This window comes from Kitasatospora sp. NPDC029312, assembly GCF_055569215.1.
In genome coordinates this window covers 55,459-98,433 of the sequence record NZ_JBVHXY010000018.1, presented here as the reverse complement: position 1 = coordinate 98,433, position 42,975 = coordinate 55,459, and the positions used below count along the sequence as shown (strand labels likewise).

General features: G+C 73.7%; 39 protein-coding genes (1 of these 39 only partly in view). 20 read left to right on the top strand and 19 right to left on the bottom strand.

Going from position 1 to position 42,975, the window contains the following annotated elements; all coding sequences use genetic code 11:
• Positions 1–136 precede the first annotated feature (136 nt).
• From ACZ4WV_RS17190 to ACZ4WV_RS17175, 4 genes are all read right to left on the bottom strand, one after another.
• The gene (locus ACZ4WV_RS17190) at positions 137–934 is read right to left on the bottom strand and encodes an SGNH/GDSL hydrolase family protein (RefSeq protein WP_465747402.1); all 798 of its coding nucleotides are present in this window, start codon (positions 932–934) and stop codon (positions 137–139) included.
• Between the two features lie 122 nt (positions 935–1,056).
• The gene (locus ACZ4WV_RS17185; RefSeq protein ID WP_465747400.1) at positions 1,057–1,854 is read right to left on the bottom strand and encodes an SGNH/GDSL hydrolase family protein; all 798 of its coding nucleotides are present in this window, start codon (positions 1,852–1,854) and stop codon (positions 1,057–1,059) included.
• Positions 1,855–2,283: 429 nt separating this feature from the next.
• The gene (locus ACZ4WV_RS17180; RefSeq protein WP_465747398.1) at positions 2,284–2,922 is read right to left on the bottom strand and encodes a hypothetical protein; all 639 of its coding nucleotides are present in this window, start codon (positions 2,920–2,922) and stop codon (positions 2,284–2,286) included.
• Between the two features lie 190 nt (positions 2,923–3,112).
• Positions 3,113–4,051, bottom strand: coding sequence for a hypothetical protein (locus tag ACZ4WV_RS17175; protein WP_465747396.1), 939 nt, complete (start codon positions 4,049–4,051; stop codon positions 3,113–3,115).
• Positions 4,052–4,719: 668 nt separating this feature from the next.
• On the opposite strand from ACZ4WV_RS17175, the gene ACZ4WV_RS17170 reads away from it, so the two are divergent.
• From ACZ4WV_RS17170 to ACZ4WV_RS17155, 4 genes are read left to right on the top strand one after another with little or no spacing between them, the layout of a single operon-like run.
• On the top strand, positions 4,720–5,889 hold the full coding sequence (locus ACZ4WV_RS17170) for an exonuclease SbcCD subunit D (RefSeq protein ID WP_465747394.1): 1,170 nt from the start codon (positions 4,720–4,722) through the stop codon (positions 5,887–5,889).
• Complete coding sequence (locus tag ACZ4WV_RS17165; protein ID WP_465747392.1) at positions 5,886–8,981, top strand: AAA family ATPase; 3,096 nt, start codon at positions 5,886–5,888, stop codon at positions 8,979–8,981. Before ACZ4WV_RS17170 ends, ACZ4WV_RS17165 begins: the two co-directional genes overlap by 4 nt.
• Positions 8,982–9,027: 46 nt before the next feature.
• On the top strand, positions 9,028–9,312 hold the full coding sequence (locus ACZ4WV_RS17160) for a hypothetical protein (protein ID WP_465747390.1): 285 nt from the start codon (positions 9,028–9,030) through the stop codon (positions 9,310–9,312).
• A gap of 46 nt (positions 9,313–9,358) precedes the next feature.
• A complete protein-coding gene (locus ACZ4WV_RS17155; protein WP_465747389.1) occupies positions 9,359–10,879 on the top strand; it encodes a glycoside hydrolase family 1 protein in 1,521 nt (506 codons plus the stop codon).
• Between the two features lie 184 nt (positions 10,880–11,063).
• Here ACZ4WV_RS17155 and ACZ4WV_RS17150 read toward each other — a convergent pair whose 3' ends face one another.
• Positions 11,064–11,633, bottom strand: coding sequence for a cupin domain-containing protein (locus ACZ4WV_RS17150; RefSeq protein WP_465747387.1), 570 nt, complete (start codon positions 11,631–11,633; stop codon positions 11,064–11,066).
• 92 nt (positions 11,634–11,725) lie between these two features.
• A complete protein-coding gene (locus ACZ4WV_RS17145) occupies positions 11,726–12,511 on the bottom strand; it encodes an alpha/beta fold hydrolase (protein WP_465747385.1) in 786 nt (261 codons plus the stop codon).
• A gap of 128 nt (positions 12,512–12,639) precedes the next feature.
• Here ACZ4WV_RS17145 and ACZ4WV_RS17140 point away from each other — a divergent pair, with 128 nt between their 5' ends.
• Positions 12,640–13,155, top strand: coding sequence for a MarR family winged helix-turn-helix transcriptional regulator (locus tag ACZ4WV_RS17140; protein WP_465747383.1), 516 nt, complete (start codon positions 12,640–12,642; stop codon positions 13,153–13,155).
• Between the two features lie 107 nt (positions 13,156–13,262).
• On the opposite strand, the gene ACZ4WV_RS17135 is transcribed toward ACZ4WV_RS17140, so the two are convergent.
• Positions 13,263–13,496, bottom strand: coding sequence for a hypothetical protein (locus ACZ4WV_RS17135; RefSeq protein ID WP_465747381.1), 234 nt, complete (start codon positions 13,494–13,496; stop codon positions 13,263–13,265).
• An 85-nt stretch (positions 13,497–13,581) separates the two neighbouring features.
• On the opposite strand from ACZ4WV_RS17135, the gene ACZ4WV_RS17130 reads away from it, so the two are divergent.
• Entirely contained in the window at positions 13,582–14,142 is a 561-nt protein-coding gene (locus ACZ4WV_RS17130) for a DUF1990 family protein (RefSeq protein ID WP_465747379.1), read from the top strand.
• Between the two features lie 2 nt (positions 14,143–14,144).
• On the opposite strand, the gene ACZ4WV_RS17125 is transcribed toward ACZ4WV_RS17130, so the two are convergent.
• Positions 14,145–14,600 carry a YjbQ family protein gene (locus ACZ4WV_RS17125; protein WP_465747377.1) on the bottom strand — a complete coding sequence of 152 codons (456 nt, stop codon included), beginning with the start codon at positions 14,598–14,600 and terminating at the stop codon, positions 14,145–14,147.
• Positions 14,601–14,806: 206 nt separating this feature from the next.
• Positions 14,807–15,076, bottom strand: a complete 270-nt coding sequence (locus tag ACZ4WV_RS17120; protein ID WP_465747375.1) for a hypothetical protein — start codon at positions 15,074–15,076, stop codon at positions 14,807–14,809.
• An 812-nt stretch (positions 15,077–15,888) separates the two neighbouring features.
• Between ACZ4WV_RS17120 and ACZ4WV_RS17115 the strand changes: the two genes are divergently transcribed.
• A complete protein-coding gene (locus ACZ4WV_RS17115; protein ID WP_465747373.1) occupies positions 15,889–18,129 on the top strand; it encodes a bifunctional glycosyltransferase/CDP-glycerol:glycerophosphate glycerophosphotransferase in 2,241 nt (746 codons plus the stop codon).
• Between the two features lie 200 nt (positions 18,130–18,329).
• On the opposite strand, the gene ACZ4WV_RS17110 is transcribed toward ACZ4WV_RS17115, so the two are convergent.
• Positions 18,330–18,542 (bottom strand): EF-hand domain-containing protein, encoded by a 213-nt coding sequence (locus ACZ4WV_RS17110; protein WP_465747371.1) that lies wholly within the window; start codon positions 18,540–18,542, stop codon positions 18,330–18,332.
• Positions 18,543–18,716: 174 nt separating this feature from the next.
• On the opposite strand from ACZ4WV_RS17110, the gene ACZ4WV_RS17105 reads away from it, so the two are divergent.
• On the top strand, positions 18,717–19,385 hold the full coding sequence (locus ACZ4WV_RS17105) for a lysophospholipid acyltransferase family protein (protein ID WP_465747369.1): 669 nt from the start codon (positions 18,717–18,719) through the stop codon (positions 19,383–19,385).
• 12 nt (positions 19,386–19,397) lie between these two features.
• Here the strand turns inward: ACZ4WV_RS17105 and ACZ4WV_RS17100 are convergent, their stop codons facing one another.
• Positions 19,398–21,233, bottom strand: a complete 1,836-nt coding sequence (locus ACZ4WV_RS17100) for an ABC transporter ATP-binding protein (RefSeq protein ID WP_465747367.1) — start codon at positions 21,231–21,233, stop codon at positions 19,398–19,400.
• A 227-nt stretch (positions 21,234–21,460) separates the two neighbouring features.
• A complete protein-coding gene (locus ACZ4WV_RS17095; protein ID WP_465747366.1) occupies positions 21,461–22,234 on the bottom strand; it encodes an SDR family NAD(P)-dependent oxidoreductase in 774 nt (257 codons plus the stop codon).
• 151 nt (positions 22,235–22,385) lie between these two features.
• On the opposite strand from ACZ4WV_RS17095, the gene ACZ4WV_RS17090 reads away from it, so the two are divergent.
• From ACZ4WV_RS17090 to ACZ4WV_RS17075, 4 genes are all read left to right on the top strand, one after another.
• A complete protein-coding gene (locus ACZ4WV_RS17090) occupies positions 22,386–22,592 on the top strand; it encodes a hypothetical protein (RefSeq protein WP_465747364.1) in 207 nt (68 codons plus the stop codon).
• 79 nt (positions 22,593–22,671) lie between these two features.
• Entirely contained in the window at positions 22,672–23,406 is a 735-nt protein-coding gene (locus tag ACZ4WV_RS17085; protein WP_465747362.1) for a hypothetical protein, read from the top strand.
• Positions 23,403–24,338: a DUF6895 family protein gene (locus ACZ4WV_RS17080; RefSeq protein ID WP_465747361.1), complete on the top strand. Its 936-nt coding sequence runs from the start codon at positions 23,403–23,405 to the stop codon at positions 24,336–24,338. The genes ACZ4WV_RS17085 and ACZ4WV_RS17080 overlap by 4 nt, the downstream gene beginning before the upstream one ends.
• Positions 24,335–25,411 (top strand): serine hydrolase domain-containing protein, encoded by a 1,077-nt coding sequence (locus ACZ4WV_RS17075; protein WP_465747359.1) that lies wholly within the window; start codon positions 24,335–24,337, stop codon positions 25,409–25,411. The genes ACZ4WV_RS17080 and ACZ4WV_RS17075 overlap by 4 nt, the downstream gene beginning before the upstream one ends.
• Positions 25,412–25,513: 102 nt before the next feature.
• On the opposite strand, the gene ACZ4WV_RS17070 is transcribed toward ACZ4WV_RS17075, so the two are convergent.
• Positions 25,514–26,194, bottom strand: a complete 681-nt coding sequence (locus ACZ4WV_RS17070; protein ID WP_465747358.1) for a LysE family translocator — start codon at positions 26,192–26,194, stop codon at positions 25,514–25,516.
• A gap of 95 nt (positions 26,195–26,289) precedes the next feature.
• On the opposite strand from ACZ4WV_RS17070, the gene ACZ4WV_RS17065 reads away from it, so the two are divergent.
• Complete coding sequence (locus tag ACZ4WV_RS17065) at positions 26,290–27,618, top strand: aminotransferase-like domain-containing protein (RefSeq protein WP_465747490.1); 1,329 nt, start codon at positions 26,290–26,292, stop codon at positions 27,616–27,618.
• A 119-nt stretch (positions 27,619–27,737) separates the two neighbouring features.
• On the opposite strand, the gene ACZ4WV_RS17060 is transcribed toward ACZ4WV_RS17065, so the two are convergent.
• From ACZ4WV_RS17060 to ACZ4WV_RS17050, 3 genes are read right to left on the bottom strand one after another with little or no spacing between them, the layout of a single operon-like run.
• Positions 27,738–28,643, bottom strand: coding sequence for an SDR family oxidoreductase (locus ACZ4WV_RS17060; protein ID WP_465747356.1), 906 nt, complete (start codon positions 28,641–28,643; stop codon positions 27,738–27,740).
• A complete protein-coding gene (locus ACZ4WV_RS17055) occupies positions 28,640–29,602 on the bottom strand; it encodes an alpha/beta fold hydrolase (RefSeq protein WP_465747354.1) in 963 nt (320 codons plus the stop codon). Before ACZ4WV_RS17055 ends, ACZ4WV_RS17060 begins: the two co-directional genes overlap by 4 nt.
• The gene (locus ACZ4WV_RS17050; RefSeq protein ID WP_465747352.1) at positions 29,599–31,170 is read right to left on the bottom strand and encodes a flavin-containing monooxygenase; all 1,572 of its coding nucleotides are present in this window, start codon (positions 31,168–31,170) and stop codon (positions 29,599–29,601) included. The genes ACZ4WV_RS17055 and ACZ4WV_RS17050 overlap by 4 nt, the downstream gene beginning before the upstream one ends.
• A 229-nt stretch (positions 31,171–31,399) precedes the next feature.
• On the opposite strand from ACZ4WV_RS17050, the gene ACZ4WV_RS17045 reads away from it, so the two are divergent.
• Positions 31,400–32,176, top strand: coding sequence for a MerR family transcriptional regulator (locus ACZ4WV_RS17045; RefSeq protein WP_465747350.1), 777 nt, complete (start codon positions 31,400–31,402; stop codon positions 32,174–32,176).
• A gap of 58 nt (positions 32,177–32,234) precedes the next feature.
• Here the strand turns inward: ACZ4WV_RS17045 and ACZ4WV_RS17040 are convergent, their stop codons facing one another.
• From ACZ4WV_RS17040 to ACZ4WV_RS17030, 3 genes are all read right to left on the bottom strand, one after another.
• Positions 32,235–34,169 carry a protein kinase domain-containing protein gene (locus ACZ4WV_RS17040; protein WP_465747348.1) on the bottom strand — a complete coding sequence of 645 codons (1,935 nt, stop codon included), beginning with the start codon at positions 34,167–34,169 and terminating at the stop codon, positions 32,235–32,237.
• 115 nt (positions 34,170–34,284) lie between these two features.
• Entirely contained in the window at positions 34,285–35,283 is a 999-nt protein-coding gene (locus ACZ4WV_RS17035; protein ID WP_465747346.1) for an alpha/beta fold hydrolase, read from the bottom strand.
• A gap of 234 nt (positions 35,284–35,517) precedes the next feature.
• Positions 35,518–36,438 (bottom strand): (2Fe-2S)-binding protein, encoded by a 921-nt coding sequence (locus ACZ4WV_RS17030; protein ID WP_465747344.1) that lies wholly within the window; start codon positions 36,436–36,438, stop codon positions 35,518–35,520.
• A 228-nt stretch (positions 36,439–36,666) separates the two neighbouring features.
• Between ACZ4WV_RS17030 and ACZ4WV_RS17025 the strand changes: the two genes are divergently transcribed.
• From ACZ4WV_RS17025 to ACZ4WV_RS17000, 6 genes are all read left to right on the top strand, one after another.
• On the top strand, positions 36,667–37,644 hold the full coding sequence (locus ACZ4WV_RS17025; protein ID WP_465747488.1) for a FecCD family ABC transporter permease: 978 nt from the start codon (positions 36,667–36,669) through the stop codon (positions 37,642–37,644).
• On the top strand, positions 37,641–38,675 hold the full coding sequence (locus ACZ4WV_RS17020) for a FecCD family ABC transporter permease (protein ID WP_465747343.1): 1,035 nt from the start codon (positions 37,641–37,643) through the stop codon (positions 38,673–38,675). The genes ACZ4WV_RS17025 and ACZ4WV_RS17020 overlap by 4 nt, the downstream gene beginning before the upstream one ends.
• Positions 38,675–39,676, top strand: coding sequence for an ABC transporter ATP-binding protein (locus ACZ4WV_RS17015; protein ID WP_465747341.1), 1,002 nt, complete (start codon positions 38,675–38,677; stop codon positions 39,674–39,676). Before ACZ4WV_RS17020 ends, ACZ4WV_RS17015 begins: the two co-directional genes overlap by 1 nt.
• Before the next feature lie 45 nt (positions 39,677–39,721).
• Complete coding sequence (locus ACZ4WV_RS17010) at positions 39,722–40,717, top strand: ABC transporter substrate-binding protein (RefSeq protein WP_465747339.1); 996 nt, start codon at positions 39,722–39,724, stop codon at positions 40,715–40,717.
• A 211-nt stretch (positions 40,718–40,928) separates the two neighbouring features.
• Positions 40,929–42,128, top strand: a complete 1,200-nt coding sequence (locus tag ACZ4WV_RS17005) for an ATP-grasp domain-containing protein (protein ID WP_465747337.1) — start codon at positions 40,929–40,931, stop codon at positions 42,126–42,128.
• Positions 42,125–42,975 carry the 5' portion of an IucA/IucC family protein gene (locus ACZ4WV_RS17000; RefSeq protein ID WP_465747335.1) on the top strand. Its footprint extends 889 nt past the window's final position, so only the first 851 of its 1,740 coding nucleotides appear in the window; the start codon lies at positions 42,125–42,127; its stop codon lies off the right edge, out of view. The genes ACZ4WV_RS17005 and ACZ4WV_RS17000 overlap by 4 nt, the downstream gene beginning before the upstream one ends.

Here is a 42,975-nt window from a genome sequence, read left to right as displayed (position 1 = left end):
ACACCGACCACACCCCCCCCCCCCCCCCCCCCCCCCCCCCCCCCCCCCCCCCTCCCCCCCCCCCCCCCCCCCCCGCCCCCCCCCCCGGCACCGGTGTCACGGACGCTCACCTGGCTGAGCGCCGGAGCCGAGGCTCTCAGGAGCCGCTGAAGACCGGCAGGTAGCCGCCGGCCTGGCCGCTCGCGGTCGGGTGGTAGCTCTCGTCGATCGGCAGGGTGGTGCTGTGCAGCCAGGTGTCCAGCGAGCCGCAGATCTCGTGCCCGGAGAAGCTGTCGCGCACGTCGCCGAAGGTGAAGCCGGCATCGGCGACTCGCTTGGCGATGACGCCGTCCAGCGTGTCCGCGGCCTCGTTGATGGCGGCGCGCTTGGTGTCACCGATGCCGAAGATGCAGGAGCCGCCCACCTTGTACAGGTGGGGGTAGCCCAGCACCACGACGTGGGCGTTGGGTGCCTTGGAGTGGATCGCGGAGTACACCTGGTCCAACTGGCCGGGCAGGGTGTTGCGGGCGTAGGCCTCGGCCGTGCTGACGGCGTTGAGGCAGTCGCTGTCGGAGCCCAGCACGCAGGTCTCCATGGTGCTGGAGAACCCGGCGTCGTTGCCGCCGATGGTGAGGCTGACCAGCGTGGTGCCGGAGTTCAGGGCGGAGACCTGGCTGTTGAGGACGTCACCGGTTCTGGCGCCCGAGCAGGCCACGAAGGAGAAGGAGGACGGGGCGTTCGCGTTCTTCCACAGGTACGCGTAGGCGTTGGTGCTGCGCTTGCAGCTACCGCTGTCGCTCAGGTAGCTGCCGGCACCGACGCCGGCCGAGTAGGAGTCGCCGAGTGCTACGTAGTTGGCCCCGGCCGCGTGGGCGGATGATGCCGTGACGAGCGTCGTCAGTGCGAGGAGAGCGGCTGTCGTTGCGACGGACAGAGCACGAGCAGGGCGGAGCATTGCGCCTCCTGGTGATGTGGGGTCACGAAGTGGAGCTTCCAAGCGGCGGTCGGACACCGTGTGGACGGGCCCGGTGTCGGGCCGGAGCGCTTGGCGGAACGGCACCGCGGTACGGGCTCGGCTCAGGAGCGGCTGAACACCGGGAGGTAGCCGCTGGCCTGACCGGCCGAGGTCGGGTGGTAGCTCTCGTCGACCGGCAGCGTGGTGCTGTGCAGCCAGGTGCTCGAGGAGCCGCAGATCTCGTGGTCGGTGAAGGCGCTCCGCACGTCGCCGAAGGTGAAGCCCGCGTTGGCGACGCGCTTGGCGATGACGCCGTCCAAGGTGTCGGCGGCAGCGTTGATGGCGGCGCGTTTGGTGTCACCGATGCCGAAGATGCAGGAGCCGCCCACCTTGTACAGGTGGGGGTAGCCCAGCACCACGACGTGGGCGTGAGGTGCCTTGGAGTGGATCGCGGAGTACACCCGGTCCAGTTGCGCGGGAAGGGTGTTGAGGGCGTAGTTCTTGCCCGCGTTGACAACGCTCAGACAGTCGCTGTCCGAGCCGAGCACACAGGTCTTCATGGTGTCGGCGAAGCCCGCGTCATTGCCGCCGATCGAGAGGCTGACCAGTGTGGTGCCGGAGTTCAGGGCGGAGATCTGACTGTTGAGGACGTCACCGGTTCTCGCGCCCGAACAGGCCATGAAGGAGAAGGAGGACGGCTTGTGGGCGTTCTTCCAGAGGTAGGCGTAGGCGTTGGTGCTGCGTTTGCAGTTACCGCTGTCGCTCAGGTAGCTGCCGGCACCGACGCCGGCCGAGTAGGAGTCCCCCAGAGCGACGTACTTCACGCCGGCGGCGTGGGCGGATGACGCCGTGATGAGCGTCGTCACGGAGAGGAGAGCCGCGGTGGCGGCGACGGACAGGGCGCGGGCAGGGCGGAGCATTACACCTCCTGGTATGACGTGGGTCACAGAAGGGATACCAGGCAGTAGCCTGGGGCGGAAGCGCTCATGCCAAAGACATTGACGGGCCGTCTGATAGCGCAAAAGTGAACCGCCCCCGACACAGCGTGAGTTCACCCTGGTGGGCGCCGGTGTATGTCGACGCCCGTCGATCATCGCGTGTAGATGAGAAAATCCGATGAAGTCAGCGCAGCGTCAGCCGCCGGTCAGCGCAGGGCCGTCGTCACGCCTGTCCGGCATCGGGAAGGCGACCTCGCCCTGCCGAGGACTGACCGGCCGTCACGGCGGTAAGCGAGGGCCAAGGAGACGGGCAGATAGGGGAACGGCTCAGCGCACGGGCGGCCAGAGCGCCGTCCGCCGTCCGTTCGAAGGCGCGGCTCAGCGGGCTGCCGTCCCGCCCGTCGGCGGCGGTCAGCTCTCCGCCGGCCGACCGCCCCCGCTGTACACCGCCCCCGGGAAGACCGCGCAGCCCTCGACCGGCAGCTCCTCGATCGTCTCGTTCGCCGCGGCGGGCACACCGAGCCAGCAGACGGCCGTGGCGACCGCCGTCCGGGCCTGACGCAGTCCGGGCGCGCCCCAGCCCAGCAGCTCCACCGCCAGCCCCGGCGCGACCAGCAGTCGCCGGTAGTGCCGGCCCGAGGCCGGGTCGGCCGTGCTCGGACCGACCGAGCGCAGCGCCGCCGCCATCCGGACCCGCGCGCACTCGTGGCCGCCGTTGGCCGACCCGACCCGGTCGTAGAGGTAGCCGAGGTAGTACGGGCGGCCGATCGCGGCCTGGGCCTCCTCGGCCGCCTCCCGCGCCAGGGCCGCGGCAGGGTCCCCGTCGTCCTCCGGCTCCAGCGAGCCGCCGGGCAGAGAGCAGATCCCGTCCCGCGGGTTCACCAAGGTCAGCACCCGCCCGTCCGGGGCGAACAGCCAGCCCCAGGACTGCTTCACCGGCAAGCCCTCCGGCACCTGCTCCCCCGGCCGCCACGGCCAGCCCGCCGTGGGACGCCGCCGCACCTTCCCGAGCAGCTCGGCGACCTCCGCCGTGAACTCGATCCGGCCCATGCCGTGCGTCCCCCCTCTCGGTGTCGGGCTCGCCGGACCTGCGGAGCACGGTTCGGAGCGGAGCGGCCGGAGCGGCGGCGTGGGGTACCGCACGCTCCTGCTGTTGATCTTCTCCGATCTTCCCCGAACAGGCGGTCGATGAACAGTCCCCAGCGCCGCATGGTGGACGCGGAGGCCGCGAACACCCTGATCAACCCAGCGGCCCGCCCCCTTCGCCGCCCTCCGGGAAGCCCGGCAGCGGGAACCCCGGCCGCGGCACCACCCCGGGCGGGAACGGCAGTCCGCGCGCCGCGTCGTCGGCCAGCTCGTCGAACACCTCATGGGCGGTCATCGGCCGCAGCCGCCCATCGGCGAGGGCCCATCCGCGCACCAACGGTCCGGGCGGCCGGTCGGCCGCCGGCCCGGGCGGTGCCCCGTCGGCAGGCCCCGCCGCAGGCCGGTCCGGGTGCGCGCTCGACTGCGCCCTCGACTGCGCGCTCGACGGGTCGCCGTGCAGCAGCAGCGCCCCCTCGCCACCGGAGGCGACACCGGCCGCGAGGGTGACGCAGAAGGCCTCGGTGTCCCGCCCGGCCGGGTGCAGGCGACCCCCTTCCACGCAGACGTCCACCGCCGAGGTGAGCTCCTCGCCGTCCTCCGGGCCGTGGCACCGCAGCGTCAGCAGGTGACAGCCCTCCCCCGCCCCCTCGGCGAGCGCCAGGTACACCGAGGTCACGTACCGCATCACCGCCGCCATCCGCGCCTGGCCGGCCGGGTCGTCGCCGAGCGCGTCCAGCAGCGCCGCACAGGCGACGGACATCCGCATCCGCGCGCGGTGGTCGTCCAGCAGCACCGGGAGCAGCTCGGCCAACCGCTCCCCGGCGTAGACGAACGGCTCCCCGGCCAGCTCCGGATCGCCCGCGTACGCGACCCGCGCGGCGGACGTCCGGGGATCGAGCCCGACCGCCGCGCAGTAGTCCTCGAAGTCGCCCGCTTCCAGCACCCTCAGGTGCACCTCCAGACCGTGCTCCTGGAGGCCCCTCAGCTGCTGCTCCGCCCGCCGCAGGTACTCCTGGTGCCCGAGCGCGCCGAACAGCCCGTACTTCGCGAGCCCTGCGAAGTCGGCCGCTTCCGCGGCGAGGGCGACCGCCACCGGCTGCGGCGGCGCACCCCTGGCCCGGCCACCACGCCGCCTGCGCGCCCCGGCACCGCCCGCCCCACCGGCCCTGCCAGCCCCTCCGGCCCGACCGGACCGTCCACCCGGCGGCCGCCCGCCCGGCGGCGCCCCAGCCGGACCACCGGCACCAGCACCGGCACCACCGGCCGGCACTCCCCCGACCGCCGCCCCGGGCCTGCGCCCGCCGAGCAGCAGCACCCGCCGCCGCCTCGACGGGCCGCCGCGCACCCCTGCCGCGGCCAGCACCTCGTACACCGACTCCCGCACGGTCATAAATTCCCTCCCACTCGCTCACTCGGCGCCGGACGGCACCGGAGGACACCACCGACTCCGACTCCCGGAGTCGCCGACGCCACGGAACATACACAGAGCCACTGACAATCCACCCCAGGTAATCGAGCAAGGTCAGCCTCCCCGCCCGGTCCGCCGCCCAGTGATCGATCCTGACGCTTCACGCTCGCCATCCGTCCGTTGTTGCTCGGGTGGCATCCGTCCTCGACCGGCCCGGCCCCACACCGGGTCCCCCCAGCCGACCCACCCCCGGCTCGGACGATCGGAGAGCCCCCGGGCCCCGCCACCCGAGTGACCCTCGCGACACCCGGTCCCGGCGGGATTGTCGGTGCCGGGCGCTAGGGTCGAGGACCATGCGACTCCTGCATACCTCCGACTGGCATCTCGGGCGCTCGTTCCACCGGGAGAGCCTGCACGACGCCCAGCGCGCCTTCCTGGACCATCTGGTGGCGGTGGTCCGGTCCGAGGGCGTGGACGCCGTGCTGGTCGCCGGGGACGTGTACGACCGGGCGCTGCCGGGCCTGGAGGCGGTCGCGCTGTTCGACGACGTGCTGCACCGGCTCGCGGACCTCGGGGTGCCGACGGTGTTCATCAGCGGGAACCACGACTCGGCCCGCCGCCTCGGGGTCGGCGCCGGGCTGATCGGCCGGGCCGGGATCCACCTGCGCACCGATCCCGGCGAGTGCGCCGAGCCGGTGCTGCTGGCGGACGAGCACGGGCCGGTGGCCGTGTACGGCCTGCCGTACCTGGAGCCCACGCTGGTGCGCGAGCGGTTCGGGCTCGCGAAGGGCGGCCACGCGGCGGTGCTCGGCGCGGCGATGGACCAGGTCCGGGCCGACCTGGCGACGCGTCCGGAGGGCACCAGGGCCGTGGTGCTGGCGCACGCCTTCGTCACCGGCGGCACGGCGAGCGACAGCGAACGGGACATCGCGGTCGGCGGCGTCGCCTCCGTCCCCGCCTCGGTGTTCGACGGCGTGCACTACGCCGCGCTCGGCCACCTGCACGGCTGCCAGACGCTCGCGCCCCACCTGCGCTACAGCGGCTCCCCGCTCGCCTACTCCTTCTCCGAGGTCCGCCAGCGCAAGACCATGTGGCTGGTCGACCTCGCGGCCGACGGATCGGTGACCGCCGAGCGGGTCGACTGCCCCCAGCCGCGCCCGCTCGCCACCCTGCGCGACACGCTGGACGCGCTGCTCACCGACGACAGGTACGCCGAGCACGAGCAGTCCTGGGTGCAGGCGACGCTCACCGACGCGGCCCGCCCGAGCGAGCCGATGGAGAAGCTGCGCCGCCGCTTCCCCCACACCCTCCAGTTGCTCTTCGACCCCGAGGAGAGCGAGGCCGCGCCGTCCGAGTCCTACGCGGCCCGGGTCAGCGGCCGCGACGACCTCGAGATCGCCGAGGGCTTCCTGCGGCACGTCCGCCCCGGGGCCGAGCCGGCGCCCGACGAACTCGGCTGGCTGCGCCAGGGCTTCGAGCGCGTCCGGGAGAGCACCGACCGGAAGGCGGACCTGCCGCGATGAGGCTGCACCGGCTCACCGTCACCGCCTTCGGCCCGTTCGCGGGCAGCGAGACGGTGGACTTCGACGCGCTCGCAGCCGGCGGTCTGTTCCTGCTGCGCGGCGCGACGGGCGCGGGCAAGAGCAGCGTGCTGGACGCGGTCTGCTTCGCCCTCTACGGCGAGACGCCGAATGCCCGCCGGGCCAACCGGCTGCGCAGCGACCACGCCGACCCGAAGCAGCTGACCCAGGTGCAGCTGGAGCTGACGCTCGGCGGCCGACGGCTGCAGATCACCCGCCTGCCCGAGCAGCGACGGCCGAAGAAGGTCGGCACCGGCACCACCGTCGAGCGGCCGCAGACCCTGCTGCGCGAGTGGACGGCCGACGCGGGCGACGGCACGCCCGGCTGGCGGCCGCTCAGCACGTCCCACCAGGAGGCCGGGGAGGAGATCCACCGGCTGATCGGCATGAGCCGGGAGCAGTTCTGCCAGGTGGTGCTGCTGCCGCAGGGCGACTTCGCCCGCTTCCTCAAGGCCGACTCGGAGGAGCGCGGCAAGCTGCTGCGGCGGCTGTTCGACACCGATCGGTACGGGCAGGTGGAGGCCTGGCTCGGCGAGCAGCGGCGTTCCCAGGAGGCCGCCGTCCAAGCCGGTCGGCGCCGGCTGCGCGACCTGGCCAGCAAGGCCGAGCAGGCGGCCGGGCCCGATGCCGAGCCCGCCGAGGGCTGGGTGCCGGCCGAGGACGACCACGCCGATCTGACCGCCGCGGTGCTCGGCTGGGCGGCGGTGCTGCGCAGCGACGCGGCCGAACGGCTCGCCGTCGCGGAGGCCGCGCTCGCGGGTGCGGAGGCCGCCCAGCGGCAGGCCCAGCAACGCCGGGAGGCCGCCGAGGAGTTGGCCGGGCGGCAGCGCCGGCACCGGGAGGCGCTGGCCGAGGCCGAGCGGCTGGCCGAGTTCGAGCCCGCCGCGGCCCGGGACCGGCAGCGGCTGGCGGCCGCGCAGGAGGCCGTCGGGGTGGAGTCCGCGCTGCGGCTGCGGGAGAGCGCGGCCGAGGCCCTCGGACGGGCACGCGAGGCGGAGCAGCGGCGCCGGGAGGCGCTGGCCCGCTGCGGTCCCGAGGGCCGCGGGCTCGCCGAAGTCGCCACCGGTGCGGGGACGGAGGCCGGGACCGGCGCCGCGTCCGCCGCCGCCGCGTCCGCCGCCACCACGCTCGCCGAAGCCGAACTGCGGCTGCGGGCCGAGGTGGTCCGGCTGGAGGCGGCCCGGTCCGAGGAGCGGCGCTGCGCGGAACTCGCCCGGGAGCAGCGGTCGCTGACGCGGGAGCGGCGCGCCGCGGAGGAGCTGGTCGAGGAGGCGGAGGACTGGCTGGCCGAATTCGACGACGAGCTGAGCCGGCTCGAGGAGCAGCAGTCCCGAGCCCTGACGGCGAGCGCCCTGGTCGAGCAACTGGACAGCCGACGCAGCGAGTTGGCGGCCCGGCTGGTCGCGGCTCGAGAGCGCGACGCCCTGCGCGCCGAGATCGCGGACACCGAGCCGCGGGTCGCCGGGCTGCGCACCGCCGCGCTGGACGCCCGTGAGCACAGCCTGGACCTGCGGGACCGCCGCCTGACCGGGATGGCCGCCGAGCTGGCCGAGCAGCTGCGGGCGGGCGAGGCCTGCCGGGTCTGCGGCTCGCCCGAGCACCCGGCGCCCGCCGAGGCCGGCGCGGGCGGCCGGGTGAGCGCGGAGGACGAGGAACGGGCCCGGCGCGCCCAGGCCGCCGCCGAGCAGGCCTGGACCTCCGCCGACCAGGCCCTGACCGCGCTGCGGGTCCGCGAGGCGACCGCCGCCGGGGCGGCCGGGCCGGACGGGGCGGACACCCTCGCGCAGTCCCTGGCCGAGCTGGAGCGCGAGCACCGCGAGGCGCTGCGCGCGGCGGAGGCGCTCGGTCGGGTCGAGCAGGAGATCGGCCGGCTGGCACAGGACCGCGCCCGCCGCCTGGACGAACTGCGCGAGGCCAAGGAGCGCGCCGCCGTCCTCACCGACCGGCTGCAGTCGCTGGACGCCGAACAGCGGGAGCTGACCGCCAGGGTGGCGGCCGCCCGGGGCGAAGCGGCCTCGGTCGCCGACCGGGCCGACGAGCTGACCCGGCTCACCGACGAAGTGGCCGCCACCGCCACCGCCGCCCGGGCCTGTGCCGAGGCGCGGGCCCGGCTGGACGAGGCCGAGGCGGAGCTCGGCAAGGCCGCCGCCGCGGCGGGCTTCCCTGATGCCGAGGCGGCGCTCGCGGTGCTGCTGCCGCGCGAGGAGCGCGAGCGGCTGGAGGCCCGGCTGGAGCGGCACCGCGCCGAGTCGGCCGCTGTGCGGCACGAGCTGGCGCTGCCCGAACTCGCCGAGGCCGCGGCCCGTCCGCCGGTCGACCTGTCCGCTGCCGCTGTCGCGCTCAGCGCCGCCACGGACCGGCTCGGCCAGGCGCACGCCGCCCGGTCGGCGGCCCGGGAGTGCTGCGCGGCGCTGGCCGGGATCGGGCGGCAACTGGCCGAGCTGGCCCGGGATCTCGCCCCGGCACTGGAACGGTACGGGCGGATCAACCGGCTCGCCGCGCTGGCCGCGGGCACCTCGACCGAGAACCGGCTGCGGATGCGCCTGGAGTCGTACGTCCTGGCGGCCCGGCTGGAGCAGGTGGCGGCGGCGGCCAGCGACCGGCTGGTCCGGATGTCCGGCGGCCGCTACACCCTGGTGCACAGCGACGACCGGGGAGCCGGCAACAAGCGTTCCGGTCTGGCCCTGCGGGTGGTCGACGCCTGGACGGGCACCGAGCGCGACACCGCGACCCTCTCCGGCGGCGAGAGCTTCTTCGCCTCGCTCTCCCTCGCCCTCGGCCTGGCCGACGTGGTCACCGACGAGGCGGGCGGCATGCCGCTGGACACCCTGTTCATCGACGAGGGTTTCGGCACCCTGGACGAGCAGTCCCTGGAGGAGGTGATGGACGTCCTCGACGGCCTGCGCGAACGGGACCGCGCGGTCGGCATCGTCAGCCACGTCGCCGACCTGCGCAGCCGTATCCCGGCCCAACTCATGGTCCGCAAGGGCCGCCACGGCTCCACCCTCGCCCTGGCCACCCGGGAGGACACCTAGCGGAAGTTGACGCCGTCGGGTTCATCCTCGGCTGTGTACCGGCTCCTTGACGCCGTCCAGCCCCTGCGCGATGGTGACCTGGCGCGGCGAACCGGGCGGCGCGCCTCGCCGGGCGCTGCCCACCGAGGTGCTGGAGGCCGCCCCGGACGGACGGTGCGAACTCGCTGCTGCGCGTGGTCCGGCACGGAGTGGTGCCGATCGCCCGGCCGGCCATGGCGGTGCTCGGCGTGCCGCCTTCGTGCGGTCCGGGACCGACGGAACCCTGCCGCTGCTGCTGGTGACCGCCCTGTTCGGCCGCCAGATCGTCAGCGGCGTCAACCAGGCGCCGTGAAGGGCTGGGCCGGCCCCCTCCGACGACGAATCGGGAGCGATCCACCATGACCAGGGCACTCCGCACCACCACTCCGGCCGCCTCCCCGCGGCGGGAGCCGGAGCGACTGACCTTCCCGCCCGGCTTCCTGTGGGGGGCGGCCACCGCGGCCTACCAGGTGGAGGGCGCGGTTCGGGCGGACGGCCGGACACCGTCCATCTGGGACACCTTCAGCCACACGCCCGGCCGCGTCGCCAACGGCGACACCGGCGACCTGGCCACCGACCACTACCACCGGTTCCGCGAGGACATCGCGCTGATGGCCGAACTCGGCCTGAAGGCCTACCGGTTCTCCGTCTCCTGGCCGCGGGTCCAGCCGACCGGGCGCGGTCCGGCCCGGCAGGCCGGCCTGGACTTCTACCGGCGGCTGACCGACGAGCTGCTGGCGCACGGCATCCAGCCGGTGGCCACGCTCTACCACTGGGACCTCCCCCAGGAGTTGGAGACCCCGTCGGCGAACGGCCCGGCCACGGGCGGCGGCTGGCCGGTGCGGGACACCGCCGAGCGGTTCGGCGAGTACGCCCGGCTCGCGGCCGAGGCGCTGGGCGACCGGGTGGCGCTCTGGATCACGCTCAACGAGCCGTGGTGCTCGGCCTTCCTCGGCTACGGCTCCGGCGTGCACGCCCCGGGCCGCACCGACCCGGCCGAGGCGCTGCGCGCCGCGCATCACCTCAACCTGGGCCACGGCCGGGCGGTGGCCGCGCTGCGCGCCGTGCTGCCGAGCTCGGCGCCGGTGGGCATCAGCCTGAACCTGCACCAGGTGCGCGCCCTGACGGAGCGCCCGGCGGACCAGGAGGCCGCCCGCCGGATCGACGCGGTCGGCAACCGGATCTTCACCGGACCGCTGCTGCACGGCGGCTACCCGGCGGACCTCAGGGCGGACACCGGGCACCTGGTCGACTGGGACCTCCTGGTGCGCCCGGGCGACGAGGAGGCGATCGGTGCGCCGATCGACGTGCTGGGCCTGAACTACTACACGCCGACGCTGGTCTCGGCGGCGGAGGCCGGCACCGGCACCGGCATCGGCATCGGCACCGGCACCGGCAGCAGCGAGCACGACGCACACGGCGGCAGTGAGCACTCACCGTGGCCGGGCGCGGAGCGGGTGCTGTTCCACCGGCCACCGGGCGAGACGACGACGATGGGCTGGTCCATCGACCCCTCCGGCCTGTACGACCTGATCACCGACACCGCCCGATCCAAGCCCGGCCTCGCGCTGCTGGTGACCGAGAACGGCGCCGCCTTCGACGACACCCTCGGCGCCGACGGCACCGTGCACGACCCGCAACGGATCGCCTACCTGCGCGGCCACCTCACGGCATTGCACCGGGCGATCGCGGACGGCGCGGACGTGCGCGGCTACTTCCTCTGGTCGCTGATGGACAACTTCGAGTGGTCGTACGGCTACGGCAAGCGGTTCGGCGCGGTCTACGTGAACTACCCGACCCAACGCCGGATCCCGAAGTCCAGTGCCGCCTGGTACGCGCGCACCATACGGGCCAACGCGGTGGAGGCGCCCCCGGAGTAGCGCGACGGCCGGGCGTACGGCCGGTGGCGAGATGGGCGCCCTGGCCGCCCCCGCAGCGTTCGGGCCGCCCCGCAGCGCCCAGCAGCCGTCGGCCGCCGGCGCGCGGATCGTCACCCGCGCGCCGGAAACCGGCCGGGCCAGGCCAAGTCCGGCCGGGCCCAGGCCCGGCCGGTCCGAAGCGAGGTCAGCGGGTCTTGAAGGACTTGCGCAGGGCCGCGCGGTCCTCCCAGGAGTCCGCCGCCGGGCCCTTGGTCATGTCGGCGAAGAAGCTGTCGTGGCGGACGAAGAAGGCCGCGCGCTCCTCCTCGGTCATGGTCGCGACGTCGGCCAGTCCCTCGAAGTAGCCCTCCCGGGCGGCGCCGGGGGCGAACAGCATCAGGAACTCGGCCGGCTCGCCGGAGATGTTGCCGAAGGAGTGCACCCCGCCGGGCGGGATGTAGAGGTAGTCGCCCTGGGAGGCGTCGAACCAGCGTTCGCCGTCGAAGATGTGGATCTCTCCGGAGAGGACGTAGAACGACTCGGACATCGTCTTGTGGAAGTGCGGGCTGGTGCCGCCGACCTGACCGGTGAGCCGGTTCTGGTACAGGCCGTACAGGCCGTTGGTGCTGAGCCGGGTCGACAGGTAGTGGAACGTCGAGCCGTTGGGTGCGACGTAGTCGGGGGATGTGCCGGCCGGGCGGAACGAGGCGACGTTGGTCTGGCCCTCGTCCCGGTCGTAGAGGATTTCGGGGTAGTCGGGCGACAGGAACGACATGGGGACTCCTCGGATCGGTCGGGTGATCGGTCGGGTGATCGCTCGGATGATCGGGCGTGCGGCGGCTTCCCCGCCACAGCGGGCTGGGGACGTCAGTCGGCGTCGAGGAATTCGCGGGTGAGATTGACCAGGCCGGTCGGGTCGGCGAACCAGTCCATGTGTCCCTGGCCCTCGACCTCGACGAGCCGGCTGCCGGCGATGGCGGCGTGGAGCTGGCGCGATCCTTCGACCGGGATCATCGCGTCATCGGCGAATCCGATCACCAGGGTCGGTGCGCTGACGGCCGGGAGGAGGGGCCGCAGGTCCACTCGGCCGCCCAGCTCGATCTGCCGGCCCATGCCGGGCGGCGGCCAGCTGTCCGCCAGGGAGTCCGCGAGCCCCTGGTGGCCGAAGCGGTCCAGGGCTGCCGCGCTGAAGCCGGTCAGGGCCGAGAAGCGCTTGAACAGTTCCCGGTCGGTGTCCAGGAGGCGCCGCCAGGTGCGGAAGTAGTACTGGTCGCGCGGGCCGGTGGAGTGGGCCCAGCCGGCCACCAGGACGAGACGGCGCACCAGTTCGGGCCGGGTGGCCGCGACGGCGGCGGCCGCGACCGCGCCGAGCGAGAAGCCGAGCAGGTCCACGGGCCCGCTCACGGCCGCCCGGGTGGCCGCGGCGACCTGATCGGCGATCAGGTCGAGGGTCAGCTCCGAGCCGTCGTCCGTGGTCTGCCCGCTGCCGCTGAAGTTGGGCCGGACCACCGTGCGGGTTCCGCTGAAGTGGTCCACCACGTTGCCGAAGACCTTCTCGGCGTCGCCGCCCGTGCCGTGCACTAGGACCAGCCCGGGCCCCTGGCCGTCGACTTCGTAGTGGACTTCGGTACCGCGGATCGGGGTCAAGGGCATGGGAATCACCGCTCATCAGGTCAGCACTGATTAGATGAGGACTAAGATAACGAGCAGTCAGGCGAGCGTCAACTAAATGAGTGCTAAGGTAAATCTCCGAACGTGACCGGAAGTGAGGTGGTGGTCCCATGACCGACGCGGTCGGAGCCCTGCTGGACCAGTGGCGCCGGGAACGCCCCGACGTCGACTTCTCGCCCATCGGCGTCGTCGGGCGCATCCTGCGGATCTCCCGCATGTGGGACAAGGAGATCAAGGACTTCCTCGCCGAACACGGCCTGGAGCCCGGCGAGTTCGACGTGCTCTCCACGCTCCGGCGCTCCGGCGCCCCCTACGAGCTGACCGCGGGCGCCTTCCTCAGGACGTCGCTGGTCACCACCGGTGCCATCACGCTGCGGGTGGACCGGATGCAGGACAAGGGCCTGGTCACCCGGGTGCGCGACGAGGGCGACCGCCGCTCCGTGAAGATCCGCCTGACCGACCACGGCCTGGAGACCGTCGACCGGATCCTGCCCCTCCACTTGGCCAACGAGGACCGCCTGCTGCAAGCCCTCGGCGGCGACGACCGCGAGCAGCTCGCCACCCTGCTGCGCGGCCTGCTGGAGTCCTACGGCGACATCCCGGCACCGCCGCGGGCCGGCGCCTGACCGGTGCCTGACCTGCGCCCGCCACCCCGGCCAGCGCCCAGCCGCGTTTGGCTAGCGCCCAGCCCGCGTCCGGCCAGCGCGCAGCCCGCGCCGAGCCAGCGTCGGCTTCAGCCCGAACAGGCCACCCGCTGGGCCTGCTGCCAGGCGCACACCGGGCACAGGGTGCTGCCCGGCCGGTCGGCCGGAATCTCCGTCGGCTCCCCGCACAGCACACAGTCCGCGCGCGGCCCGGTCGCCCCCGGGTCGGGTCGCAGCGCCGCCTCCGCCGAGCCGTCCGGCGTCGGCGCGCACGCCGCCGCGTCCTCGGTCACCCGCGCACCGCCCGTCGCGCTGTCATTCATACCGCCTTCTTACGCCCGGCCTCCCGCGTGCGGCAAGACGCCCCCGCGCCCGCCACTGTCACACGCCAGGGCTACCGTGTCCGGTATGGTCACCGATCTCCACCAGCGCCTGCGCGCCGCCGAGGCCACCGACCCCACCTACCCCGAGGTGGGCGCCACCCGGGGCGGCCGGCTGCCCGACGGGTACGCGCACCTGCGGCGGAGGGTGCATCTGGGGCGCGGGCCGGAGGTGCTGGAGCGGGCCGGGCGGTACGTGCTCGGGTGGGGCACCCAGCTGGGGACGGGGTTCGCGGTGTGGCCCGGCGGCCCGGCCCGGGCGGGGGCCACCGTGCTGCTGCGGCTGGCCCTGCCGGGCACCCGGTGGCCGCGGCTGGTGATCCCCTGCCGGGTGGTGTGGACGGTCGACGAACCGCACCGGATCGGGTTCGCGTACGGGACGCTGCCCGGGCATCCGGAGTGCGGCGAGGAGTCGTTCGTGGTGTCGATGGACGCCGACGGCGAGGTGTGGTTCGAGGTCACCGCGTTCTCCCGGCTGTCCGCCTGGTACGCCCGGCTGGGCCGTCCGGTCGCCCTGCTCTGCCAGCACCTGGCGATCGAGCGCTACCTGGCCGTCGTGGCCGGGCACGTCGCCCGGGACGGTTCGTAGCGCTACCCGAGGAAGGACAGCCGCACGGTGCGGCGCGGGTTGTCCCCGTTGGTGTCGATCAGCACCACGGACTGCCAGACGCCGAGCGCCAGTTGCCCGCCGATCACCGGCAGGGTGGCGTGCGGGGCGACCAGGCCGGGCACCACGTGGTCCCGTCCGTGGCCGGGGCTGCCGTGACGGTGGCGCCAGCGGTCGTCCGCCGGGAGCAGGTCGCGCAACACGGCGAGGAAGTCGTCGTCGCTGCCGGAGCCGGTCTCCAGCACGGCGATCCCGGCCGTGGCGTGCGGGACGAAGACGTTGAGCAGGCCGTCGCGGCCGGCGGCCCGCTCGTTGAGGAACGCGGCGCAGCGGTCCGTGATGTCGAGCGCGACCTCGCGGTTGCCGGTGGTGATCTCCAGGGTGGTGGTCTGGAAGGATCCGGTCGACCCGGTTGCCGGGGAGTGGTTGTTGTCCGCCATGGCGCCATCCTGGCCCAGGTCAGCGGGCCGGGCGTACCGCCCCGCCGTACGCTCGGTCGCGGGGCGGGCCGTCCTCGCGGAGGGTGGGAGATTCAGACCACAGAGCGACGTCCACGGCCGCCGACCCCCGGGTGCGACGAGGACCCGACGTACCGGGTGGTCCGTCGGGTCGAGTCGGGGCCGGGACGGCCGCGACCGGGAGGCCGCTAGCCGCGTCCGCCGAAGAGGCTCCGCCGCAGCCGGCGCAGCGGCGCCAGCAGCGAGACCCGGGAGTGGCGACGGCGGGCCGCCGCCGGAGCGTCGGCGCCGCGCGGCGTCAACTCCCTTATCAGCCCGAGCGCCTCGGCGGTGTCCACCGCCGGGAGTGCGGGCGCGCCGAGCACGGCCAGGTGTCGATCGATCCGGCGGCCGGTCGCACCGACACCGCACTGGACCGCCGGCACCCGGGGCCGAGTCCGCACTTGCATGTGTTCCATCAGTTTTCCCACCCCTACGAGGCGCCAGGGCCGTGAGGCGAAGACTATCCGTGACAGCGGGCCTTCGCGCAACCGTCCTTGGTGTGGTGCCACCGTATCGTGCGGCGTCAACTGACGATGCACCAGGGGCCACCCGTGCGGTCACGACTACGCATCAATGATGGTGCACGACCCGCCGTCCGTCAGCAGGGCCAGGAGGCACGGGCCCGGCGCCCGTCCGCCGCCGTGTGCGCCGGGCGCGCGGGGCGCCCGGACGGGGCGAGGGCGGTTCCCGGTGGTCCGGGAGTTCCGGGGTTTCCGGGGTTTCCGGGGTTTCCGGGGTTTCCGGGTCCGGCTGGACGAGCCGCCCGGGCGGTCGGTGCGTCGCATCCGGACGCCGAGCACCCTCGCCCGGATATAGGGGACAGCTGCCAGGTCGACAAAACGATCATTCGCGGCGCGACTGGCGTCACCGAGACGCTTCATGAAGTGAACACATACGAGGGATTGACTCGCGTCGATCCTCCAAGCAATATCTTTGGCAACGCGCTGGTGCCCGCACCGCATCGCGCGCGCGTTCGAGTGGTGAATGCACTCGATCGAACTCCGGCTCCCGCGAGCCACTGCCCGGTCACCTCGACGCTGCGGTGGCCAGGCTCGTAGGGTGCCCGGACCGGCGGCCGGCCGTAGAGGGTCGGTCGGGCCGCCGACCAGGCTGCCGGTGCCGCCCCGCACGGGGCCCGGCACCGGCGGTTCCGGGCCGTATCTCCGCCTCCGCCGTCGAGCGGACGTCCGCGCAGGTCGCGCGCGGTGGATCGGTAGACTCGGCCAGCGTGTCCCTCCTCCTCAGCATCGTGCTCCCGGTCCACGGCGTGGAGCGGTACCTGCCGCGCTGCCTCGACTCGATCCTCGGCGAGACCAACGCCGCCGAGACCCGCTTCGAGGTGATCGCGGTCGACGATCTCTCCCCCGACGGCTCCGGCGCGATCCTGGACGCCTACGCGGCCCGCGACCCCCGGCTCAGGGTCCTGCACCTCACCGAGAACCAGGGCCTCGGCGGCGCCCGGGCCGCCGCCCTGCCGCAGGTGCGCGGCGAGTACGTCTGGTTCGTGGACAGCGACGACTGGGTGCCCGAGCGGACCGTCGGCGTGATCCTGGACGAACTGGAGGAGGAGCGCCGCCGGGAGACCCCGGCCGACGTGCTGCTCACCGACTTCGTCCACGTCTACCCGGACGGCGAGACCGAGCCCAACCCCTGGCGGCACGTGCTGGTCGGCTCCCCGCTGGTCGAGGGCTGCACCGTGGCCGAGCACCCGGCACTGTTCCAGACCGTGATGTCAGTGTGGAACAAGGTCTTCCGCCGCGCCTTCCTGGAGGGCCTCGGCGTCGCCTTCGGCCGCGGCTACTACGAGGACATCTCCGTCACGTACCCCGCGCTGCTGGCCGCCGAACGGCTGCGCTACCTCGACCGCCCCTGCTACTTCTACCGGCGCGGCCGGGAGGGCGCGATCACCGCCACCGCCTCCCCCAAGCACGCCGACGTGTTCGCCCAGTACGACGCGATCTTCGCCTTCATCGACCGCTGGGGCCGCTCGGACCGCCCCGGCTCGGACACCTCGGACACCTCGGGCCTCACCGCCCGGGCCGTCCCGGAGTCGCTGCGCACCCTGGTCTTCGACCGGACCCTGCGCCAGGCGCTGAACGTCTACGACACCCCCGGGCTCGTTCCCACCGACCTGCGCAAAGACTTCTTCCGCCGGATCTCCGAGCACTTCGAGCGCCACCGGCCGGCCGGCTACCGCTTCCCCGGCGGGGTGCGCGGCGTGCAGTACCGGCTGGCCGCCCGCGGCGCCCGGATCGCGTACGCGGAGCTCCGCCGCACCGGCCGGCTGCCGCGCGACCTCAAGCGCGGGGCACGGGCGGTGGCACCCGCGGTGAAGAAGGGGGTGCGCAGCGGCGCCCGGTTCACCGCGTACAACGCCTTCCGCCGCCTCCCGTTGGACGAGCACCTGGCGGTCTACGCCGCGTACTGGCACCGGGGTTACGCCTGCAGCCCGGCGGCGATCTACGAGAAGGCGAAGGAACTCGCCCCGCAGATCCGCGGCGTGTGGGTGGTGGAGAACCGCACCCAGGCCGCCACCATGCCGCCCGGCGTGCCGTACGTGATCGTCAACACCCCCGCCTACCTGAAGGCGATGGCGACCGCCAAGTACTTCGTCAACAACGTCAACTTCCCGCGCACCATGGTGAAGCGGCCGGGCACGGTGCACGTCCAGACCCAGCACGGCACGCCGCTCAAGACGATGGGCATGGACCTGCGCGGGCGCCCGGAGGCGGCCGAGGGGATGGACTTCGACCGGCTCCAGGAGGCCATAGACCGCTGGGACTTCCTGGTCTCCTCCAATCCGCACACCAGCGAGCACTTCGCCAGGGCCTTCCCCGGCCGGTACGAGATGCTGGACACCGGCTACCCGCGCAACGACCGGCTGGCCAACACCACGCCCGAGGAAGTCCGGGCGATGCGAGAGCGGTTGGGGCTGCGGCCGGGCACCACGACCGTGCTGTACGCACCGACCCACCGCGGCGGCAAGGGCGGCTACGTGCCGCTGCTGGACGTGACCGACCTGGCCCGGCGGCTGGGTCCGAGGTTCACGCTGCTGGTGCGCACCCACTACTTCCACACCGGCGGTCCGGGCGACCTGGTGGCCGGCGAGGACGCGGCGGAGATCGTGGACGTGTCGGCGCACCCGACGGTTGAGGACCTCTACCTGGCGGCGGACGCGCTGGTGACGGACTACTCGTCGATGATGTTCGACTACGCGGTGCTGGACCGGCCGGTGGTGATATTCGCACCGGACTGGGAGGAGTACCGGCGCGAGCGCGGCGTGTACTTCGACCTGTTCGAGGAGCCGCCGGGCGCGGTCACGGTGGACGTGGACGGGCTGGCGCGGGCGCTGCGGGCGGGCGATCCGGAGCCGGCGGCGCGGGCGCGGTTCCGGGCCAGGTTCTGCGTCTGGGACGACGGCGGGGCGGCGGAGCGGGTGGTGCGCCGGGTGTTCCCGGTGACGGGCTGACGCCGCCGAGCGGGCGGGTCTGCGGGCCCGCGGCCTCCGGTGGGCGGCGGACGGCGGACAGGCGACGGCTGACAGATAACAGATAACAGATAACAGATTTCATCATCTGTCAGCTGTCATCCGCCGTCCGTGACCTTAGCCTCCAAACGCCCGGATGGGCCGGTCGCCGCCGCAGCGGCGACCGGCCCACCGGTGCGAGGTCACCGCTGACGCGCGGCCAAGAACTCCTCGAAGTCCAGGTAACCCTGGTGACGCGTGTCCATCGAGTGGACCAGCGCCTCGGCCATCGCCAGCGTGACGCCGTGGTCGCCCATCTCGTTGGCGGCCAGCGCGTACTCGGCCGGGGTGATCTTGCCGTCACCGTTCTTGTCGATGCGGTCGAACATCGCCTTGATGTCCTCGATGGTCTCCATCAGGGTCCTCCTGGTACTGCGGGGTCGTGCACGTTTCGGACGGCCGTACCCTACCCGCCGTGGTGTGCGCCACGGTGGCCGGGAGTGGACGGGCGCAGGGGTCGGTGTCGTAGTCTGCGGATCTGATTGCGGGCCCGGGCACCTCCCGGGCGGTCGTTCGTCCAGGGAGGGAACATGCTCGATCTCGCCACCAGGCTGGTGCTGAAACCCGTTTCGCGCGGGATCTGGCGCCCGGTCATCGAGGGTGTCGAGAACGTGCCGCGCAAGGGCGGGGTGATCCTGGCCAGCAACCACCTGTCCTTCATCGACAGCGTGGTGATCCCGCTCACCGCTCCGCGCCGTGTCCACTTCCTCGCCAAGGCCGAGTACTTCACCGGCACCGGCCTCAAGGGCCGCCTGTCCAAGGGCTTCTTCGAGTCGATCGGCGCGGTGCCGGTCGAGCGCGGCACCTACCGCTCCGCCCAGGCCTCGTTGGAGTCGGCGCTGGAGATCCTGGAGGCGGGCAAGGCCTTCGGCATCTACCCCGAGGGCACCCGATCGCTGGACGGCCGGCTCTACCGAGGCAAGACGGGCGTCGCGTGGCTCGCCCTGACGGCGGGCGTGCCGGTGGTTCCGGTGGCCCTGGAGGGCCCGGAGCAGATCCTGCCGGTGGGCAAGCGCGTCCCGCGGATCAAGAAGGTGACGGTCCGTTTCGGCGAGCCGCTGCACTTCGACGAGTTGCACGGGCAGGCCCGTTCGCTGAAGGCCCGTCGGCAGGTGACCGACGAGGTGATGGCGGCGATCCAGCGGCTCTCCGGCCAGGAGGTCGTGGAGAGCTACAACGAGGTGCCGAAGGCGGCCTGACCGCCCCTCCTCTCACGCGTGCCCGAGGGCGGCGTCCGACAGGACGGCCGTCGTCGGGGCCTCCCGGCGCAGCAGCGCCGCGTACCGGCCGTCGAGCTCCACCAGTTCCTCGTGGGTGCCCAGTTCGACCACCTCGCCGTGGTCGAGCACCGCGATCTGGTCGGCGGAGCGCACGGTGGAGAGCCGGTGCGCGATGGTGATGGTGGTGCGTCCGGCGGCCAGGGTGTCGACGGCCTGCTGGACGGCGCGCTCGGTGCGGTTGTCGAGGGCGCTGGTGGCCTCGTCGAGGATCAGCACCGGCGGGTTGCGCAGGATGGTGCGGGCGAGCGCGAGGCGCTGCTTCTCGCCGCCGGAGAAGCGGTAGCCGCGTTCGCCGACCAGGGTGTCGTAGCCGTCCGGGAGGGCGGCGATGGTCTCGTGGATCTGCGCGGCCCGGGCGGCCTCGACCAGTTCGGCGTCGCTGGCGCCCGGTTTGGCGAAGCGCAGGTTCTCGGCGACCGAGGCGTGGAAGAGGTAGGTCTCCTGGGAGACCACGCCGACCGCGCGGGCCAGGGTGTCGAAGGACAGGTCGCGCACGTCCACGCCGTCCAGGGTGACCCGGCCGCCGGTGACGTCGTACAGCCGCGGGACGAGGTAGCTGAGGGTGGTCTTGCCCGAGCCGGTCTCGCCGACCACGGCCAGTGAACTCCCGGCCGGGACCTTGAGGTCGACGCCGGCCAGGGTCGGGCGCTGCTGCTCCGGGTCGTAGCGGAAGTCGACGGCCTCGAAGCGGACCTCGCCGCGGATGTCGGTGAGGGTGACGGGGCGAGCGGGTTCGGCGATCTCCACCGGCAGGTCGAGGTACTCGAAGATGCGCTGGAAGAGCGCGAGCGAGGTCTGCACGTCGACGCCGGTGGAGAGCAGGCTCACGGTGGGGCGGAACAGGCCCTGCTGGAGGGTGACGAAGGCGACCAGGGTGCCGACCGAGACGATCGGCGCGCCGGCGGCTGAGGTCAGTCCGGCCGCCCAGTAGATCAGCGCGGGCATCGCGGCCATCACGATCTGGATGGTGTTCATCCGCCAGCGCCCGGCCATGCTGGCCCGCACCTCGAGGTCGGCGAGCTGGTCGGACTGCCCGGTGAACTCCCGGGCGAGCGAGTCGGAGCGGCCCATGGTGCGGCCGAGCAGGATGCCGCTGACGGACAGCGACTCCTGCACCGCCGAGCTCATCGCGGCCAGCTGCTTCTGCCGCTCGGTGGTGATCTTCTTGCGCTCCTGCCCGACCCGGCGGCTGATCCAGACGAACAGCGGGAGCAGCAGCAGCGAGACGACGGTCAGCCGCCAGTCCAGCGCGACCATGGCGACGATCGAGGCGATCACCGCGGTGAGGTTGGAGACCAGGCTGGTGGCGGTGGAGGTCACCGTGGACTGCATGCCGCCGATGTCGTTGGCGATCCGGGACTGCACCTCGCCGGTGCGGGTGCGGGTGAAGAAGGCGAGGGACTGCCGCTGGAGGTGGCCGTAGACGGCGGTGCGCAGGTCGTGCATGACGCGCTGGCCGACGGTGGTGGAGATCAGCGTCTGCAGCACGTTGAAGATGCTGTTCACCACGGCGGTGAGGATCATTCCGAGCGCGAGCAGGCTGAGCAGGCCGGTGCGGCCCTGCGGGATGGCGGTGTCCAGGACGGCCCTGAGCAGGAACGGGGAGACGACGGAGACCACCGCGGAGGCGGCCACCAGCAGCCCCACGACGGCGAGGCGGCCCCGGTAGGGGTGGAACAGCGCGAGGATCCGCCGCCACTGCGCGGGCGGGCGGGGTTCGCCCTCGGCGCGGTCGGGCGGGGTCCAGTCGATGGCGGCGGGCCTCAAGGACGGGCCTCCCTGGGTCGGACGCGCGGCGGGGGCGCGGCGGCGGGCGGGGCGGTCGGGCGGATGCCAGCATAGCGGGGGTAGCTCATAGTTAGGCAAACTAATAGTGAGTGCCCCCCTATTCCTGCGCTTCCCCGCTCCGCCCCGCCCGTCCACCCGCCGGCCGCGTCCCGCCACCCGCCGACCCCGTCCGTCCACCCGCCCGCCGCGTCCGGCCGCAGCGGGCCTCAGTCCGTCCGGTAGGTGCGCGCCGCCTTCGAGGAGAGGCCGCCGAGCTTGCCGGAGGGCAGCACCCGGGCGACGGCCACCGCCGCCTTGTAGCGCTTGCCCGGCACGGACAACGACTTGCCGCGCGCCAGGTCGCGCATCGCCTCCTCCACCACCCGCTCGGCCGAGAGCCAGGACCAGGACGGGATGTTGCCGGTGCCCATGCCGGCCCGCTCGTGGAACTCGGTCCGGGTGAAGCCCGGGCACAGCGCCATCATCCGCACGCCCGTGCCGCCGAGGTCGCGCAGCACGCCCTGGGTGAAGCTGACCACCCACGCCTTGCTCGCCCCGTACGTGCCGCGCGGCAGGAAGGCCGCCACCGAGGCGACGTTGACGATCGCCCCGCGGCCGCGCTCGCGCATTCCCGGCAGGGCGGCCGTGGTCAGCCGCAGGACCGCCTCGATGTGCACCTTCACCATGTCCAGCTCGGCCTGGAGCGGGACGGCGCCGAAGGCGCCCTTGTTGCCGAACCCGGCGTTGTTAATCAGCAGGTCCACCGGGTGTTCGGTGTCGCCGAGCCTGGCCTCGACGGCGGCGATGCCCTCCTCCGTCGCGAGGTCGGCCCGCAGCACCTCCGTCTCGATGCCGTACTGGGCGTTCAGGTCGGCGCTCGCGCGCTCCAGGCGTTCGGCGTCCCGGGCCACCAGGACGAGCCGGTAGCCGCCGCGGGCGAGCCGGCGGGCGAACGCCGCTCCGATGCCGGCGGTCGCGCCGGTGATCAAGGCTGTGGTCATGCCCCGACCGTACCGACTCCTCGCTATCGAGCCCACCCCGCGCAACGCCGCTGGTCAGCGGCGGGGATTGCGAGTAGTCGGACGCACACGTAATGTCGAACAGGGGCTTCATCCGACCGGGTGATGACATCCAGGTGAGGAGGCACATCTGATGCTTACTCAGTTCCGTACCGAAACCGCTTCGGCGTCACGCAGCGCGACGCTGGCCGAGGCCGAGACACTCGCGAGCCTGATGGTGGAGGACGAGGCCGTCGTGTCCGACGCGCCCACGTACCTGCCCGAGGCCGCGGGGGCGTCGCTGCTGGCCGGGCTGCTGCTGAACTCTCCGAAGCCGCCCAAGGAGAAGCCGACCCGGTGAGCCGGGACGACCTCATCGTCTGATGACCGGGCCGGCCCGACACCCGGCCGGCCCGCCTCAGCAAGGAGGCACACCACTGATGCCATTCGCCGAGACGTCACTGCGTGATCAGTACGCCGCGGCCGTCGAGCGGGTGGCCGGCCGGACCCTCGACGCCCTCCGGGGCGGCGAGGGTGCGGCCGCACTCGTGGAGCCGGACACCGCCGTACCCCGCCCGCTGCTGGCCGCCGTGCGGCTGCTCGGTGCGGACCTGCTCGCGCCGTCCCTGTTCCGCGGGGCCGAGCCCGACCCGCCCACCGCCGCCCTGCTCGCCGAGGCGCGACGGGCGGTCCCCGCACCGGCGCCCCCCTCGGAGCAGGCCGCGCTGATCATCGCCTGGCAGGACTGGGCCGCCGGCGGGCTGCTCGCCCGCGCCGCCCACGGGGACACCGTGCCCTGGCCGGTCCCGCTGCCCGGCCCGGAGGACCTCGGCTGGCAGGCCTGGTCGGTGCGGATGTCCCAGCTGTCCGTGCTCGCCCTGCCCACCCTGGACGGCCCGGTGCACGACGCGGCCCGTACCCACGCCCTGGCACTCGCCCGGGGCACCGTCCGCTCGATGCTGCGCCGCGACCTCACCACCGCCACCCGACTCGCCCGCTGGCTCGCGTGGACGGAAGCCGAGGGTCGGCACTCGCGACTGGACGTCGAACCCGTGCTGGACCGGATCCGCCTGGCCGGTGACGGCAGCGCCCGCACCGGGCTGGAGCTGGCCGTCGCCCGCCGGCTGCTCGACCGCTCCCGGCCGTCGAACGCCGAAGGGGGCCGAGCCTCGTGATCGACACCCACGTCCTCGCCACCGCGCAACGGTTCGGCTCCCGTGCGCTGACCTGGCTGCACGCCGCCCACCGCGACGGCCTGGGCCGGATCCCCGACAACACCGTGGTCGACCTCGCCACCCCCAACGACGCCTACAAACCGCTCGGCGAGCTCGCCCTGGCCGCCTCGGTGGTCCTGCGCGACGGCGTCGCCGGACCGGCCGACGCGCGAGCGGCCCGGGAACTCCTCGACTACGCGTGGGCCGAGATCCGCGAGGGAGACCTGCTGTACGAGCGGCAGCTGCGCCACGTCACGATGAGCGACCCGCTGGAGCTCTACGGCCACTTCGCCCGGGCCGGCTACCGTCACCCCGCCCTGGACGACCTGCTCGAATCGGTGGGCCGGCTGCGGGCCGCGCACGCCATCGAGGTCCAGGCCAACCGGCGGCTCGCCATCGCCAACGCCCGGCGGCTGGTCGGGCTCAGCCACCAGCCGGACTGGGCCGCCCTGGCGGCCGGCACGTGGCTCGGCGCCCTGCCCGAGCCCTGGGCCGTCGAGTGGGAGATCGCCTACCAGAACACCCACACCGTCTTCCACCTCACCGACTGGGGCGCCCACCCGGAGGGCCTGCCCGAACCGATGCGCGACTACCTGCGCGACTGGCTCCCGGCCTGGCTCGACATCTGGCTGGAGATCGGGCAGTGGGACCTGGCCGTCGAACTCCTCATGGTGGACGCGTGCATCGGCGAACCGATCACCGGGCGCCAGGGCTGGGACGCCCTGGCCGCCGTCCAGCGCGCGGACGGGCTCGTGCCCCGCGACGCCAACGAGCCGGTGAGCGACGACCGGGAGGAGGCCTTCCAGGAGCACCAGCACACGGCGGTGGTCGCGGTGCTGGCCGGTGACATCACCCTGGCCCGGGCCCTGGGCGCCGGCGCGGCGGCCGCGTGAGCGAGCTGGACACCGCCGTGGCGGCGGCGGTACGGGCCGCCGAACCGTACGCGACCGCCGTCACGGTGGCCATGGTGCGCGGGGCGCGGGAAGAGGTCCGCTGCCACGGGCGCATCGAACGCGGGCCGCGGGCGGCGGCGTGCACGCCGGAGACGGTCTTCGAACTCGGCTCGGTCAGCAAGACGTTCACCGCGCTGCTGCTGGCGGACATGACCGTACGCGGCGAACTCGCCCCGGAGGACCCGATGGAGAGCCGGCTGCCGCCCGACTGGCCGCCACCGTCCGCGCGTTCGCCCGAACCGATCCGCCTGCTGCACCTGGCCACCCACACCTCCGGCCTGCCGCGGCTGCCACCGGGGCTGCTGGCGGCGGCCGTGCCGAGGTGGCGCAGCAACCCCTACGCGACGTTCGACTCCGCGCGGTTGAGGGCCGCGCTGGCCGGAACCACCGTGCGCAGCAGGCCCGGTAGCCGCTACCGGTACTCCAACTACGGGGTCGCACTCCTCGGGCACGCGCTGGCCGCGACCAGCGGCTTGCCCTACGAGACCCTGCTCGCCGAACGCGTCTGCGCACCGCTGGGCCTGCGCGCCACCAGCTGCGCGCCGGAGGCGCCGGGCCGGGCCGTCGGGTACCTGCGCGGACGGGAGTTGCCGCCGTGGCACGCCCCCGGGCTGCCGGGAGCGGCGGCGGTGCGGGCGAGCGGGGCGGACGTGCTGCGCTACCTGCGGGCGCATCTCGACGGTGCCGTCGGCCCGTTGGGGGCGGCCCTGCGCGAGGTGCAGCGTCCTCGGTTGCGGCTGCCGCGCTCGGGCGACGAGGTGTGCCTGGTGTGGAACCACCGCCGCTCGGGCGGACGCGACCTGTACTTCCACGCGGGGGCGACCCGCGGGTTCACAGCCCTGGTCGGGTTCTCCCCGCAGTCGTCCACCGCGGTGGCGGCACTGGCCAACACCGGGGCGACACACCGCGCCCACTTCGTGCAGGCGGGGTACGAGGTGCTGCGGGCGGCAGCCGGCCAGGACTTCCAGGTGGGCCTCCGGGAGGGCTTCCGGGAGGACTTCCCGGAGGGCTAGGGACCGTCTCGCGGTCCGCCCCGTGCGGTCGGGCCGGCGCCGACGAGGGCGGAACCGGTCGCCCAGCGGGTGGCCTCGCCTCGGTCGCCGGTCGGCCGCGGACTACGCCGCGACTGCCTTGGCCCGGTCCGCGGCGATGTGCACGGCGAGGCCGCCGAGGACGGTGCCCATCGCGTAGCGCTGGATGCGCAGCCAGGTCGGGCGGCGGTTGAGGAAGGTCGCGATGGAGCCCGCGCTCATCGCGATCAGGCCGTTGACGGTGACCGCGATCGCGATCTGGATCAGGCCCAGCACCAGGCTCTGCAGCGCCACGTGGCCGCGTTCGGGCGCCACGAACTGGGGCAGCAGCGAGATGTACATGATGGCGATCTTGGGGTTGAGCAGGCAGGTCAGGAAGCCCATCGCGAAGAGGCGGCGCGGCGGGTCCGGGGGCAGCTGCTGCGGGGCGAACACCGCGGTCCCGCCCGGCTTGACCGCCTTCCAGGCCAGCCAGAGCAGGTAGCCGGCGCCGGCCAGCTTGATCGCCGTGTAGAGCGCGGGCACCACGGAGAAGACGGCGGCCACCCCCGCCGTCACCGCGATCAGGTAGACCAGGAAGCCGGTCGCGACGCCTGCCAAGGAGATCAGGCCGGCGCGCCGGCCCTGCGCGATCGAGCGGGACACCAGGTAGATCATGTTCGGCCCCGGCGACAGCACCATGCCCAGTGCCACGGCGGCGATCCCGAGCACGGCGTGGCCGTTCACGGCGTCGAGGCCGTCCCCGGCGGATATCAACGCGTCCATGCGAGGAGGCTAGGGCGTCCGATCAGCTCGATGCAATGATGGCTTTGCGCTCGGTGCAATGTGCCGTGACCTGGGGAACGAAGGGCTGGACGCCAGTGGAGGACTACCGCCTGATCGCCGACGGCATCGCCGCCGAGATCGCCGACGGGCGGCTGCGGCCCGGCCGGCAGCTGCCGACCCAACGCGCGTTCGCCCGCAGCCGGGGCATCGCCGGCTCGACGGCGGCCCGGGTCTACCGCGAGCTGGCCCGGCGCGGGCTGACCGTCGGGGAGGTCGGGCGGGGCACCTTCGTCCGGGCCGGGCGGGGGATGGACGACGGGCTGGTCGCGCTCGCCGAACCCGGCGCCGCGCCCGTCGACCTGGAGCTCAACTACCCGACCGCGCCCGGGCAGTCCGAGCGGTTGGCCGCGGGGCTGGCACCGCTGCTGCGGCCGGACGCGCTGGGCGAGACGCTGCGGCCGGTGGGAGCGGCCGGGACGGGCGCGGCGCAGCGGGCCTTCGCGGGGCTGGTGTCGGCGGGGACGTGGGAGGTCGACCCGGAGCACCTGCTGTTCGGGGGCAACGGGCGGCAGGTCATCGCCGGGGCGCTGTCCGCGCTGGTGGGGCCGGGGCAGCGGCTGGGGGTTGAGGCGCTGACGTATCCGGTGGTCAAGGCCGTGGCGCAGCGCCTGGGCATTCGGCTGGTGCCGCTCGCGATGGACGAGGACGGGCTGCTGCCCGGCGCCGTGGCGGCCGCTCATCGGGCGGCACCGCTGCGCGCGGTGTACCTCCAGCCGCGGCTGCAGAACCCGACCGGGGGGAGCCTGCCGGATGAGCGGGCGGCCGCGCTGGCCGAAGAGCTGCGCCGATCAGACCTGCCGGTGGTGGAGGACGGGATCTGGTCCTTCCTGCGGCCCGGCTCGGCGCCGCTCGCCACCTTGGCGCCGGAGCGGACCGTCCTGGTCGACAGCCTCTCCAAGCGGCTCGCACCCGGGCTGACCACGGGCTTCGCGGTCGTCCCGGAGGGGCTGCGCGAGCGGGTGGCGGGCGCGCTGCGGTCGGGCGGGTGGGCGCCGAGCGGGTTCGCGCTGGAGGCGGCGGTGCGCTGGATCGGGGACGGGACGCTGGCGGCGGTCGAGGCGGCGAAGCGCGCGGACGCGACGGCGCGGCAGGAGGTGGCGCGGCGGGTGCTCGCCGGCCGGCGGCTGCGGGCCGACCCGTGCTCGTACTACGTGTGGTGGGAGCTGCCGGGCGCCTGGCGGGCGGAGACCTTCGTCGCGGCGGCGGCCCGAGCGGGGATCGCGGTGACTCCCGCGGCGGCGTTCGCCGTCGACCCGCGGAGCACACCGTCGGCGGTGCGGGTGGGGCTGGCGTCGCCGCCGCTGGCGGTGTTGGAACGGGCGTTGGGGGTGCTGGGGCGGATCGCCGAGGAGGCTGACGGATGACAACTGACAACTAACAGATAACAGATTTCGAAATCTGTTATCTGTTAGTTGTCAGTTGTCAGCTGCCATCTGTTCGCCGGCAGTCGCCAGGATCTGTCTGCCCCTCAGGCTCCCGCCCGTCAGTCGTCCGCTCCCGTTCGGCTCCCCCGCGCCGCCGTATCCGCGGCGCCGCCGGCCCCGACGGCGCGCAGCCGGGAGGCGGCGGTGGCGGCGAGTTGGGGGGCGAGCCGGGCCACGTCGCGGGAGCCGACCACCGCGATCAGGCTGGGCAGCACCCAGCGCACCGGCTGCATGCCGCGCAGCCAGGCCTGGGCGTACACGTGCGCCGAGCGGCGGACGATCCCGGCGACGATCCGGTCCACCGCAGGCTCCAGCGGGTAGGTCTTGTTGGCCGGCCACGGCAGCCGGCTGCGCATCTGCCTCAGCACGGCATCCTGGTCGGCTCCGCGCACCATGTCGGTGTCGGTCCAGCTCAGGTACCCGACCCCGACCTTGACGCCCTGGTACGCCACCTCCGCGCGGATCGAGTGGGCGAAGGCCTCCACCCCGGCCTTGCTGGCGCAGTACGCGCTCATCAGCGGCGCGGGGGTCAGCGCGGCGAGCGAGGCGATCTGCAGCAGGTAGCCGCGGCTCTCCGTGAGCGCCGGCAGGAAGGCCCGCGCGGTGGCGACGCTGCCGAGCAGGTTGACCTCGATGACCCGGCTGAACGCCCGGTGGTCGCTGTCGGTCAGCGGCCCGCCGATGGCGATGCCGGCGTTGGCGACCACGGTGTCGATCCGCCCGTAGTGTTCCTTGATCCGGCGGGCGGTGTCGCTGAGTGCCTCCAGGTCGGTGACGTCCACCTCCCACGAGGTGGCGGCCGCGCCGCACTGCGCCGCGACGGCCTTCAGCTCCTCCGGTTCCAGGCCGAGCAGCGCGACCTTGGCTCCGCGTCGGGCGAGCTTGCGGGCCAGCGAGGCTCCGACTCCGCGGGCGGCCCCGGTGACGACCACGATCTGTTCGGACAACGGCGGGATGGCGTTCATGCGACGGTGGTCCTCTCAGTGGCGGCGGGAACGGCGAGGGGGGCCTCGGCGGCCAGGTGCGCGGCAGCCATCCGGTGGATCTCGGCGGCGACCTCCGCCGGGCGCTCCAACGGCGCCATGTGGCCGACCCCGGGAAGCAGCAACAGCCCTCGGGGGTTGGCCAGTTCTTGGACGATCCGGTGGGCGTGCGCGGGCGGGGTCAGCCGGTCCGCGGTGCCGACCACGACGGCGGTGGGCGCGGTGATCCGGCCGAGCCCGGCGCGCACGTCCAGGCGGCCGAGCACTCCGGCCCAGTTGGCGCGGACCGCGGTCGGGCAGGCGTGCACGATCCGGGCCGTCGCCTCGACCTGTCCGGCACTCGAACCGGGCCCCATGGTGGCGTACTTGAGCGCGGCCCGGCTGACCGGCGTGACCGGCCCGAGCGGCATCCGGGAGAGCAGCAGCCGCCGGTGCAGGAAGCGCCGTACGCCGGGGGCGCGCAGGGCGGCCGGCAGGACGGCGAGTTCGGCGACCAGCCCGGCCGGGCCGGTGGAGATCAGCACGTTGGCGGCGGTGCGCTCGGCGATCTCGGGTCGGCCGCCGGCGGCCATGATGGTCATCCCGCCCATGCTGTGCCCGGCGAGGACGGCCCGCTCCCCCGCCGGTACGACCCGCGCCAGCACGGCGGTGAGGTCCTCGACGAGCGCCCGGGTGGAGTAGCGGGCCCGGCTCGGCGGGATTTCGCTGTGTCCGTGTCCGCGCTGGTCGTAGACCACCACCCGGTAGCGGTCGGCGAGTTCGCGGATCACCGGGGCCCAGAAGGCGGTCGAGCAGGTCCAGCCGTGGGCGAGGACCACGGTCGGTGCGCCCGGCTGGCCGTGCACCTCGACGTGCAGCCGGATGCCGTCGGCCGAGCGCACGTTCAGCTCCTCGGTGGGCTCGGGGCGTTCGTACCCGGCCGGCAGCTCTACCGAGCTCATGCGGAAACCTCCTCGACGGTACGGGCGTTGGCGGGCGCGGTGCGCATGATCAGCTCGTACTCGCCGAGGTCGACCTTGCGGGTGGCGCGCCGGAAGGACGTCGTGGAGCCGGGCCAGAGCACGGTGTTCCGGCCGCTCGGGTCCAGGTACCAGCTGCGGCAGCCGCCGGTGGTCCAGACCGTGCGGTCCATCCGGTGCTGCAGTTCGAGGTTCCACTGCCGCTGGGCCCGGGCGGTGGGCTGCATCGCGGTGGCGCCGATCGAGTCGAGCGTGGTCAACGCGTCGATCAGGTAGTTCAGTTGGGATTCGATCATGAGGATCATCGAGCTGTTGCCGAGACCGGTGTTGGGGCCGATCACGAAGAACAGGTTGGGGAAGCCGCGCACCGCGGAGCCGCGCAGCGCCTCCATGCCGTCCTTCCACTCCTCGGCGAGGCTGGTCCCGTTCACGCCGAACACCCGGGAGCCGATGGGCATGTCGGTCACGTGGAAGCCGGTGCCGAAGACGATCGCGTCGACCTCGTGCTCGCTGCCGTCGGCGGCGATCAGGGTGGAGCCGCGCAGTTCGCGCAGTCCGGAGGGGACGACCTCGGTGTTGGGGGCGGCGAGCGCCGGGTAGTAGGTGTTGCTCAGCAGGATGCGCTTGCAGCCGATCCGGTAGTCCGGGGTAAGCTTGGCGCGCAGTGCCGGGTCGGCGACGCCCTGGGCGAGGTGGCGTTCGGCGAGCCGCTGGACCACCCGCAGCAGTCCGGGCCGGCGCACGAAGGCGTCCACCTGGAGCTCGCGCAGCGCGAAGAGGGTGCCGCGGCGGAGCTTGGCGGTCACGGGGAGGCGGCCGTGCAGCCACTGCTCCAGCTGGCTGATCTCCCGGTCGCGGCGCGGCAGCACCCAGGCCGGGGTGCGCTGGAACACGGTGAGCTTGCCGACCTGCGGCTGGATGGACGGGATGATCTGGGCGGCCGAGGCGCCGGTGCCGACCATCGCCACGCGCTTGCCGGTCAGGTCGTAGTCGTGGTCCCAGCGGGAGGAGTGGAAGACCTTGCCGGGGAAAGCGCCGAGGCCGGGCAGGTCGGGGATCTGGGGGTCGGCGAGCGGTCCGGCGGCGGAGACGACGGCGTCGGCGGTCCACTGGCCGGCCGAGGTGGTGATCCGCCAGCGCGTCCGGTCGCTCTCCCAACGCGCCTCCAGCACTTCGGTGTTGAAGCGCAGGTGCGGGCGGAGGCCGAAGACGGTGGCGACCTTCTCCAGGTAGGCGCGGATGTCGGGCTGGCCGGAGAAGCTGCGCGGCCAGTCGGGGTTGGGCGCGAAGGAGAAGGAGTAGAGGTGCGAGGGCACGTCGCAGGCGCAGCCGGGGTAGCTGTTGTCGCGCCAGGTGCCGCCGACGGAGTCCGCGCGTTCGAGGACCACGAAGTCGGTGATCCCGGCGCGGCGCAGCCGGACGGCGGCGCCGAGGCCGCCGAAGCCGGAGCCGATCACCGCCACCCGCACGTGCGGGACGGTCTCCTGCGCGGCAGTGGTATCGGTGGCTGCGGACGCGCCGGGGCGGGGGCGCTTGCTGCTGGATGCCATGCGGCAACCTCCTGGGGGTGGGGCGGTGATCGTCGCGCTTACCCGGGGCGGCCTGCCCCGGAACCTCCCGGTGGCCCGCCTTCGGGACCCTGCCAATTGCGCCAGTAATCACTGGCATGGTTGGCAGGGTAGCCCTTGCTGACACCGGATGGAAGAAGCCCGACGGCCCCGATTCACCGGAAATTCCCGGAGGCTCCCCACCCGGCGCCACGGACCTATGCTGATCGCCGTGGACAAGGTCAGAGCTGCTGCGGACGACAAAAAGCGCGAGTACCGGGTGGAGGAACTGGCCGAGGCGGCCGGGATCACCACCCGCACCCTGCGCTTCTACCGCGAGCGCAAACTGCTCCAGTCGCCCCGCAAGGAGGGCCGGATCGCCTGGTACGGCGAGGAGCACCTGGCCCGGCTGCGGATGATCGGCGAACTGCTCGACCGGGGCCACACCCTGGGCGGGATCGCCGAACTGATCGGCGCCGGCGAGAGCGGGCAGGACGTCGCGGAACTCATCGGGCTGGAGGCGGCGATCGTCGCGCCCTGGTCCGATGAGACCCCGGTCAGGCTGCAATGGAACGAGCTGAAGACCGCGTTCGGGGACCAGCTCAACGAGGAGAACACCGCCGAGTCCATCGCCCAGGGCTACATCACGGTCGACGAGGACGGGATCACCCACGTCAGCCGACGGCTGATGGACGCCACCACCGCACTGGTCGCAGAGGGGGTGCCCCTCTCCGCGGTGCTGGCCGCCAGCCGGCGCACCCAGGAACACATCGACGCCATCGCCGAGATCTTCATCGAGGTGGTCAGCGAGCACCTGCTCAGCGCGCTGTCGAGCGACACACCGCTGGCACCCGGCGAGGCGGCCCGGCTCACCGAGCGCATCCTGCGCGTCCGGCCGCTCGCCCGCACCGTCGCCGACGCCCAGTTCACGCTCGCGATGGACCGCCGGGTGCGGGCCGAGTACGCCGAACTGCTGCGCCAGCGGCGGGAGTACGGCTCCGAGGCGTAGCTGCGCCGTCCCGCCCGGTCCGGCCGGCCCTACTGGTGCGTCTGCCGCCCTGCACCCCTCACTGGAACCGCCACTGCTGGGCCGCGTTGCCGGGGGTGCAGGTCACCATGGTGACCTCGTTTCCGGGGCCGTTGCTGGTCATGCAGGCCTGGTTCTGGTAGTCGGCCAGCGTGTACGTGTCGGCGGAACTGCCGTTGTGGACCGTCCAGTTGGTGAGGAAGCTGTACCCGCCGTTCAGCGTGACCTTGCCGTCCATGGTCTGGACGAGCGATGGACCGCCGTTGTTGCAGGCGTGGAACTCGAGCCAGCTGCCGGGGTTGGTGGAGCGCACCCAGCCGTACTGGGTGGCGCCGCCGAGCACGATCGGATTGTCACCGCTCAGGGTGTCGTTGCGCAGACCGATCGCGCGGCCGTCCTTGGCGCTGACGATGGTGGTCCAGCTGTCGCCGCCGCAGGACGCCGGCCGGGGAGGAGTCTGCGGGGCGGGCGGGTTGCCGCCGTTGCCGGTCTGGCTCGGTTGCTGCGGGTTGGAGGCCGGCGGGTTGACCGAACCGCCCCCGCCACCGCCGCCACCGCCACCGCCACCGCCACCGCCTCCGGAACCGGCCGGCTGGTTGGCCTGGCCGCCCGACGCGCCACCGGAAGAAGCCCCGCCGCCGGAGCCGGAGTTGGCACCCCCGCCACCCCGGCCCGGCTGGGCGGCGCCGCCACCCGATGCACCGCCGTTCCCGCCCTGGGCGGGCGCCGGGACGGGAGCGTTCGGCTGTCCGCCGGCCGGCGGCTGGTCGGCGGCCGGGGTGGCCGGCGGGGTGTCGGTCGGCTGCGGGGTGGCGGGCGCGGTGGTGGCCGCCGCGGTCGTGGCGCTCGGCGCCGCCGGGACGGTCACCACCACGGTCGGCTGGGCGGCGGGCGGCGTCGCGTCGGAGTTGCCGGGGCCACGGTCGATCAGCAGGGCCGTCGCCGTGCCCATCGAGATGATCACCGGGATGACGATCGGCACCAACAGCGCGCGCCGGGAGCGGCGCTTGCCCGGTTCGGTCTTCGCGTCCGGATCGACCTTCACCACCTGGTCCTGCCCGGCCGCGCCGGCTGCCACGGCCCCGGCCGCCCCGGCGGCCCGCAGGTCGATCGTCCGGGTGTCGGCCGGCCGCCACGGTGCCGCGGGCGCGCCGATCGCCGCCCTGGCCGCGGCCGCCATCTCGGCGGCGCTCGCGTACCGGTCGTCGGGGTTCTTCGCCAGCGCGGTGGCGACCAGCGCCCGCACCGCAGCCGGGAAGGTCTCCGGCAGCTCCGGCACCGGCTGGTTGACGTGCTTGAGGGCGACCTGCAGCGGCCCCTCGCCCAGGTAGGGCACCTGTCCGACCAGCAACTCGTAGCAGACCACGCCGATCGAGTAGAGGTCCGAGGCCGGCCCGGTGCTCGCGGACGCGGCCTGTTCGGGGGACATGTAGGCCGCCGTGCCGATGATCGCGTACGGGGCGGTGAGCTTGGTGCTGGCGATCGCGCGGGCAATGCCGAAGTCCGTGACCACCACCCGGTCGTCGTCGCGCACCATCAGGTTGGACGGCTTGAGGTCGCGGTGCACGATGCCGCGCCGGTGAGCGGCGTGCAGTGCGTCCAGGGCTTCGGCGAGCAGGGCGAGGGCATGCTCGGCGCTCATCGGTCCGCCGTCCTTGAGCACCTGGTTGAGCGGGCGGCCCTCGATCAGGTCCATCACGATATAGGCGCAGCGGTCCGGACCGTCTCCGCCGCTCTCGCCGTAGTCGTGCACGTCGATGATCCCCGGGTGGTCGATCGCGGCGACCAGTTGGGCCTCCCGGCGGAAGCGCTGGACGGCGGTGCCGTCCTCGAACAGCTCCGCTCGCAGGATCTTGATCGCGACCTGCCGGGCCAGCACCTCGTCGTCGGCCCGCCAGACCTCGCCCATGCCCCCGCCGCCGATCTTCTCGACCAGCGTGTACCGCCCGCCCAGCATGGTGCCAGCGCTACTCATCGACCCGTCCCCCCCAGGTGTCATGGACCCGCCCCGACGGGTCGTCGGCACACAGTGTGCCAGAGCGTGCCGGAGGCCCAGCAGCCCCCGTCGACGGGAGGATTGGCGCTACCTGTCAGTCTTTCCGGACGTATCGGGCGTGGTCGGACACCTCCAGGACGGCCGCGATGACGGCCCGCGGCCGGTCGGCGTGAATGGCGTGCCCGGCGCCGTGCACCACGCAGTGAGTGCCCCGGATGGCGTTCGCCGCGATCCGGGACTGCAGGGCGGTCCAGCGGGAGCGCAGCGCCCGGGGCAGTCCGTCGCTCGCGCTCAGGACGGCCACGGGCACCTCGGGCAGCCGCCCGGCGGCGCGTTGTCGGCGCAGTTCGGGGAAGGCGAGGGCGGTCAGCCGGTTCTCGGCGAGGACGGTGCGCCGCTGGTGGGGGTGGGCGAGGACGGCCGCCTCGGCCCGGGCGAGCGCGTCACCGGTGTGCTGCGCCGCGCCGGGCGCCACCGCCGTCCGGAGCAGGTGGAGCCTGGTCAGTACGGCCTCGGTGGCGCTGATGGCCCGTGGCCTGAACTCCTCGTGGGCCGGGTCCACCAACACCAGGCCGGCCACCAGCTCCGGCCGGCGCCAGGCGAGGAGCTGGGCCAGCTGACCGCCCCAGCTGTGCCCGACCACCACGGCCGGTCCGGCGTCCAGGCGCCGCACCAGCGCGGCCAGGTCCCCGACCTGCTGGGTCAGGGTCGGCCGCGGCGGAGTCGGCCACGTCAATCCCGGAGGCGTCAGGGCTGGACGCGTCAATTCCGGACGGGTCAAGGCTGGAGGCGCCACCGGTTCGGGCTCGCTGGCACCGAGCCCGGCCCGGTCGTACGCCACGACCCGAAGGTGCTCCGCCAGTTCGGGCAGCACCGGAGCCCAGCTGAGTGACGACTCGCCGCAGCCGGCGACCAGCACCACCGGCGGGCCGTCGCCCGTACCGGCCTCCACCCAGCGCAACGCCCTGCCGCCGCGGTCGAGTTCGCCCGGCCGCAGCTCGACCGGGGTTCGCTCGGCAATGGCGCGGACGATGGCTTCCTGGACGCCCCGCAGACCTCCCGGGTACCCCTGCGGTTCCCACACGGTCGGCATGTTCGGTTCCCCCTGGATCCGGCAGCATCACCACTTGTACCTGATCCCGCCCGGCGGCCGCCATCCCGCACTGACGCCCGCTCCAGCCAGCGGCAGCGCTCCGGCGGGCGTGCACGGGAGATCGACGGCCCCGTTGCCGGTAAGGCCCGCGCCCCGAGCACCGGCACGACCGGCGCGAGCGGCGCACCCGACCGGACCGGCGCGACCGGCTTGCCCGGCCTGCCCGGCGGTCCGTCAGAGGCGGCGCAGCCGCTCCTCGTCGCCGGTGCGCGGGCAGGTCAGACAGGCGGCGGCCCCGGGTTTGACGGCGTAGTAGAGGCAGCAGCCGAGCCGGGTGCGGGTGTGGTGTTCGCGCCCGTCGGCCGTGCGGAGCCGGCGGAAGTCGGCGGTGCCCGGGAGCGGCAGGGTGTCGCCGGGCAGCAGGGCCCCGGCGGCGGCGACCGCGGCGTCCTCCGCGGCCGGGTCCTGCGCGCCGAGCATCCGGCCGAGGTACCAGACGGCGGAGGCGAGGTCGTCCGTGACCATGCCCCAGAGTGCGCGACCGCGGCGACGGGTCGGTCCGGCGAAGGCGGCGAGCACCGGTTCGAGGTGGGCGACCACGGCGGCCCGGAGTTCGGCGCGCAGTTCGTCGTCGCCGGGGACGTCTCCGCGCAGGCCGCAGGCGCGGTCTCCGCGGAGGTCGGAGAGGAGACCGGAGGGCAGCTCGCGGGGAAGGTTACGCGGGAGGTGTGCGGCGCCGGCGGCGTGTCCGCGCGGGCGCAGCGCGAGCCCGCCGGTGGGAGCGTGCAGCCAGAGGTCGGCGGGGTCGACGGCCGGGACGCGTCGGGCGAGGTGCCAGGGGCCGGCGATCAGCAGGCAGGCGGACCAGACGTAGTGGTGGAGCAGCCGGGAGGCGGTGACGTGCGGGCGGAGCGGGCGCCCGTGTTCGGCGGCGATGCGCTCCTCGGCTCCGGCGAGGACGGCTGCCAACGCCCGTCGGTCGGTGGCGATTCGGGCTCCGGAGTACCAGCCGTCGGCGGCCGACGGGTCGGGCTCGGCGGGGTCGAGCAGGCGCAGTTCGAGCACCGGGCACAGTTCGCGCAGCCGCTCGTAGTCGGCGACCAGCGAGGGCGGCGGAGGCTGGGCGCGTACGGGCAGGGGCGTGCTGGGGACCATCGGCGCTCCCGGGATCGCTACCGAAAGATCGATTAAGGTGAGCCTTACCTTACAATGCCTCAAGGATTCGTTCGACCACCTCGCATCGCGGTCGGACAGGCCGACGAAGCGACCCGCCCGACCGGCCCGACCTTGACGAACTTAGGTAAACCTAACCTAAGATGTCGACTCGTGTTGAGAACCGATCCGCCGGTCACCCCAGCCCCGCCGAAGCCCCGCTCCGCCGCGGTGCGGCGGCCCCTGCTGCTGCTCGCCGGCGTGTGCGCACTCGCGCTGTGTACGGCCCTGAGCCTCGCGCTGGGCTCCCGGTCCATCGCGCTGTCCACCGTCGTCGACGCCCTCACCGGCGCCACCCACGGCGGTGACGCCGACGTGGTGACGGGCCTTCGCGTCCCGCGCGCGCTGATCGGGCTGGCCGTCGGGGCCGCGCTCGGCGTCGCCGGGGCGGTCGCCCAGGGCGTCACCCGCAACCCGCTGGCCTCGCCGATCACCCTCGGCATCAACGCCGGCGCGAGCCTCGCCGTAGTCGCCGCGATCTACACCCTGGACCTCTCCCGCCCGGTCGAGTACGTCTGGTTCGCCTTCGCGGGGGCAGCCGTCGCGGCCGTCGCCTCCTACGCGATGTCCCGGCGCGGCGGGGACCTCGATCCGGTCCGCCTCGCGCTCGGCGGCACGGTGCTCACCGTGGTGCTCACCTCCTGGACGTCCGCGCTGATGCTGGCCAGTCATCGCACCCTGGACGAGGCCCGGTTCTGGCTGGCCGGCTCGATCGCAGGACGGCACCTGGACGCCCTCACCCCCGTGCTGCCGTTCCTGGCGCTCGGCCTGCTGGGTGCCTTCGCCGTCTCGCCCGCGCTCAACGCGCTGGCACTGGGCGACGACACCGCCCAGTCGCTGGGCGTGCCGGTGGCCCGGATCCGGCTGGTGGGCGGCCTCGCCGTCGTCCTGCTGGCGGGCAGCGCGGTCGCCGTCGCCGGGCCGGTGGCGTTCATCGGACTGGCGGCACCACACCTGGTCCGTCCGCTGGTCGGCAACGACCACCGCTGGCTGCTGCCCGGCTGCCTGATCGCCGGTCCGCTGCTGCTGCTCACCGCCGATGTGCTCGGCCGGCTCGTGGTGCGGCCCTCCGAGATCGAGGTCGGCATCGTGACCGCCTTCCTCGGCGCGCCGCTGCTCGCGGTGCTGGCGCGGAAGGTGGCCAAGTGACCGCGCTTGCCGTCCCGAGCGGCGCCATCGGGCGCCGCCGGGCCCGTACCGCCGCCTGGTCCCTGGTGGCCGTCGCCCTGCTGGTGCTGCTGACCGGTATCGCGCTCGGCACTGGCCAGGTGAGCATCCCCGCCTGGGACGCGCTGCGCGCCCTCTTCGGGCAGGGCGAGCCCGGGACCGTCCTGGTGGTGCAGCAGTTCCGGGCGCCGCGCGTGGTGTCCGCGCTGATCGCGGGCGCCGGGCTGGCGATGGCCGGGTCGATGCTGCAGCGGTTGTTCCGCAACCCGCTGGCCGCCCCCGACACCATCGGCATCACCGGCGGCGCCTCGTTCGGCGCGGTGCTGATGCTCGCCACCGGCGCCTCCCAGCAGCTGATCCCCGTGGCCGCGGTCGGCGGCGGGCTGCTCGCCGCCCTATTGCTCGGCGGATTCGCCTGGCGCTCCAAGATGGCGGTCACCCGGCTGGTCCTGGTGGGCCTGGCGGTCCAGCAAGGCCTGGCCGCAGCCGTCAACCTGATGATCGTACGGTTCCCGGCCGAGCTGGCCTCCTCCGCGATGCAGTGGACCACCGGCTCGCTGTACGGACGCAACTGGACCGAAGTGTGGATCGGCGGCACCGCCATCGCGCTCACCGCCGGGGCCGTCCTGCTCTGCCAGCGGCGGCTCGCCGTCCTCGACCTCGGCGACGACTCGGCCGGCGCGCTCGGCCTCGACCCCGCGCGGGACCGGCTCCGGCTGCTGCTGCTCACCATCACGCTCGCCTCGCTGGCCGCCGCGCTGACCGGGCCGGTCGCCTTCGTCGCACTCGCCGTCCCCCACCTGGTCCGACTGCTCGCCGGGCCCCCCACCCTCGGCACGCTCGGCCTCACCGCGCTCACCGGCGCCGTGCTACTGCTCTCGGCCGACCTCCTCGTACTGCACGTGATCCCCGTCCACGGCCTGCCGGTCGGTGCCGTCACCGCCACCCTCGGCGCGCCCTGGCTCCTGGTGCTGATGATCCGCCAGAGCCGGCTTCCCCAGAGGAGCAGCTGATGACCAGCCCGGCCACCGACCAGGCCACCGCCGCGCACACCAGCGCCGCCCAGCCCAGCACCGGCCAGGCCAGCACCGGCCAGCCCACCGACCAGACCACCGGCGACCGCGCGGGCGTCGGCCGGCCGGGCGCCGGCCCGTCCGCCGGAGAGCCTGCGGGCGCCAACCGGCTCGCCACCCGCGGGCTCGGGCTGCGCTACGGCGAGCGGACCATCGTCGACGGCCTCGACCTCGAACTGCCCGGCGGCGCCGTCACCGCCATCGTCGGACCGAACGCCTGCGGCAAGTCCACCCTGCTCCGGGGACTGGTCCGACTGCTCGAGCCGGCGGCCGGCACCGTCACCCTGGACGGCGCCGACATCCACCGGATGCCCGCGCGGACGCTCGCCAAGCGGATGGGCCTGCTGCCGCAACAGCCGGTCACGCCGGAGGCGGTCACCGTCGAGGCACTGGTACGGCTCGGGCGCTACCCGCACCAGCGGATGCTGAGCCCGTGGTCCAAGGCCGATCAGGCGGCGGTCGAGGCGGCCCTGGAGCGCACCAGCACGGCGGAGTTGCGCGACCGGCAGGTCGACCGGCTCTCCGGCGGGCAGCGCCAGCGGGTGTGGATCGCGCTGGCGCTCGCCCAGGAGACCGACCTGCTCCTGCTCGACGAGCCGACCACCTTCCTCGACCTGCGGCACCAGCTCGACGTGCTCGACCTGGTCGCCGACCTGCACGCGGAAGCCGGGCGCACGGTGGTGATGGTGCTGCACGACCTCGGACAGGCCGCCCGGTACGCCGACCACCTGGTCGTCCTCAAGGACGGCCGCCTCGCCGCGGCCGGTCCGCCCGCCGAGGTGCTGACGGCCGAACTGGTGGAGGCGGTGTTCGGGGTGCCGTGCCGGGTGGTGCCCGATCCGGAGACCGGCACGCCGCTGGTCGTGCCCCGGGCCCGCGGCAGCCGTGGCGCCTCCGGCCCCGTCGCCGCTGCCGACCCGCCCGCCTCCGGCGCCGTCTGACTCCGCTTCCCCCAGTCCCGTGTTCGATCCGATCCTAGGAACCCCATGAACCGCCGACTCCCCGTCGCCGTCCTCGCCGTCACGCTGTCCGCCACGATCCTCGCCGCCTGCGGCAGCACCGGGGACACCGCCGAGAACGGCGACTCCGCCTCCTCGGCCGCCTCCGCCGGCACCGCCTCCGGGTTCCCGCGCAGCGTCAAGCACGCCGCCGGGACGGCCGAGATCAAGTCGCAGCCCAAGCGCGTCGTGGTGCTGGACAGCGGCGAGCTGGACGACGTCACGCTGCTGGGCGTCACGCCGGTCGGCGCGGTGTCCCCGCACATGAAGACCGAGGGCGGGTTCCCGAACTACCTGAAGGACAAGATCAAGGACACCGAGGACGTCGGCCCGATGAACGAGCCGAACCTCGAGCTGATCGCCTCGCTCAAGCCCGACCTGATCCTGTCCTCCAAGGTCCGCCACGCCAAGGTGTACGACCAGCTGAACGCGATCGCCCCGACGGTGCTGGCGGAGACCACCGGGTTCCCGTGGAAGGAGAACCTGGCGCTGTACGCCCAGGCCCTCGGCAAGGAGGCCGAGGCGAAGAAGGCGCTGGCCGACTACGAGGAGCGGGCGCACAAGCTGGGTGAGGCGATCAAGGAGAAGTACCAGGGGACGATGCCGACCGCGTCGGTGGTCCGCTTCGTCGCCGGGCCCACCCGGCTGTACGCCAAGGCCTCGTACAGCGGTGTGGTGCTCAAGGACGTGGGCCTTGGCCGCCCGGCCTCGCAGGACGTGGACAAGAACATCATCGAGGTCAGCGCGGAACAGATCAGCCAGGCCGACGCCGACCTGGTGTTCGTCACCACCGCCGACGACCCGACCAAGACCAAGGAGAGCGAGGTCCAGCAGACCCCGGTCTGGCAGGGCCTGAACGCCGTCAGGAACGGCAAGGTGTTCAACGTCCCGGACGAGACCTGGATGTCCGGCATCGGCGTTCAGGCGGCGGACGCGATGCTCGTCGACATCGCCAAGGCGACGGGTGTGGACGCGCCCAAGTAGCCGCTGACGGCCGACGGCGAACAGATCACAGATAACAGCGAACAGATAACAGATTTCGAAATCTGTTATCTGTCATCTGTTCGCCCTCCCAGCTCCGGTCTCACGCCCCGGATCCCGCCCCCGCCTCCGGCCCCGGCCCCGGTCCCGGCCCCGGTCCCGCGCCCGACGACGCGCGCCCATCCGCCCGCGCACGCCCTCCCAAGGACACCCCATGCGGCTCTACCTGCTCGCCCTCAACCCCACCGACTCCGTCACCCGCGGCTTCCTGCCCGCCGCCGCCCGGCTCGGCCTCGACGTCACCGTCCTCACCAACTACGTCGAGGACCACCGACGCGCCTACGCCGACGCCGGATTCCCGTACGAGCTGATGGAGTGCGACGTCCAGGACTTCCGTGAGGTGATCGGGGCGATATCCCAACACCACACGCCCGACGCGGTGTTCAGCAACAGCGACCACCTGCAGACCCAGACCGCCCTGGTCGCCGACTACTTCGGACTGCCCGGCAAGGACTGGAAGGCCACGCTGCGGGCCAAGAACAAGGGCCAGCTACGGCGCCACCTCGCCGACACCGGCCTGGACCAGGTGTGGTCCGCCGAACTGGCACCCGGGCAGGACCCGGCCGGCCTCACCCCGCCCTTCCCCTGCATCCTCAAGCCCCGCGAGGGCGTCGCCAGCGAGGACGTCACGCTGGTCGCCGACGCCGCCGAACTCGCCGCGCGGGTGCGGGAGATCCAGCAGCGCCGCCCCGGCGCCACGCTGGTGGTGGAGGAGTTCCTGGCCGGCGAGCTGTGCACCCTGGAGACCCTCGGCGACCGCCGCGCCCGCCACGTCCTCGGCGGCTTCCGCACCCGGCTCTCCCCGCCGCCGGACTTCATCGAGGAGGTGCTCACCTTCACCCCGGCGCACCGCCGGGCCGTCGTCGACCAGGTGCTCACCCAGCTCGACGCGCTCGGCGTCGGACTCGGCGCCTGCCACACCGAGTTCGTCCTCCAGCCGGACGGCCGCGTCCGACTCATCGAAGTCAACTACCGCGCCATCGGCGACCAGTGCGACCTGATGCTCGCCGAGATCCTCGACCTCCCCTACTTCGAGCTGGTGCTGCGCGCCCACCTCGGCGAGGAACTGCCCGCCGACCTCGGGGCACGTACCGACCGGCGGGCCCGCCACGAGCGCGTCTGCGCGGACCGGGCCGGCACCCTGACCAGCGCTCCCGAGCCGCTGTTCGAGCGGCGCCCCGACGGGGTCACGCTCTCCTACCGCCCCGTGCGCGCACTCGGCGCCCGGCACGAGCTCTACCGCACCAACCGCGACTACCTGGGCATCGTCTGGGCGGTCGGCCCCGACCAGGACGCGGTGGACGCCGCCGTGGCGGAGTTCATCGCCGCCAACCGCTGGGAGATCGCCTCGTGACTCCCACCGCCCTGACGTCTCCCGAGGGAGCGCTCGCCCAGGGAACGCCCGCCGACGGTACGCCCGCCCAGGGAACGCCCGCCGACCAGCTGACCCTGCGCGTGCTGTCCGCCCTGCTGCGCGAGGACGTCCTCGGCCTGCGCACCGGTGGCGCCGTCGAGCAGCGGGCCGACGGCCCCTGGCTGAGCGACGGGTCGCTCGCCCTGCCCGTCGCCCCCGAGGGCTTCCAGGGCGACTACGCGGCTCGGCTGCCGGAGCTGGAAGCGAACGGCGACCGGCTGACCGGCCTGTTCACGATCCTCGCCCAGCTGGCCGACCGCGCCGACCCGCTGGACCGGCCCGGACACCTGGCCTTCGCCGAGGAGTGCCGCCAGACCCTCGCCACCATGGAACTGCACGACCGGGTCCGTCCCGAGGTACACGCCGCGCTCGCCGAGCAGTACGGCAAGGACACGGCCGACTGGACGGGCCCGCGCGCCTCACTCGGCTTCGAGGCCCTCGCCGCCTTCCTCGACCACCCGGTCTACCCGACCGCCCGCGGCCGCTCCGGCCTCACCGAGGCGCAACTGCGCCGCTACGCGCCCGAGTTCCACCAGAGCTTCGAGCTGCGCTGGCTCGCCGTCCCAGCTGCGCTGCTGACCGTGCGCGGCGACGGTCCGCTGCCCTGCTGGTGGCCGACCGCCGAACAGATCGGCGTCCCGGGCGAGTTCCTCACCGTCCCGGTGCACCCGCTCACCGCGGGCGAGGACTTCGAGCGGATCGCCCCGGGCGCGGTACTCGCCCCCGAGCCGTACCTCACCGTGCTGCCGGCGCTGTCCATGCGCACCGTCGCCGTCGCCGAGGACCC

Excerpts from the sequence above, each read along its gene's own strand:
- ACZ4WV_RS17190 (WP_465747402.1), bottom strand. The coding sequence starts at position 934 with ATGCTCCGCCCTGCTCGTGCTCTGTCCGTCGCAACGACAGCCGCTCTC.
- ACZ4WV_RS17185 (WP_465747400.1), bottom strand. The coding sequence starts at position 1,854 with ATGCTCCGCCCTGCCCGCGCCCTGTCCGTCGCCGCCACCGCGGCTCTC.
- ACZ4WV_RS17180 (WP_465747398.1), bottom strand. The coding sequence starts at position 2,922 with ATGGGCCGGATCGAGTTCACGGCGGAGGTCGCCGAGCTGCTCGGGAAG.
- ACZ4WV_RS17170 (WP_465747394.1), top strand. The coding sequence starts at position 4,720 with ATGCGACTCCTGCATACCTCCGACTGGCATCTCGGGCGCTCGTTCCAC.
- ACZ4WV_RS17165 (WP_465747392.1), top strand. The coding sequence starts at position 5,886 with ATGAGGCTGCACCGGCTCACCGTCACCGCCTTCGGCCCGTTCGCGGGC.
- ACZ4WV_RS17155 (WP_465747389.1), top strand. The coding sequence starts at position 9,359 with ATGACCAGGGCACTCCGCACCACCACTCCGGCCGCCTCCCCGCGGCGG.
- ACZ4WV_RS17150 (WP_465747387.1), bottom strand. The coding sequence starts at position 11,633 with ATGTCGTTCCTGTCGCCCGACTACCCCGAAATCCTCTACGACCGGGAC.
- ACZ4WV_RS17145 (WP_465747385.1), bottom strand. The coding sequence starts at position 12,511 with ATGCCCTTGACCCCGATCCGCGGTACCGAAGTCCACTACGAAGTCGAC.
- ACZ4WV_RS17140 (WP_465747383.1), top strand. The coding sequence starts at position 12,640 with ATGACCGACGCGGTCGGAGCCCTGCTGGACCAGTGGCGCCGGGAACGC.
- ACZ4WV_RS17135 (WP_465747381.1), bottom strand. The coding sequence starts at position 13,496 with ATGAATGACAGCGCGACGGGCGGTGCGCGGGTGACCGAGGACGCGGCG.
- ACZ4WV_RS17130 (WP_465747379.1), top strand. The coding sequence starts at position 13,582 with ATGGTCACCGATCTCCACCAGCGCCTGCGCGCCGCCGAGGCCACCGAC.
- ACZ4WV_RS17125 (WP_465747377.1), bottom strand. The coding sequence starts at position 14,600 with ATGGCGGACAACAACCACTCCCCGGCAACCGGGTCGACCGGATCCTTC.
- ACZ4WV_RS17120 (WP_465747375.1), bottom strand. The coding sequence starts at position 15,076 with ATGGAACACATGCAAGTGCGGACTCGGCCCCGGGTGCCGGCGGTCCAG.
- ACZ4WV_RS17110 (WP_465747371.1), bottom strand. The coding sequence starts at position 18,542 with ATGGAGACCATCGAGGACATCAAGGCGATGTTCGACCGCATCGACAAG.
- ACZ4WV_RS17105 (WP_465747369.1), top strand. The coding sequence starts at position 18,717 with ATGCTCGATCTCGCCACCAGGCTGGTGCTGAAACCCGTTTCGCGCGGG.
- ACZ4WV_RS17095 (WP_465747366.1), bottom strand. The coding sequence starts at position 22,234 with ATGACCACAGCCTTGATCACCGGCGCGACCGCCGGCATCGGAGCGGCG.
- ACZ4WV_RS17090 (WP_465747364.1), top strand. The coding sequence starts at position 22,386 with ATGCTTACTCAGTTCCGTACCGAAACCGCTTCGGCGTCACGCAGCGCG.
- ACZ4WV_RS17085 (WP_465747362.1), top strand. The coding sequence starts at position 22,672 with ATGCCATTCGCCGAGACGTCACTGCGTGATCAGTACGCCGCGGCCGTC.
- ACZ4WV_RS17070 (WP_465747358.1), bottom strand. The coding sequence starts at position 26,194 with ATGGACGCGTTGATATCCGCCGGGGACGGCCTCGACGCCGTGAACGGC.
- ACZ4WV_RS17060 (WP_465747356.1), bottom strand. The coding sequence starts at position 28,643 with ATGAACGCCATCCCGCCGTTGTCCGAACAGATCGTGGTCGTCACCGGG.
- ACZ4WV_RS17055 (WP_465747354.1), bottom strand. The coding sequence starts at position 29,602 with ATGAGCTCGGTAGAGCTGCCGGCCGGGTACGAACGCCCCGAGCCCACC.
- ACZ4WV_RS17050 (WP_465747352.1), bottom strand. The coding sequence starts at position 31,170 with ATGGCATCCAGCAGCAAGCGCCCCCGCCCCGGCGCGTCCGCAGCCACC.
- ACZ4WV_RS17040 (WP_465747348.1), bottom strand. The coding sequence starts at position 34,169 with ATGAGTAGCGCTGGCACCATGCTGGGCGGGCGGTACACGCTGGTCGAG.
- ACZ4WV_RS17035 (WP_465747346.1), bottom strand. The coding sequence starts at position 35,283 with ATGCCGACCGTGTGGGAACCGCAGGGGTACCCGGGAGGTCTGCGGGGC.
- ACZ4WV_RS17030 (WP_465747344.1), bottom strand. The coding sequence starts at position 36,438 with ATGGTCCCCAGCACGCCCCTGCCCGTACGCGCCCAGCCTCCGCCGCCC.
- ACZ4WV_RS17015 (WP_465747341.1), top strand. The coding sequence starts at position 38,675 with ATGACCAGCCCGGCCACCGACCAGGCCACCGCCGCGCACACCAGCGCC.
- ACZ4WV_RS17010 (WP_465747339.1), top strand. The coding sequence starts at position 39,722 with ATGAACCGCCGACTCCCCGTCGCCGTCCTCGCCGTCACGCTGTCCGCC.
- ACZ4WV_RS17005 (WP_465747337.1), top strand. The coding sequence starts at position 40,929 with ATGCGGCTCTACCTGCTCGCCCTCAACCCCACCGACTCCGTCACCCGC.